At 51.7% G+C, this 56,392-nt stretch carries 60 protein-coding genes, 2 tRNA genes and 2 pseudogenes (1 of these 64 cut by a window edge); 20 read left to right on the forward strand and 44 right to left on the reverse strand.

What is annotated here, in order from left to right; translation table 11 throughout:
* Positions 1–399, forward strand: a pseudogene (locus AXA67_02065) (integrase).
* 864 nt (positions 400–1,263) lie between these two features.
* Complete coding sequence (locus AXA67_02070) at positions 1,264–1,791, forward strand: hypothetical protein (GenBank protein ID KXJ39341.1); 528 nt, start codon at positions 1,264–1,266, stop codon at positions 1,789–1,791.
* 6 nt (positions 1,792–1,797) lie between these two features.
* On the opposite strand, the gene AXA67_02075 is transcribed toward AXA67_02070, so the two are convergent.
* The 4 genes from AXA67_02075 to AXA67_02090 are packed head-to-tail and all read right to left on the reverse strand — an operon-like array spanning position 1,798 to position 6,161.
* A complete protein-coding gene (locus tag AXA67_02075) occupies positions 1,798–2,958 on the reverse strand; it encodes a hypothetical protein (GenBank protein ID KXJ39342.1) in 1,161 nt (386 codons plus the stop codon).
* Positions 2,948–3,709, reverse strand: a complete 762-nt coding sequence (locus tag AXA67_02080) for a hypothetical protein (GenBank protein ID KXJ39343.1) — start codon at positions 3,707–3,709, stop codon at positions 2,948–2,950. Before AXA67_02080 ends, AXA67_02075 begins: the two co-directional genes overlap by 11 nt.
* A complete protein-coding gene (locus AXA67_02085) occupies positions 3,706–5,109 on the reverse strand; it encodes a hypothetical protein (GenBank protein ID KXJ39344.1) in 1,404 nt (467 codons plus the stop codon). Before AXA67_02085 ends, AXA67_02080 begins: the two co-directional genes overlap by 4 nt.
* On the reverse strand, positions 5,106–6,161 hold the full coding sequence (locus tag AXA67_02090; protein ID KXJ39405.1) for an alpha/beta hydrolase: 1,056 nt from the start codon (positions 6,159–6,161) through the stop codon (positions 5,106–5,108). The genes AXA67_02085 and AXA67_02090 overlap by 4 nt, the downstream gene beginning before the upstream one ends.
* A gap of 169 nt (positions 6,162–6,330) precedes the next feature.
* Here AXA67_02090 and AXA67_02095 point away from each other — a divergent pair.
* Positions 6,331–6,407: transfer RNA gene (locus tag AXA67_02095), tRNA-Pro, on the forward strand.
* A 5-nt stretch (positions 6,408–6,412) separates the two neighbouring features.
* A tRNA-Arg gene (locus AXA67_02100) sits at positions 6,413–6,486 on the forward strand.
* 179 nt (positions 6,487–6,665) lie between these two features.
* On the opposite strand, the gene AXA67_02105 is transcribed toward AXA67_02100, so the two are convergent.
* Complete coding sequence (locus AXA67_02105) at positions 6,666–7,013, reverse strand: hypothetical protein (protein KXJ39345.1); 348 nt, start codon at positions 7,011–7,013, stop codon at positions 6,666–6,668.
* A gap of 88 nt (positions 7,014–7,101) precedes the next feature.
* On the opposite strand from AXA67_02105, the gene AXA67_02110 reads away from it, so the two are divergent.
* Positions 7,102–7,317, forward strand: a complete 216-nt coding sequence (locus AXA67_02110; protein KXJ39346.1) for a hypothetical protein — start codon at positions 7,102–7,104, stop codon at positions 7,315–7,317.
* Between the two features lie 114 nt (positions 7,318–7,431).
* On the opposite strand, the gene AXA67_02115 is transcribed toward AXA67_02110, so the two are convergent.
* The 16 genes from AXA67_02115 to AXA67_02190 form a co-directional block, all read right to left on the reverse strand.
* Complete coding sequence (locus tag AXA67_02115; protein KXJ39347.1) at positions 7,432–7,887, reverse strand: hypothetical protein; 456 nt, start codon at positions 7,885–7,887, stop codon at positions 7,432–7,434.
* Positions 7,888–8,082: 195 nt separating this feature from the next.
* A complete protein-coding gene (locus tag AXA67_02120) occupies positions 8,083–8,892 on the reverse strand; it encodes a hypothetical protein (protein ID KXJ39348.1) in 810 nt (269 codons plus the stop codon).
* Positions 8,889–9,086, reverse strand: coding sequence for a hypothetical protein (locus AXA67_02125; protein KXJ39349.1), 198 nt, complete (start codon positions 9,084–9,086; stop codon positions 8,889–8,891). The genes AXA67_02120 and AXA67_02125 overlap by 4 nt, the downstream gene beginning before the upstream one ends.
* The gene (locus AXA67_02130; GenBank protein KXJ39350.1) at positions 9,079–9,522 is read right to left on the reverse strand and encodes a hypothetical protein; all 444 of its coding nucleotides are present in this window, start codon (positions 9,520–9,522) and stop codon (positions 9,079–9,081) included. Before AXA67_02130 ends, AXA67_02125 begins: the two co-directional genes overlap by 8 nt.
* Positions 9,523–9,585: 63 nt before the next feature.
* Positions 9,586–9,873 carry a hypothetical protein gene (locus AXA67_02135; protein ID KXJ39351.1) on the reverse strand — a complete coding sequence of 96 codons (288 nt, stop codon included), beginning with the start codon at positions 9,871–9,873 and terminating at the stop codon, positions 9,586–9,588.
* Positions 9,874–9,881: 8 nt separating this feature from the next.
* Positions 9,882–10,307: a hypothetical protein gene (locus AXA67_02140; protein ID KXJ39352.1), complete on the reverse strand. Its 426-nt coding sequence runs from the start codon at positions 10,305–10,307 to the stop codon at positions 9,882–9,884.
* A gap of 2 nt (positions 10,308–10,309) precedes the next feature.
* Positions 10,310–10,678, reverse strand: a complete 369-nt coding sequence (locus AXA67_02145) for a hypothetical protein (GenBank protein ID KXJ39353.1) — start codon at positions 10,676–10,678, stop codon at positions 10,310–10,312.
* 9 nt (positions 10,679–10,687) lie between these two features.
* A complete protein-coding gene (locus AXA67_02150) occupies positions 10,688–11,086 on the reverse strand; it encodes a hypothetical protein (protein ID KXJ39354.1) in 399 nt (132 codons plus the stop codon).
* The gene (locus tag AXA67_02155; GenBank protein ID KXJ39355.1) at positions 11,083–11,757 is read right to left on the reverse strand and encodes a hypothetical protein; all 675 of its coding nucleotides are present in this window, start codon (positions 11,755–11,757) and stop codon (positions 11,083–11,085) included. Before AXA67_02155 ends, AXA67_02150 begins: the two co-directional genes overlap by 4 nt.
* Positions 11,758–11,760: 3 nt before the next feature.
* Positions 11,761–12,189, reverse strand: coding sequence for a hypothetical protein (locus AXA67_02160; GenBank protein ID KXJ39356.1), 429 nt, complete (start codon positions 12,187–12,189; stop codon positions 11,761–11,763).
* Positions 12,190–12,350: 161 nt separating this feature from the next.
* Complete coding sequence (locus tag AXA67_02165) at positions 12,351–14,333, reverse strand: hypothetical protein (GenBank protein ID KXJ39357.1); 1,983 nt, start codon at positions 14,331–14,333, stop codon at positions 12,351–12,353.
* The gene (locus AXA67_02170) at positions 14,326–14,979 is read right to left on the reverse strand and encodes a hypothetical protein (protein KXJ39358.1); all 654 of its coding nucleotides are present in this window, start codon (positions 14,977–14,979) and stop codon (positions 14,326–14,328) included. The genes AXA67_02165 and AXA67_02170 overlap by 8 nt, the downstream gene beginning before the upstream one ends.
* 119 nt (positions 14,980–15,098) lie before the next feature.
* Complete coding sequence (locus AXA67_02175; GenBank protein KXJ39359.1) at positions 15,099–15,443, reverse strand: hypothetical protein; 345 nt, start codon at positions 15,441–15,443, stop codon at positions 15,099–15,101.
* The gene (locus AXA67_02180; protein KXJ39360.1) at positions 15,436–15,654 is read right to left on the reverse strand and encodes a hypothetical protein; all 219 of its coding nucleotides are present in this window, start codon (positions 15,652–15,654) and stop codon (positions 15,436–15,438) included. Before AXA67_02180 ends, AXA67_02175 begins: the two co-directional genes overlap by 8 nt.
* Positions 15,655–15,663: 9 nt before the next feature.
* Positions 15,664–15,852 carry a hypothetical protein gene (locus tag AXA67_02185; protein ID KXJ39361.1) on the reverse strand — a complete coding sequence of 63 codons (189 nt, stop codon included), beginning with the start codon at positions 15,850–15,852 and terminating at the stop codon, positions 15,664–15,666.
* On the reverse strand, positions 15,849–16,388 hold the full coding sequence (locus AXA67_02190; GenBank protein KXJ39362.1) for a hypothetical protein: 540 nt from the start codon (positions 16,386–16,388) through the stop codon (positions 15,849–15,851). Before AXA67_02190 ends, AXA67_02185 begins: the two co-directional genes overlap by 4 nt.
* Positions 16,389–16,682: 294 nt before the next feature.
* Between AXA67_02190 and AXA67_02195 the strand changes: the two genes are divergently transcribed.
* Both AXA67_02195 and AXA67_02200 read left to right on the forward strand, forming a co-directional pair.
* Positions 16,683–16,943, forward strand: coding sequence for a hypothetical protein (locus AXA67_02195; GenBank protein ID KXJ39363.1), 261 nt, complete (start codon positions 16,683–16,685; stop codon positions 16,941–16,943).
* Positions 16,944–16,956: 13 nt separating this feature from the next.
* Positions 16,957–17,268 (forward strand): hypothetical protein, encoded by a 312-nt coding sequence (locus tag AXA67_02200; protein KXJ39406.1) that lies wholly within the window; start codon positions 16,957–16,959, stop codon positions 17,266–17,268.
* Here AXA67_02200 and AXA67_02205 read toward each other — a convergent pair.
* From AXA67_02205 to AXA67_02225, 5 genes are all read right to left on the reverse strand, one after another.
* Positions 17,257–18,036, reverse strand: coding sequence for a hypothetical protein (locus tag AXA67_02205; GenBank protein ID KXJ39364.1), 780 nt, complete (start codon positions 18,034–18,036; stop codon positions 17,257–17,259). The two genes, AXA67_02200 and AXA67_02205, sit on opposite strands and share 12 nt — an antisense overlap.
* 8 nt (positions 18,037–18,044) lie before the next feature.
* A complete protein-coding gene (locus AXA67_02210) occupies positions 18,045–19,004 on the reverse strand; it encodes a hypothetical protein (GenBank protein KXJ39365.1) in 960 nt (319 codons plus the stop codon).
* Positions 19,001–19,255, reverse strand: coding sequence for a hypothetical protein (locus AXA67_02215; GenBank protein ID KXJ39366.1), 255 nt, complete (start codon positions 19,253–19,255; stop codon positions 19,001–19,003). The genes AXA67_02210 and AXA67_02215 overlap by 4 nt, the downstream gene beginning before the upstream one ends.
* Before the next feature lie 805 nt (positions 19,256–20,060).
* Complete coding sequence (locus tag AXA67_02220) at positions 20,061–20,822, reverse strand: hypothetical protein (protein ID KXJ39367.1); 762 nt, start codon at positions 20,820–20,822, stop codon at positions 20,061–20,063.
* Positions 20,815–22,095, reverse strand: coding sequence for a preprotein translocase (locus tag AXA67_02225; protein KXJ39368.1), 1,281 nt, complete (start codon positions 22,093–22,095; stop codon positions 20,815–20,817). Before AXA67_02225 ends, AXA67_02220 begins: the two co-directional genes overlap by 8 nt.
* 510 nt (positions 22,096–22,605) lie before the next feature.
* Here AXA67_02225 and AXA67_02230 point away from each other — a divergent pair.
* The 8 genes from AXA67_02230 (at position 22,606) to AXA67_02265 (ending at position 33,485) form a co-directional block, all read left to right on the forward strand.
* A complete protein-coding gene (locus AXA67_02230; protein KXJ39369.1) occupies positions 22,606–23,199 on the forward strand; it encodes a hypothetical protein in 594 nt (197 codons plus the stop codon).
* The gene (locus AXA67_02235; GenBank protein KXJ39370.1) at positions 23,196–23,741 is read left to right on the forward strand and encodes a hypothetical protein; all 546 of its coding nucleotides are present in this window, start codon (positions 23,196–23,198) and stop codon (positions 23,739–23,741) included. The genes AXA67_02230 and AXA67_02235 overlap by 4 nt, the downstream gene beginning before the upstream one ends.
* Entirely contained in the window at positions 23,738–24,778 is a 1,041-nt protein-coding gene (locus AXA67_02240; GenBank protein KXJ39371.1) for a hypothetical protein, read from the forward strand. Before AXA67_02235 ends, AXA67_02240 begins: the two co-directional genes overlap by 4 nt.
* Positions 24,775–25,308: a hypothetical protein gene (locus AXA67_02245; protein KXJ39372.1), complete on the forward strand. Its 534-nt coding sequence runs from the start codon at positions 24,775–24,777 to the stop codon at positions 25,306–25,308. Before AXA67_02240 ends, AXA67_02245 begins: the two co-directional genes overlap by 4 nt.
* A gap of 26 nt (positions 25,309–25,334) precedes the next feature.
* The gene (locus AXA67_02250; protein KXJ39373.1) at positions 25,335–29,270 is read left to right on the forward strand and encodes a hypothetical protein; all 3,936 of its coding nucleotides are present in this window, start codon (positions 25,335–25,337) and stop codon (positions 29,268–29,270) included.
* 601 nt (positions 29,271–29,871) lie between these two features.
* Positions 29,872–30,246, forward strand: coding sequence for a hypothetical protein (locus tag AXA67_02255; protein ID KXJ39374.1), 375 nt, complete (start codon positions 29,872–29,874; stop codon positions 30,244–30,246).
* A 441-nt stretch (positions 30,247–30,687) separates the two neighbouring features.
* Positions 30,688–32,085, forward strand: a complete 1,398-nt coding sequence (locus tag AXA67_02260; GenBank protein KXJ39375.1) for a glutamate--tRNA ligase — start codon at positions 30,688–30,690, stop codon at positions 32,083–32,085.
* A complete protein-coding gene (locus tag AXA67_02265; GenBank protein ID KXJ39376.1) occupies positions 32,079–33,485 on the forward strand; it encodes a cysteine--tRNA ligase in 1,407 nt (468 codons plus the stop codon). The genes AXA67_02260 and AXA67_02265 overlap by 7 nt, the downstream gene beginning before the upstream one ends.
* A 272-nt stretch (positions 33,486–33,757) precedes the next feature.
* Here AXA67_02265 and AXA67_02270 read toward each other — a convergent pair whose 3' ends face one another.
* The gene (locus tag AXA67_02270) at positions 33,758–34,615 is read right to left on the reverse strand and encodes a methylenetetrahydrofolate dehydrogenase (GenBank protein KXJ39377.1); all 858 of its coding nucleotides are present in this window, start codon (positions 34,613–34,615) and stop codon (positions 33,758–33,760) included.
* A 378-nt stretch (positions 34,616–34,993) separates the two neighbouring features.
* On the opposite strand from AXA67_02270, the gene AXA67_02275 reads away from it, so the two are divergent.
* From AXA67_02275 to AXA67_02285, 3 genes are read left to right on the forward strand one after another with little or no spacing between them, the layout of a single operon-like run.
* Positions 34,994–35,617, forward strand: a complete 624-nt coding sequence (locus AXA67_02275) for a methenyltetrahydrofolate cyclohydrolase (GenBank protein KXJ39407.1) — start codon at positions 34,994–34,996, stop codon at positions 35,615–35,617.
* 5 nt (positions 35,618–35,622) lie between these two features.
* Positions 35,623–37,278, forward strand: coding sequence for a copper oxidase (locus AXA67_02280; GenBank protein KXJ39378.1), 1,656 nt, complete (start codon positions 35,623–35,625; stop codon positions 37,276–37,278).
* Positions 37,275–37,907 carry a hypothetical protein gene (locus tag AXA67_02285; GenBank protein KXJ39379.1) on the forward strand — a complete coding sequence of 211 codons (633 nt, stop codon included), beginning with the start codon at positions 37,275–37,277 and terminating at the stop codon, positions 37,905–37,907. Before AXA67_02280 ends, AXA67_02285 begins: the two co-directional genes overlap by 4 nt.
* A gap of 144 nt (positions 37,908–38,051) precedes the next feature.
* Here AXA67_02285 and AXA67_02290 read toward each other — a convergent pair whose 3' ends face one another.
* The 17 genes and pseudogenes from AXA67_02290 to AXA67_02370 all read right to left on the reverse strand — a co-directional run bounded on the left by AXA67_02290 (position 38,052) and on the right by AXA67_02370 (position 52,631).
* Positions 38,052–38,525 (reverse strand): hypothetical protein, encoded by a 474-nt coding sequence (locus AXA67_02290; GenBank protein ID KXJ39380.1) that lies wholly within the window; start codon positions 38,523–38,525, stop codon positions 38,052–38,054.
* A gap of 25 nt (positions 38,526–38,550) precedes the next feature.
* A complete protein-coding gene (locus tag AXA67_02295; protein ID KXJ39381.1) occupies positions 38,551–38,895 on the reverse strand; it encodes a hypothetical protein in 345 nt (114 codons plus the stop codon).
* Positions 38,896–39,309: 414 nt separating this feature from the next.
* A pseudogene (locus AXA67_02300) lies at positions 39,310–39,801 on the reverse strand (hypothetical protein).
* 348 nt (positions 39,802–40,149) lie between these two features.
* Positions 40,150–40,758, reverse strand: coding sequence for an urease accessory protein UreG (locus AXA67_02305; GenBank protein ID KXJ39382.1), 609 nt, complete (start codon positions 40,756–40,758; stop codon positions 40,150–40,152).
* Between the two features lie 9 nt (positions 40,759–40,767).
* Positions 40,768–41,442 carry an urease accessory protein UreF gene (locus AXA67_02310; GenBank protein ID KXJ39383.1) on the reverse strand — a complete coding sequence of 225 codons (675 nt, stop codon included), beginning with the start codon at positions 41,440–41,442 and terminating at the stop codon, positions 40,768–40,770.
* Positions 41,432–41,857, reverse strand: coding sequence for an urease accessory protein UreE (locus AXA67_02315; protein KXJ39384.1), 426 nt, complete (start codon positions 41,855–41,857; stop codon positions 41,432–41,434). The genes AXA67_02310 and AXA67_02315 overlap by 11 nt, the downstream gene beginning before the upstream one ends.
* Before the next feature lie 14 nt (positions 41,858–41,871).
* The gene (gene ureC / locus AXA67_02320) at positions 41,872–43,575 is read right to left on the reverse strand and encodes an urease subunit alpha (GenBank protein ID KXJ39385.1); all 1,704 of its coding nucleotides are present in this window, start codon (positions 43,573–43,575) and stop codon (positions 41,872–41,874) included.
* Positions 43,572–43,877: an urease subunit beta gene (ureB, locus tag AXA67_02325; protein ID KXJ39386.1), complete on the reverse strand. Its 306-nt coding sequence runs from the start codon at positions 43,875–43,877 to the stop codon at positions 43,572–43,574. Before ureB ends, ureC begins: the two co-directional genes overlap by 4 nt.
* A 9-nt stretch (positions 43,878–43,886) precedes the next feature.
* Positions 43,887–44,189 (reverse strand): urease subunit gamma, encoded by a 303-nt coding sequence (ureA, locus tag AXA67_02330; GenBank protein ID KXJ39387.1) that lies wholly within the window; start codon positions 44,187–44,189, stop codon positions 43,887–43,889.
* Positions 44,190–44,231: 42 nt separating this feature from the next.
* A complete protein-coding gene (locus AXA67_02335) occupies positions 44,232–45,050 on the reverse strand; it encodes a hypothetical protein (GenBank protein KXJ39388.1) in 819 nt (272 codons plus the stop codon).
* A 1-nt stretch (position 45,051) separates the two neighbouring features.
* Positions 45,052–45,633 carry a hypothetical protein gene (locus AXA67_02340; protein KXJ39389.1) on the reverse strand — a complete coding sequence of 194 codons (582 nt, stop codon included), beginning with the start codon at positions 45,631–45,633 and terminating at the stop codon, positions 45,052–45,054.
* An 80-nt stretch (positions 45,634–45,713) separates the two neighbouring features.
* Complete coding sequence (locus AXA67_02345) at positions 45,714–46,418, reverse strand: urea ABC transporter ATP-binding subunit UrtE (GenBank protein KXJ39390.1); 705 nt, start codon at positions 46,416–46,418, stop codon at positions 45,714–45,716.
* Positions 46,411–47,247 carry an urea ABC transporter ATP-binding protein UrtD gene (locus AXA67_02350; protein KXJ39391.1) on the reverse strand — a complete coding sequence of 279 codons (837 nt, stop codon included), beginning with the start codon at positions 47,245–47,247 and terminating at the stop codon, positions 46,411–46,413. Before AXA67_02350 ends, AXA67_02345 begins: the two co-directional genes overlap by 8 nt.
* Positions 47,244–48,359, reverse strand: coding sequence for an urea ABC transporter permease subunit UrtC (locus AXA67_02355; protein ID KXJ39392.1), 1,116 nt, complete (start codon positions 48,357–48,359; stop codon positions 47,244–47,246). The genes AXA67_02350 and AXA67_02355 overlap by 4 nt, the downstream gene beginning before the upstream one ends.
* 4 nt (positions 48,360–48,363) lie before the next feature.
* Positions 48,364–50,028, reverse strand: coding sequence for an urea ABC transporter permease (locus AXA67_02360; GenBank protein KXJ39393.1), 1,665 nt, complete (start codon positions 50,026–50,028; stop codon positions 48,364–48,366).
* Positions 50,029–50,060: 32 nt separating this feature from the next.
* Positions 50,061–51,362 (reverse strand): branched-chain amino acid ABC transporter substrate-binding protein, encoded by a 1,302-nt coding sequence (locus AXA67_02365; GenBank protein ID KXJ39394.1) that lies wholly within the window; start codon positions 51,360–51,362, stop codon positions 50,061–50,063.
* 30 nt (positions 51,363–51,392) lie between these two features.
* Entirely contained in the window at positions 51,393–52,631 is a 1,239-nt protein-coding gene (locus AXA67_02370) for a hypothetical protein (GenBank protein KXJ39395.1), read from the reverse strand.
* Positions 52,632–52,820: 189 nt separating this feature from the next.
* Here AXA67_02370 and AXA67_02375 point away from each other — a divergent pair, with 189 nt between their 5' ends.
* Positions 52,821–53,672 carry a hypothetical protein gene (locus AXA67_02375; GenBank protein KXJ39396.1) on the forward strand — a complete coding sequence of 284 codons (852 nt, stop codon included), beginning with the start codon at positions 52,821–52,823 and terminating at the stop codon, positions 53,670–53,672.
* Between the two features lie 127 nt (positions 53,673–53,799).
* Positions 53,800–56,392, forward strand: partial view of a hybrid sensor histidine kinase/response regulator gene (locus AXA67_02380; GenBank protein ID KXJ39397.1) — the 5' portion only. 812 nt of this gene lie beyond the right edge of the window; 2,593 of the gene's 3,405 nt are visible here — the first part of the coding sequence; its start codon is at positions 53,800–53,802; the stop codon falls past the right edge of the window.

The raw sequence follows: 56,392 nt of genomic DNA on the forward strand, positions 1-56,392 counted from the left end.
AAACTGGGGGTAGCGACGTCACTCAGTCGCCCGGCAGTGAGTAATGACAATCCTTATTCCGAATCCCTATTCAGGACACTTAAATATACGCCTGAATATCCCTCACAGCCCTTTGAGACAATAGCTGTTGCCAGGGAATGGGTAAGCGGCTTTGTGGACTGGTACAACCACCAGCATCGGCATAGTGGTATTCAATTTGTCACACCGGCTCAACGCCATGACGCTAAAGATCAGGCGATATTAATTCAACGTAAGGCGGTCTATGAGGCTGCTAAAGCACGAAACCCCAAACGATGGAGTCAACATACCAGAAACTGGGATTGGCAACCTGACGTCTGCCTAAATCCTGATAAACAGAATGATTCGCGCTCAGTCAACAAGCTCAATATCATTCATTAATTTTCAACTTTTGGCGACAGTTACTTTGACATTTACCGACAGAGCCAGGGGATGCGTGAGCAGAAAGACCATGCTAGTGATGATCTACAAGCTGGGTATGTGTGCCGAGAAAAGGTGGCGGCGCATCCGCGGATTTGACCAGCTTGCCAAGTTCATCGAGGGCGTGAAATTCAAAGATGGCATCGAGATAAGCGAGATGAACGAACACACCGAGGAGAACAGGAATGCCGCCTGATTAGCCATTCCTGATACACCAGATTTGACTATAACTCCTTCACGCCTCAGCGTCCCGGTTGCAAAATCCTTTCCATGATAGAATGAACCGAATATAAATTCCTTGTATTTTCTTCCATATCGGTCATCGAACTCTACAAAAAACTCTCTTCCGCACCTGACGACAAGGCACGGGCCCGTATCATTGCCGAAACCTTCTAAGCATTAGAAAAATGTTATCCCAACCTCTCCGATATCGCTAATGGTTTGTGTGACACCTAATTTTGTGGTTATGCCATAGCTAAAATTCTGGTATAACTGTATTGTAAGTTGCTCATGCCATTATGCTTTTTCGTGAGCACATAATGATACTTTCTGAGTGCTGATGAGTCATTTAGTGCTTTACAAATACACAGCGGGTATTTTTTAATTTTTGATGCTTTGGTCTACTCCTTAAAACTTGTTTAAAATAGCTCTATGGATACTGAAACTACAGACACCCCCACATCTCGATCTTCATTGAAATCAAATTCAGTAGAAAACAGAAGGGATCGTGTCAGAGTATCACGCAGATCTTCTCATTCTCACAGAAAACGGACCAAATTGATCTATGGATTGTGGACGGCTGTTGGAATACTTTTTTCAGTATTGATGTTTGTTTCCGTTAAGCTAAGCATGTATGCAAAGGAAGTTACCGAGCTGAACATGATAGAAAAAAAGCAGTCTCGGGAATTGGAGCAAATGCGGCCCAAGCTGGACCAGCTAAAAAAAGAAATCGATGAGCTTGTCATGGGGCGTTTGCCTTCGCTACATAAGCTGGAATTCGATAAGGTAATTCCAATTAAGGAAAAATACGTGCGCAATATCATTTTTACCCTGATAGGCCACGAACAAGATAGGAATTATGAATATAAGATGACCTTAAAAAACGACACGCTGACGGCGATTCATCCCATTGTCAAAATCCTTTTTTTTGATCGCCTGGGGATTCAAGTAGGCTCATCAAGTATCGGGCTTGACGAAAATGGATTGCCGACATTGGACGTGCTTGATCGAGGGGAAGTGCGCTCCTATAATTCCGTGGTTAAATTATCCGATGGTAGGCGGGCGGAATACTTTATGATCCAGGTGGATTTGCCCGAATACCAAAAAGTCTCTCAGGATCGACCCATTCACTAAGCTGATCTAGTCTATTCGGGGCAGCGCTAACTTGCTGGTATCGGCAATAGGCTTACGGTTAGGTAGGGATTTTTTAAGTTTTTTAATAAGCTTTTCTGCGGTCGCCCTGTAGGCAGTCAGTTTTCCTCCATAGAGCGTTATAAGACGTGGCTGTGTTGAACGGTCAACCCAAAATATGGTTTCCCGTGGCCGAGAGAAAGCGCCTTCCTTTCCCGCAGGCAAAACTCTAAGCCCGGCGAAACTTTCCTGAATATCTTCCAGAGCTCTTGATTCCTCGAAATAGTGGTTGTAGACAGCCAACAGATATTCAATTTCCTGGGGCAGAGGCGTAACTTGGGCAGGATCTCCTTGGTACGGAGTTTCCGTTGTCCCTACAAGAATATTATCCCGCCAAGGCATGACAAAGACAGCTCTTTGATCCTGAGGGGCTTCCAGATAATAAATATGTTTCAAATGGCCTGGAATCTGAATATGGGTGCCTTGGACTAAATCGATGGCATAAGGTCTTTGAGGTGGGATGATTTTAGCCAATACTTCATTGGCCCACGGGCCGGCAGTGTTTATGATCACCCGTGTTTTGATTTGCTTCCGTCCTTCCGGGGTTGAAAAATCCAGAGTGCAGCCATGATCATAAACTTCGCCATGTTCGAAGCATGCTTGAAAATAGATTTCCGCGCCCAATGATGCCGCTGAAGCCAGCACCGCTCGAGTCAGGAGGGCATCGTCCGTTTGGGCATCGTAGTAACTGAATAATGCCTGCAAATCCTGTTTGCGCAGCCCATCTAAGTCATCCCAACGGTGTTTGGGAATAAAATAAAATGGTTTAAAACTGAATATCGAGTAAATCGCCAAACCAAGTGCTATTTTCCACGGACGCCTGTGGGTTTCGGGGAAGACAGGAATGCGAAAAGGCACCATGCGAACCAAATGGGGTGCATTTCGGAGTAACCGAGCGCGTTCTTGTAAACACTCCCAAACCAAGTGGAATTGACCTGTCTCGAGATAACGAAGACCGCCGTGTATCAATTTTGAGGAGCGGCTGGAAGTCCCGCGAGCAGGTTCGGGATACTGTTCCAGAACCAGCGTCTTGTAACCTGCTGCCGCCGCGGCTTGGGCTGCTCCCGCGCCATGTATGCCAGCACCAATGACTACAACATCATAATCCATGATGACACGCTTTTTCCACCAGGCGGGGATCGCTCAACATACCTCCAATGTCTGCGGTTTCAATTAGTTCAGCCCCCTTATCAGCCCAGGACAATGCCAGCTCTGGATTCATAAGGTCGTAGATCATCCAGCGCCATGGTCCTTGCCACAGAAGCTGCTTTTGGGGGATTTTGCGTACATTGCAGATCAATAACTGCGGCTGGATTGCCTGGGCTTTTACTTTATGGTTGTTGTCATACCGATGAAGCACCCAACCAACAGGCCAGCCCCCTTGTTGGTGGGCGAAGACTAAAACTTCATCCTCATAGGAAATTAAAACGCATTGTTGTCTATAAGGTTCCAAGGCATTAAGCAGGGGGCCCAGGACGGTTTTAAGTCCCCAGCGGGTAATACTCTCTTCTTTTATTTCCACCAGTGCACATGCCTTGGGACAGCGTTTCAATAATTGCAATGCTTCTGTCAGTCGTGGAATAGGCGTAGGAAAAAAGCGTTCGCCAAAACGGTTTGGCTCGTGCACGCTAAATTGGCTTAATCGTTCTGCGGTCGATTCAAATATGCTGACATCTTTACCTGCCGTTCGTTTGAGAGTGGCATCGTGGAGGAGCATGTATTCTCCATCGGCCGTCATTTGGAGGTCAAATTCGAGTATGCAAGCACCCGCCCGCAACGCTGCCTCCAAGCCAATCAAGCTGTTTTCAGGGTAACAATGCATGTAGCCGCGATGGGCAACAAGGGTGGGGATATTCGTCATTGCCGGTATTGTTCCAGAAAATGGCAGAATTGGCGATAGCGCAATTCTAACCCGGGATCAGGCCGGGGCGTGAATAGGTTGTTTGTCACTGTCAATCTCCAGTTTTCCGGACATCCAGCGGCCAGCCAAGCAATGCCCCGGGCAGTCGTTTCCGATTCCCCTAGGCGCTCTACTGCCAGATGAGTAAGATTAGCCAATAATTGACACAGTGCATCCGCATTGGCCAAGCCGCCACTGACATAGAGCTTGGAAATTGGGGCTTCTTGATTCATCAGTTCAAGATTAGCTTGAATCATAAAACCAATACTTTCCACAATGGCCACCACACGCCTGTCAATAGTAAATTCATGATCGTCGCCCATGAACTTAGGTTTCAGATTATCCCGCCACCATGGGGAACCCAGGCCGCCAATGGTATTGATAAAGACAGGAGGATCTTTCACCTGCTCAAGCCAGTAAGATAATTGCTGGTAGAAATTCTTGATACCCCATTTTGTTTGCGCCCAATCCAAAGCATTGCCAGCGCCATTAATCGTAGCTTCACGAAGGTAACAGGTACGACGGGAATCACTATAGGCAATCCCGGTAAGCTGGTACGGACTGGATTTTGGCGCAGGGCCGATATCCCGCAGGATAAAGGCGCCGCTGCCAAGGTTGATCAAAACGCTGTCTGGTGGCAATTCCCCCGCACCGAAAAAGGCCGCGTTTTGATCGCCATTTACGGCAAGCACGGGAATATTCGTGCTCGCCAACAATCCATATTCACAACAAATCGGGGAGCACTGAGGCAAACAGGTTTCAGGGACTTGAAACCATTCCAACAATTGAGGTGACCAGTTAAGGGTCGCAAGGTCCATCAATTGCGTGCGTTGGGCATTGCCGTGATCTATTGTGAAGGGGTGGGTTTCGAGCAAATGAAATATCATAAAGCTCGTCAGCGGGGAGAGCCTCAATTGATCATATTTCCCATGATTATCCGCCAGCCAATCGAGTAACCAGCGAAGCTTGCTGGCACCATAATAAGGTGAAAGCGGAAGTCCGCTGATTTGGCGGATTTCCGCTTCATGAATCTGCAAATCCTCGATTAATGCTGCGCTCCGCACATCCTGCCAGCTCAATGCTGGACTGATAGGTGTGCCATCTTCGTGCCAGGCCAAAACCGTGGAGCGTTGGGTGGCGATGCCGCAAGCAGAAATAGAACCCGGATTGGAAGCGATGACTTGGTGGATCACCGCTCTTGCCGAATTAACTATCTCCTGGGGATTTTGTTCAACGCGTCCATTGTCAAAACGGGAAATTGCAACATTTTGCCGAGCCTGGGCAATTTGCCGGCCTTGGTGGTCGTACAAAATTGCGCGGCTGGCATGGGTGCCCTGGTCAATGGCCAAGTAAGTATTCACGGTGAAATTTCAGGGCAAAGCTCATTTGCTTGCGATGGCTCTGCAGAAGCGTGTTTGGCCAAATATCGAGAACGCAGGAACTGAGGAATCCGTTGCTCCAACCAATAGTATCCTTTGCCCGGTACCGTTCCTTGAATGAATCCCACATGGCCGCCACCAGCAGTAATCTCCATGGCAAAACTTGGGGAGGTTTCTTCAGGCGGTGGAATGACATCCGGTATCATGAATGGATCGTCTAGGGATTGAATCAGCAGTGTTGGCACCTGGATATCTCCCAAAAACCGGCGGGAACTGCATTGGCGGTAATAGTCATGCACGTCTTCAAAAGGATAAAGCCCGGCAATCACCCGATCATCATACTCCCAAAAGGAGCGAATAGAATCCAGTTCGCCTAATGCCTTTAACCGCTTGGCTTCTGCATGAAAACCTTTTTTTTCGAGATAGCGGATTTTTTGGGCTATATATTGCTTCAATTCCCCAATCAATCGATTGCGGTAGATTCTGGAAAACCCCCGGTCCATTGTGTCCGCGCACAGATGCAGTTGTAGCGGCACCGACACCGCACACGCGGCAAATAAATCTATTGTTTTTTTCCTTTCTCCCAGCCATTTCAACAACACATTGCCACCGAGAGAAAAACCCACAGCTGCTTTGGGAGCCCCCGGTTCTAGATGGAGTAGATGGCGATAGACAAAATCTACGTCATCAGTTTCACCCGAATGGTAACAGCGAGCAGTACGATTTGGCGTTTTTCCACAGCCCCGAAAATTCATCGCCACGCTGCGCCACCCCATTTGCAATAAAGCCCATTGTTGTCCTTTAATGTAATGGGAATTGAAACTTCCAGCCAAACCATGTAACAGCAATACCAAAGGCCCAGCGCCGCCACCGCACCAAGCCAGTTCCAGAAAATCGCCATCTGGCGTTTCCAGAATTTGAACGCGGCGTGGCGGTGGTGGCAAACGCCGGGTGAAAGTAGGCCATAAGGTTTGCAGATGAGGGTTATTCAGCCACCATGCCGGTTTGAAAGAAGTTTCGAGAATGACGCCCATTTTTTGGATCAATGACTGGAGTTGAGAATATTTTCATGCAAAATGTGGTTGAGATCGAATCTATATGGATTGAACCTTGCCGTTATCGAAAATTCAAAAAAATTGGCGCAACAAATCCTGCTTTGACCAGACTCAAAAACAGTATATAATGCCGTTTTCAATTTTTATTCGGGGCATAGCGCAGTCTGGTAGCGCGCCTGCTTTGGGAGCAGGATGTCGGGGGTTCAAATCCCTCTGCCCCGACCATCCCAGCGCCTGTAGCTCAACCGGATAGAGCATCGGCCTTCTAAGCCGAGGGTTGCAGGTTCGAGTCCTGCCGGGCGCGCTTACATTTCAAAGACTTAAGTGAATCATTTCCAGTAAGCACGTTTCTTCTCCGGTTTATATAAGCATTATGTAAGCGAATTAATCAAAAAAAGCTTCGTCAGGTACTCCTGAGAAGCTTTTTTATTGGAATTGTGCCAGCGCTTTTTAGTATCCACTCCGGTTGCCGAATCGGTCACCTTAAGCAGCTTCGTCGTTATTATTACCCTCCTCCTTTCGCCGTTGATGAACGGCTATTGCTTCGTTCCACATGCTTTTCATTTCCGCCTCAATGAATCTGGCCAGAATCTGCTTGATAAGCGTTTGGTATCCGATTCCGTTATTTTTTGACGCCAGATACTTGAGGGCATCGATCATCTGCTGTTCCATCCGAATGGAAAACAGTTTCGTTCCGGCAGCGCGGTCTATTTGTTCCTGAATATCTTCATTTGAGACCTTTTCCACAAAGGCTTCATCCGCGCCAAGCTTCCTGGCTTCCCATGCTTCTTCGGTACTTGGAATCTTCCCGTGTTTTTCATTTTCATTCATCGTCATGTCTACTGTTCAATCGCCCCCGTTCGCCCTAACCGTGCCTTCTGTATATACTTATCTTAGGATATCAATATACTTTTTCGCCATGTTATTTTTGCCTAGTGAACGTTATGTCTCCCCACCGCCAAGACGCCTTGGCAAAAGCCATTCTTTTCCCTGGCTGCCTGTGGCGATAGTGGTCATCCTCGTTTATCCGCCCGTGGCGGGTTGGATGTTGCTAGCTCTGTTTCTGAGCCCCTTGATTGGTTTTGGCATTGGTTTTCTGGAAGGGTTGATCGGTACGGTTCCACGCCGGTATTGATGGCTTAACAGCCAGGAATGCTTTTTGGGAAATCCAAAAGCCACCTTATATGTCGCGGAAAGCGGGGCCACCCTCTATCAGGATTGATATTGCTTGAAGGCTTTTTTCAGGTCCTCAAGCGCGTTTGCCTTCATCCATGATGATAATCCTCACCTGGGATTCGTCTTCCGCCGTTATCACCTGGCTGGCGATGGCCAGGGGTATCTGTTCCAGCCGGTTGCGCAAGACGTTGACGCCGTTCAATATGGTGTCGCAAACCAGTTCTATCTCGATCAGCCGCCCGGCGCGTTCATCCATCTCCATTTCCACCTTTCGCCGCTGGGCATTGAGCAACTTGGCCCGTTCCTCGGATACGGAAAGATGTTGTTGATGCAGGCCTTCGGAGGGGTCGGCGTAAATTGCCCGCAAGGCTTCGGGAGGATGGTAATAATGTGTGTTCCTGGACACCTTGACCGGCTTGATTCTGGCGCGTTCGAGACGGCGGCGGATGGTATGGCGGGCGCGGCCGGTCAGCTTCTCCAGATCGCCCAGGGTGAGGTGGGTGAAAAGGTCGGATTTTTTAGTCGCCATCGGCATAACTTAATAATAAAATCGACTATCTACACAGTGCACGGGGCTCTTTGTACCCTCTCGCGCCCCCCTCCAGGAAGGACCCGCTGATATCATCATAAAAATCAATAACATGCACAAAAGACAGCCGGCAGCCATGAGAGACCGCCGGCCTGTGGTCCGTGTCGTGGACCAGGCGCGCTCAGGAGACAAGCGCTAGAGACTCAGTTCGTTCATCTTTTTATTCACTTCGTCGCTGTCCAATGGGAACAGCTCGTTCAGTTTGAATGGCATTCCGAGCTTTTTATTCAGGGCGGCATAAAGGGTTATCTTGTCTTTTAACCCGGTCAACTCTTTCGATAGTCTCGCTTTTTCCAGACGCGCCCGCGCCATCAATCCCGCCTCCTTTTTCGCGGCCAGCGCTTCGGTGATCTGTTCGATCTCCCCGGCCAGGGCGGCGATTCTGTCGTTCTGATTTTCCAGGGAAGCTGATACCGCCCGCGCTTCCTGCTGGAGCGCCGTCTCTCTCGATAAGTCTATTTTGGCCTCCGGGTTGGTGGTGAGCAGGTCCGCATTGGCCTGGCGGGTGGTATCGATCGCCTGATTCAGATTATCCAGCCGTGTTTTCAGTTTCTCGATATTGAGCAAAAGTCTGTCGCGCTCCTGGCTGTGTTCCGCAAGCTTTTCCTCCAACGCTTTCACCGCCTCGCCAGCGCTTTTCACTTCCTCATCCGCTTTCAAAATTGCCTCGGCTTCCTGTAGTTCCACTTCCGCCGCGCGGATATCCTCGGGCAGTTTCTGCGAGAAGCCGTTGAGCACGGAGATTTCGTGGCGGATGATCTCCGCCCTTTCTTGCAAGGAGGCCCTGGCGCTGTCGTTCAGGACCTGCCGGTTCAGATTCTCCTGAATATCCTTTAGCTCCGCCTGCAACCTGGCGCGCCTGTCTTCGGTATCCAGCAACTGACTGGCCGCCGCCTCGATATGATCTTTCAGCGCTTTGGCTTTCTGCCGGTATTCCGTAATCAATCTACTTGCCATGGTCTATGCTCCAAACTCCATTCGTTCAGACATTGCCGCTCCACCCTCGCTGCGATGAGGATTCTGTTGGCCGATTCCAGATCGAAGCCGCGCCGGATCAATGCTTCGATCAGTAACAGTTCATTGGGTGAGGGGTTTACAGGTTCCGGTTTATTCATGGCGCCATGGTCGCATTCAGTCATGCGCGCGAGAAGCGGCTGCTTGCGCCTCGATGCGTTTGAGGGAGCGAATGCTTTCGGGGACATTGCCGCCGGAGACCCGGAAAGCCTGGAACAATTCCCGCTCGATCCGGCTGGCCCGCTTAGGTGGCTGTTCCAGATGCCGCCAGCACGGCCATTTTCTGGCGCGGAAGTGCTCGATCGCCTTGGCCAGGGCGGCATGACTTCCGGCCAGGTCCAGCGCCACCAGCAAGCGGCGGCGCACCTCCCGGCGTTTGATCCGGCAATGCAGGGTGTGCCTGCCGTGGCTGGTCAGCCCCAGGGCATGATCGAGGGAAGAGGCCCGCCCGGCCATGGCGCGCATGGCGCCGTTGGCGAACCATTCGGCCAACACCTCGGGCACCGGCTGGCCGGATTGAAGGTGGTGTATGAGTAGTGACAACTTATCGATGGCGTCCATCAAAAAACCGGCCTCCTCAGAGCGCCATAGAGCGGCGAAACGGGGTTGACCCAGGGTTTACCCTCAACCATGATTCAATGACTTACGCTGAATTCTTGTCAGGGACAGCGCCAGGATGCAGGTGGCGGCCAGATGCTTTTCCCTCTCCGCCGACCGGAGCCAGGCCTTGAAAACCCACCAGCCGTCCTCGTCCTCCCGTTGGCGCATGAGGGCCGTCAGTTGATACAAGCGTCCGCCGGTTTCCCGGTTCGCCCAGTCGATGAAATGATTGAGGGAATCGAATCGGGAAACGATTGCCTCCGCATGATTCCTCGCCCTTCTCAGTTGGATTGAATGGATGTTGTTCTCCATGGAAATCCTCAGTTGATGTGTATTTCGCGAATCACGGCGGCGAACCCCTCGACGCTCAACACGGCGCAATAGTCCAGGCTATCGCCGGCCGGAAGGTGGGAGTGAATTTCCGCCAGGGGGATAAGCACCTGCCAGGGTTGGCGGTCGGCACGATAGGCCAGGGCGGGAACCTTGCCGCAGCGCCTGGCCTGTTCCCCGGCCTGTCGCCACCAGTCCTTGAGGTTGGCGTGGGTCACCCTGGCGTGACGCTTCACCTCGATGGCGAACCGGCCCAGCGCCTCGGCCGCCGGGCCTTCGTCGTCGACCACCAAGTCATGGCCGCCGGCTCTGGACTGCGCCAGATTGCGCGTCAGCCGCACTCCCAGCCAGTCGAATAAAACGGCGGCAAATTCCCGTTCCGCGCCGGCGCCCTTGCGTCTTGATTTGGCTCCCATATTCATCCTTTCTTATCGTTGTGTCTCACGAAACCAGATTCGCTGTACACAACCTGCCGCCGCTTTCGCAACAATCGCCGGGCGATGGCAAAGCCAATCAGAGACAAGGCGGATATCAAAAACCATCCGACCAGCAAATCCGGCCATGCCGGCTGTGATCGCCACAGCGCCAAGCCGAATCCCAGGGCCGCCAGGCCGAAGACCAGCGCCAATTCGCCATCCGCCCCCATCCAGGGCAGCAACCTCCTGGCCGTCCGGGTGATGACGGCGGCAAGCCAGAGCATGGCGATGACAATGGCCACGGCGCCATGGCTGAAAGGCACGGCCAGCAAAACCAGCGCCAAAACCGTCAAATTGATATGCCTGTTCATAAGCGGTTCTCAAAAGGGCAATTCATCATCATGAAAAACCGGCGCCGTTGGTTGCTGATTCGGAGCTTGCCGTTTGCGCTTGCCGCCACCTGGGCGCACCGTCCTGGATGAAATAATCGTGTCGGCCATCAAACTGAAGCCGGCGCGCTCCTCGCCGCTGGTTTTATCCCGCCAGCGGTTTTGGGTCAGCCGTCCGGTAACCGCAATCATTTCCCCCTTGGCGTGTTTGGCCAAAACTTCCGCCTGTTTGCCAAACGCCAGTACCGAAACCCACAGGGTTTCCTGCACGTCGCCGTTATTCGGCGTCACGTCCACGGCCAGGGAAGCGGTGACCATCGGCTTGCCGTTGGCGGTGGTTCGCGGTTGCGGGTCCTTGGCCAGGCGTCCGTAGCAGCTCGCGTGGATCATCTCTCATTCCTATTAATAAGGGTTGCCAGCTTTTCCCAGCGCGCCAGCCAGGGAGTGGGATCCGGTTGGCTGAGATGGGCCAATTGGCCGCGCAGCATTCTCGGATGCCGTTCCAGATGCCGCCGCACCCGGTCAAAATCCTGTTTTCTGGCGGCAATGATTTCCAGCACCACTTTTTGTCCGGCATCGTGTAAGGCCTTGGCGTCGCCCCCATGAAAAACGGTGAGGGATCGGCACATCTCCAGAAACAAAACCCGCTCATCCAGGCTGCTGGCCGGGTGACAAAAGCCGGTCGCCAATTCGCCGGCATAACCGCCGATCACTTGCAACGTGTGTTTTTTGTATCGCCCCACTTCATGGACAACGTGGGCGCTGCTTCCATCCACCGCCTGATTCTCTCCCAGCCAGCGGCGGCTTTTTTTGAAAACCCGCAAAAACCGGTAGGGGGAGAGCCCCAGGGTATCGCCGACCACCCAATGCCCGGCCTCGTGAGCGGCCGCCTGGGGCCGGGTGCAGGGGTCCTCGCCGTGTTCCATCAGGATTTCCATGACACGCCGGGGGCTGAGGGTTAAAGGGTTGCGGTTGGCCGCCATCGCTTCAGGAAAAGCCGTGGAATCCAGCCCCAGGGTGGCGGTTTTGGCCAGGTGGCGGAAAACAAATGATTCAATCATGATCTACCTCGGTTCAGTTATTGCAGGTTTTGGATTCATTTTGCGCAGCCACGCGGCATGGGCATCATCCCTCGCCCGGACTCGGATGCATTCGCCGGAGGGTGTCCAACATTCGACAATGGGCCCGTTTCTGGCCGCCGTATCAATCGCCTCGGGTTTTGGCCGCATGTTCGTGACATGAACCCGCGTGCATCCCCATTCACCCTCGATGCGCTGATGCAGGGTATTAACGCCGCAGGTTGCGCACGGGCGGATCGCCAACCGGTTGCCGCCGTCGTTGGCGGCCAGGAGTTCGGCGATGATTTCCGCCTTGTGGCGTTTAAGGAATGCAATCTGACTGGCGGTGAGCTCACTGAACGGCTCGATAATCAGATTGTTGCCGTCGGTCTCCAGATGAAAACCGGCCTGATGGATGTGGGCCGCTAATGTCATCTCCAGCCTCCGATGGCTGGCAATATCCTTTCGACTTGCTCAAGCGCCTCCAACGCTTTAACAACGCTGGGGATGCTCTGATAATCTTTGCCGATGATGCCAATTCTGTAATCTCGTTTCGTCGTCATTTTCTACCTCGTTTCAAATGGGGGTCCCTCCATTCATATTTCTCCGATGTCTCGACCGTCGCCATTGGGTTTTGGAGGATTTTTTGAAATTTTTTTGTTTTTTTTTCGGGAAGGGGGTTTTTCATCCGTTACACCGTTACAATCCGCTTGTGGCGCGGCTTTCAGAGGTTTTTCAACCGTTACATCTTTGTTTTGTGTAACGGTTTGAAAATCGCTGTAACCCGCATGCTTTCTGGGTTGTAACGGTGTAACGGTTTGAAAAGGGGTAGTTAGAGAGAAAGCATTTTTTTCATGGTTCGTGACGGTTTCATCAGCGATATATCTGGCAAATGCGTCACGGAACCGATCAAATTCGTAACCTTTTGCGATGTCCGGCCCTATCCGTATAATGTGTGGCCGAATCCCGAATGGTTTGAGTAACCGCGCCAGGCTGTTTTGGGTCAATGGTTTTCCACGCCGCCATTCCGCCCACGGCGACTCTTCGATTTCGATCAAAGCGGCTACCAACTCGCGGGAAAACATCCGTTCGATACGGCGTTCTGTGAAAACAGTGCGGATGTCTCGCAGGATCAATGGCCCAATCCCGTCATCCTCATCCAATGTTTCCAGGCCGTTGAACGCCAGGCGGACATTAACCGGCCACTCGCCGCCCGCCGCCTCAGCGATGGCAAATAGTGGCAGCCAATTGTCCAACGCCCGGTCATTGCCGTGTTGCGGCATATCTGGATCAGCCCTTTTGAGTTTTTCGGCGTTATCCTCGGCCCAACGCACGCAGCGGCGGCGGATGGGCAGGCAGCGCTCATCGAGGTCCAGCGGCATGCGCTCGACTCTCTCGCTTGGCAGCTTGCGGCGCAATTGAATCACGATTGATCGGTCAACGATGGTGTCGGCAGGCAATTTGATCATGAAAATGGCCATGGGCGCCCAAGTCGAAAAACGTTTTGGCTGGTTGTCGTCGCCGTCGCAGCGAATCACGAATGCGCCGCGTTTGGTATGCCCGCTGTTAATGATCCCGCGCAAATCGTCGTTGTCAGCCAGGAAAGCGTCCGCCTCGTCAATTGTGATCGTCGGGTGAGCCATGTCGATGGTTCGGAACAGGGCGGCCGGCGTAATATTACTGGTGGGCATGGCCTGGCGCGCCACCGCTTCCAGAGTTTCCCGCAGAGTGGATTTGCCACAGCGTTTTTCCGGTGACGTAACCAACAGTTTTGGCCAGATGCGGAAAGAGTTGTAGATGTAGGTGCCGAGGGTCCACAACGCCAGCGCTTCAGCGGCATGATCCGGCAGCACCAGGTGCCGGGTATAAACGGCGCGGAGCTCGTCCAACAGAGCGGCGCCGTCCACCGGGTCCGGCCAGGGTTTCGGCAGCGGCGCCAATATACCGCTGCCCGCCGGAACCTCTTCCAGCTCCCGGCGGCGCTCCCTGACCGCGGCATCCAGAATCGACGGGCGCAGCCCGAAACGCCTCGCCATGGATTTACGGTAGGGTTCATATTCAATTGGTTTCAATTCAGCGAGGGCGTCTATGACGCGCTCCAGGCTCGTCACAGATTCCAGAACGGGTTTTTCCCAGCGGGAGGTGCCGGGGTCATTTGTTGCCGTTTTTGCATACATTATCAGCCTCTTGATTGTGTCTATCCCCTGGCAGTGGGCCAGATCGTTAAAATCCGTCAGGTCCTCGTTTTCCCGCCCCCCAAAATCCGGTACCGCCAGCGCGCCATCAACGGCGCGGGCAGCTTCCCCGGCCCTGGCCTGGCCGTTGCCGAGATCGGCCAAAATCACCAGATTGGCGCCCGGATAGCGCCGGCGCATCGCCTCGGCCACCGATTTCAGGTTGGCGCAGCTTAGAGTCGCCACCCCCGGCCAGCCGGTCGCCTCGCGGGCGCTCAAAACGGTGGCAATACCCTCGCCTATTAATAGGTGTGACGTCGATTCCGGCATGGCCTGGGCGGCCCACCAGCAGCCCGCCCTTTTGCCGCCGGCCAGGGCGGATTTGCGGCCGGTTTCATCAATCATTTCCAGGGTGGTGAATGCCCTCCCAATCCCCTACGGGGGCAATGAGAATATTCCCGTCCAGGTGGCCGGCGCGGCCCTTGGGGTGGTAGCCGATGAGTTCCACCAATCCTTTGATTGGTATTTGATACAGCGTCGGGAACGGGTTTGCCGGGGTTTGTTCATCCCGCTGGCAGGGGAGTTGTTTGGCGATGAGGTAGGGGTGTGAAATTTCGGCCAGGGGTGCGGCATCAATCACCGCGCAGGCTAATTTGGCCGCTTCGGCTTGTCTGGCCCGTCGGTCGCTACCCGGCGGTTTCGCGGGCGCTTTCCTGGGCGGCGGAGGGTCCATCCCATCGGCCAGTCCCAGCGTTTCCGCCACCGCTTTGAAGGATTCTGCCCGGTTCCAGCCATGGACGTGCTCGAGCAGTTGAAACCCATCCCCCGCCTGCTCCTGGCCGCCGCCGCCACAAACCCAGGTGCCGCGCCCCTCTAAATCGTCGAACCGGAACCGGTCCTGGCCACCACAGCCGGGACACGGGCCGTGCCGGTTTTTCAAATGAGAGGCATCAATGCCCAGGCGGGCGAGAATTTCCGGCCAGCGGCCCTGGGCAGCCGCGCGGATTTGGGAAAAATCTGGAAAAAAACTGAAACTTTGCTTATCATTCACTCGTCATCCTCTCGTTTTTCAAAATCGGTTTTTCTCGTTTGATACGGATCGCCAGGGGGTGGCGTTGATGATCGCGAAGTCCCCGGTGGAGTGGCGGCCACCGGGGATTTTTATTATCCTCAATCGGTTTCCGCCCGACACCCGCCTTTGGCCTGGTTCAATAAATGTGCTGTAAACTCTTGTACGGAAATCGCAACGCTAATCATGCTGGCGAATTCGTGCAACCCCCATAGGGCATTACCCAAATCCTCATCCTCCATTTCCTTGGATTGATGCGCCACCCACAGTATTTTGAGCATTGATGCTAAATTGCCGCAATTGATGTCGGGCGAGTTATGCCCATTAATCGAGCGTAAAATTGCCATTTCTTCCTCGGTAAAATCCCTCGGCAGTGATGTCATATCATCAGCAAACCGCTCGTAAAACGCCGTAATTGCTTCGATGGTGTTGGTGATTCTAGTCATGGATGTTCACCTCGCCGCCCAATTCCTGTGCCGCTTCCATGAGGAGTTGCCGGGTTGTGCGCATCGAATCCCTCGCCTGGATGAGTTTTCCTGACGGGTTATTTTGGTAACCGTCGATAAAAACCAAACCGTCATTCAGGTCATTGGCCAGGATTATCAAAACATCAACAAGTTGCATTTTTTCAGGTTCCAAAACGTATTCAGCCATCATGATTTCTCCTTAGAAAAACGGATTGCAATGAGCGCAGGGCGCATGCCCCAGGCGGAGGCGGACATAACGCTGGCCGTGGCAGTGTTTGCACGGGGTTTCAATTTCATTGCCATGCACCAATGCTGGCGCGCCATGGGAGGTTGCCGGGTTTGGAATGGATTGGCGTTTTGCCTGGCGTTGATTGGTCAAAACGCTCATTTTGCCCCTCCCAGCTCAGCCCCTTCATTTAGCGCCACACCCCACCGCCGCCGCAACTGCCGGGCGCCATCGGACCAGCTCCGCGCGGCAATCAATTCCGCCGTGCCACGGGGCAATAGTGCATCACCGCACTCCTGGCTGGACGGCCAGGTGAAATCTGCCTCCGGTTTGAATTGCCGAAGGCGCAGCGCCAGCCATTCGGTCATGGCTGGAAGAACTTCAAACGTCACCCACTTCCTGAAAGCCTTGGCTGCCGGCTTTCTCGATCTGAGAATCAGGGCATACAATCCTGATTCAGTGATGACATTGACGTTTGGGTTTCCAGGGGTACCCTCTCTAATAGTTAGGATTTTCCGCTCGTCATCATCCAAAATCTCCAGCGCTTTCGTCGGGTTTTGCAAACCTAGAACATCACAAACGTCTTTGGCCACAAACCACGTCACGCCATCAATATCAAATGCGCGGACGTTTCCCAGCTCTGGATTGGCAAAAATAATTGGGGTGCGCAGAGATGCGCGGTCAATAAAAGATTTCATGGTGTGGTCTCCTGTGCTCGTTTCAGAGACCGTCACCGCCGCTGTCAATCGGCATAAGGTGGCGGATTGCGCGGGGTTGACAGACCGGGCACAGGGACCGGCAGGCCCGAAGGCCTCCCCACACAATCCGCCGTAGAACGGGCATAAAAAATGCGCTCGAACGGCGCATGTGCGCCTGTGCTTCCGGCTGTCACCCCGGGTCACCTCTTTTGAAGTGACAATTTCAGTATAGATCACCTTCCAGCAATCCGGCAAGGCATTGACCGCACTTTTTTTTGTGACTACAGTCATACTATGGAATACGAATGGGACGACAACAAGGCGGCGGTCAATTTGCGCAATCATGGGGTGCCCTTCGATGCGGTTGAAGCATTTGAATGGGGTGATGCCACCATCCTGGAAGATGACCGCCAGGACTACGGCGAGCGCCGTTTTATCGCCTATGGACCGATTGGCGACCGCCTTCATTGTCTGGTTTTCACCCTGCGCGGCCCGAGGGTTCGGGTTATCAGCTTGCGCAAGGCTAACAGAAGAGAGGTGAACCGCTATGGCTAAAAAATCCTTGCACATGCCAACGTTGGAAGAAGACGCCGAAATCCAGCGCGGTATCGAGGCCGATCCTGACACCCGTGAACTCACCGACGAAGAACTCGCCCGTCTGCGCCCGGCCAGCGAGGTCGTGCCGGAAATCGTGGCGGCATACAAGGCGGGAACGCTCAAGCGCCGCCGGGGCCAGCGCGGCCCGCAGAAAGCGCCGAAAAAACGCATGGTCACCATCCGCTTCAGCCAGGAAGTGATCGAATATTTCCGCGCCACCGGCCCTGGCTGGCAAACGAGGATGGACGAAGCGCTCAAGGAGTGGATCAGCTCACGCGGCTGAGTCACCCTTTTCCTCCGGGGTGGCCTCCTCCTCCGATTCGATCACGCAATCGGCGTCAATCGCGTCGGATTGCTCGCCCCGCTCGGCGGCCTCGTCCAGCCCCACCGCCCTGGCCATTTCGACAGATACAGGCAGGTATTTGAACAGCCGCCGAATGACGGTTTTTTTCGCCATCTCTTCAAAATGGGTCACCCATGGCCCGCTTTTGCCGGCGGGGGATTGGGCGCGGATTTTTTCCACCTCGGCGCGGCTCATCACGTCAAATTGAAAACCGCCATCCTTGAGCCTGGCCACGGCGTAAACGAATGCCAATTTCCCCCGGTCGGCGGGGTCCCAGTCGGGTTGGTGAGTTAAATCCGGTTCCAAACCGAAACTCACATGGAATGTGTCAGATTCATAAACGCCCCTGGCCTCGATGCTCAGGACCTGGCCGGAACGCCTGGCCAGGTCAATCATGCCCCGGTAGCCGATGATAAACTGAACCTCGTTTTTGAATGGCATCAGCCAGGCGTGGCCCAATGATCCGCCGGGTTCCAGCCCCAGCTGGGCGCACTGCATCACCGCTGCCAACAGCGATTCTGGTTTGCACTTCGCTAACGCCGGAGTTCGCCGGATTTCGGTCAAAACGATGCGCGTCAACCGCTCCGGCGTCAGGTGTTGTGGGAGCGCCAGGGCGATTTGCGATTTGATTTTCGGATTCGTCAACAGTTGTTGAACAGTAGCGGGTTTGCCATCGCCGGTGACGGCGCGTTTCAATGATGTTGCCATAAAAACTCCTATTTGATGAGGAAGCGGCGGCTGCCGGATATATAAGTCGTGAATTTTTTGACGATCTCCTGATGGGCGCCCAGCTCACAAGCGATTGATTCCCAATCGATATATTTGCGGGTTTTTGTGGTTTTCCACGTGACAACAGGATGGCCGTCGATTGTGAGGCCTGAATGTTCCCCAATACGCACTTTTAATGATTCCGTCAGCGCATCGATTTTTTCATCCAGGGTTTTTTTCTCATCCCGCAATTGCCTCAATTGATTGAATGTTTCCAATGTTTCCGCATCCTGGCCGATTTCCACAAAATCGCCATCGTCAACGGGAAACATTTGCAAAATATCGGCGGTATTGATGGGCGGCGGCGGGATGCGCTCAACAACATATTTCCGCCAAAATTCCTCGGCCCTGGCCAGCATCGCCCGGATCGTTTCATCGTCGCGCTTGATTTTGCGAATAATGAATTTCTGGCCGCCAATCAACGCGGCAATATCAGCGCGGCCCAAACCGGTGATGGCCAAATACCATTGGCACTGCGCCTGATATTCAAGTGGCACTTTCTCGCCCTCATTCCATTCTCGCGATTTCCACGCGCTGGCCGTTTTGCATTCCAGGATTTTTTCTGCTCCGGCCAAATGGTCCCCGCGCCAAACAGCGCGCCGGCCCGGAATTACAACGGCCCGGTCAATGTGTGCAATCGCCCAATCGTATTTGGGATGTTTGAGAGTTTGATTAACCCGCTGGACGCGGCGGCCCGCGCGCTTTTGGTATTCCCTGGCGGTAACGTCTTCCAACATCTGCCCCCAGTAATTCGGTTCATTCCGCCCACTCTCATCCTCCGCCAGCCCCATTTTTTCCCGCCATACGTCATATGGCGTCCGCCAACGTGACAACCCCAAAACCGCTGCAATATCACTCCCGCCGATCCCGGCCCGGCGCGCCTGGCGCTGTTTTTCATTCAGACTCATTTGCGTTCACCAATGTGATTTATGGCGTTTTGAGTGCGTTCGAAAATTTCCGGCTCGCGGATTCTCCCCAATTCAAAAAATTTTTCCGGCGCGTTTTTCGGCCAAATCAACCAGCCGTTCGGCATTCGGCCAATCGGTTTGATCCCGTGGTAGGAGCCGTGCCGGCACAAAAAAACGCGGATTGAGGCTGGTTTCATTCCGATTTTGTCGGCAAATTCTTTGGTCGTTAAAAAATTCCGCATTGTTGCCATCCGGTTTTGTGTTACGCGGATCAATGTTCGCAATTGAGAATTAATTCCGCACGAGAAAGCAGTTTGAGGTGGTTTCTCGCGCACTTGCAATGTGGAACGGAGGGAGATTACAGGACGGTTCGGACGGTTATTCCGGAGCATGTGTAAAAACATTGCCGCCCGATATCAACGGCGATTGCGGCGACCAAATCGCGACAGGCAAAGAGTGTGACCGGTTCGACCGGTCGCAGAATCAGAACCGGTCACGGGCAAAACCCAGCAACCATGCGGTCTCAAACCCCATGTGACCGGTGTGACCGGTAATTTCCATATAAGACATGGCTTTTTTGGTTCAGAGGAAAGCCTCTTGGCCGTGTTACCGGTTCAACCGGTAACAAAAAAATTACCGGTAACGGGTAAAAGTGAGGATTCATGCGGGTTTGAGTGGGATGTTACCGCTGTTACCGGTAATCCCGACATAAGACCCACTTGTTTTGATTCAGAGAAAATCTATCGGGTGTCACCGGTCGAACCGGTGACGGCAAACAAACCGGTGACGGGTTCATCCCTAGAGCCATGCGGGTTTGAATGGCCTGTCACCGGTGTCACCGGTTTTCCCGATATAAGACCCACCTGTTCTGATTCTGAGAAAACGGCTTTTTGCAGCGGAAGAGTTCAAGTGCTCAAACGCCACGGAGCACCGGTTCGGACCGCTGCCCCACTTCCGAGTGGGGCAGAAGAAAAAAGTGGGGCTGGGTTCAGCCTCACAGCCATGCGGGCTACAGACGATTGCCCCACTTGCCCCACTAATCGCGATTCCTGGCTGCTATATTCGGCCGTCGAGTGTGAGCGACCAAAATCGCTTGTGGCGTTGTTTCAACGTCATCAAATACCTGTATTTGGCTGCGTCCACGGGGGATTGGAAATCATCCGGGCTGATAATTTCGCCCTTTTCAATAAGCGATTTGTAACTTTCAATCACTTCTGTTGGCGTATCCACATAAATCTTCTTGACCGCCTCGTAACTCAATGGAATTCCCCGGCTTACAAGCGCTTCGGAAACAATGTCGCAGCAACAGGTTTGTTTGTTCTCCCTGCTCGATTTTGTTATTTCAAACGGGAAATAGTGATGCACCCCAAGGAGTATCCATTTAATTATTCTGTTCCTTTCTTCCGCTGATTTATTGCTCGCAAACCGCTTTTTTGGCGGCTTGACCTCCCCTTTCAATACCGCGCCGGCCCATTTCACCAATGCGATGTAAACCAGCCTTTCTATCAGGATGATCCTGTTAAATAGTTCCGCCAGCGCATCGTAGGCCACCCGGTCATCCTCGGCCATGAGAATCAAGGCGTGAATCCTTTTTTTGTATGTAGTGAGTGCGTATGGGTATTCGGGCAAACCACGGGCAATCTTGTCAGCCAAACCGTGATGACTATTCATGTAATATTCGAAAAAATATTCCGGAATCTTTCCGTTTATGGACGATACTATCTCCGCCACGTTGAAATCGTGTTGTGTCCCCAGCTCTTCTCCCGAATAGAGCCTCAAATACCTTTTCGCATACTCCAAGGCCTCCTCTTTACTCATAATTCACCCCCGCCTGTGCCAAAATCCACGCCTCGATTTTTACGTGCCATTTCCTGAGCAGGTCCAAGGGCCGCACCCGGTAATGTTTTTCGGCGGTGGCGCTTGGCCGGTGGCCCATGATCTGAGCCACCACGCCCTGGGGGATTTCAACCCACTCGCACAAACTGCCAAACGAGCGGCGCAGGCCGTGAAGGGTGATGGGCGGCAGCCCCTCGTTTTGGAGGGCTTTTTTGTGTGTTGGGCCTGGCTCCTCCAAATGCCCGCTCTTTGAACGAGTACTATGGAACACGTATGGCGAAGTGTCCGCCAGGGACTCGATGAGGGATTTGACGTAGGGTGTCAACGGAATGACCCGCGCCCCCACCACCTTGTCCCGAATGGTCAGGGAATTCCATTCAAAATCCACGTCGTCCCATCGAAGCGGGGACAGTTCCCGCCGTCTGGCGCCGGTTAGTAGAAGAATCTGAAGGTAGGCGGAAATGACCGGATCGTATATCCCCATAACCGCCCTGAACCAGGTCGCCAATTGCTCTTTTTGAAGGGTGTCATTGTGGATTCCAGTGGATGGCACCAGGCGGCGGACGCGGTTATTCAGGATGGCGGAGGGCTGAATGATCCCGGAATATTCCGGCGTTTCCGATACCCAATTGAGAAACGCCCGCAGGGTGCGGTAGGCGCGGTGTGCCACGGTTGGCCGCCTGCCACGCTCCACCTCCAGCCAGGCCATGATGGTTTCGTCATTGATGTCGGCCAGGCGCATGTCGAGAAAGCGCCACAGGGCGCCGGCGGTGGTGGGCGTTTTTCCGCGCCGCTTTTTAATGCCTGGCGGCTGCATTAATTGGCGGTGGTCATACAAATGGCGGTCACCCCATGAATCCATTCTCGCCTCGATGTAAGCCTCCCAAACTTCCCGGAATGTCACCGCCTGGCGCTGCAATTCCTTCCGCCGCTCCTCGTTTTTTTTGATCCGCTCGGCTTTCTCGATACGGGGGTCAACCCCCTGGTCAATCAGGGTTTGCAGCCGCCTGGCCTCGGCGCGGGCTTTTGAAATGTCCCAGGCATCCAGGCCGCCTATCGTGATTCGAATGGGTTTGCCGCCGAAACGTGATTGGAATATGAATGATTTGCTTCCGGCCTGGGTGGCACGTACCGCCAGGCCGGTGACATCCCTGTCCCATAAAAACGATTGCGTTTTGCCTGGCGGACAGGCGAATTTATCCACGCGCCCCTTGGTCAGATTGGCGCGATTTGGAGTATCATTGGTGGAAACCATTGGCAGGACCTCCCATCAGGTCTGATTATGGTTAGGGCCTCGCCGGCGTCCTAATCACCTCCGGGGCCCGTTTTATGTAAGCACTATGTAAGCAGATTTGGTAAATATACGCTAATGCACGGCAATACTCAAAAAAGCAAAAACCACTCTGTAAGCGGCATACAGACTGGATTATCAATGTGTATTAATGAATTTTTTGCTGGCCTTCTAAGCCGAGGGTTGCAGGTTCGAGTCCTGCCGGGCGCGCTTTCAAAATTAGCTATCTGCCCTTTCGATTTCCTCTGAAGACGAAGAAAACCTGAACTTCGCAGGTGGAAACCAGTTTCGTCAATCTAGGCCTAAAAGCACAGGCCGCTCCTTAACCTTACGCCTCCTGACTTAGAAAGTCTGTACTTGGAGGACATTGGCATCTACCATTTATCACAATTATTCTGCCATTTGTCAGATAAGTCTTAATTCTTCGATAAAATTGCCTATTATTTAAGGCAACTTATGCAGTACTCCAGAGCAATGTCCCAAAAGCCCCGGGGATTCACCCTGATAGAATTGGTTATCACTGTAAGCATGGCAGCCATTATATTGACCCTGGGAATACCCAGATTTCGTGAAATGGTACTCAATAACAAGATGACGGCCCAAATCAATTCACTGGTTTCGGATTTGAATCTTGCCCGCAGCGAAGCCATCAAACGGGGCGCCTCCGTGACTTTATGCAAACGCAACAGCGCGGGCACCAATTGTGACAATACCGCCAACTGGAATGGCGGCTGGATTGTCTTTGCCGATCAAAATGGAAACGGCAATTTTGATGACGACGGGGATACCGCCCTTTGTGAACCGGCCGAAGATTGTTTAATTAGGGTTACGCCGCCGTTGCCTTCCGATATTCGCCTATCCTTTTCTAAGAATCTTGTCACTTTTGACGCTATGGGCGCCTCTTCGGGATTCTCAGGAACATTTAAATTTTGCGATGACAGAGGCGCAAAAAAAGCTCGGGCCACCTTATTGGAAAACAACGGCAGAATCCGAAACTCAACGGATTCTCCCAATGATTCGGATCAAATTCATGAAGATCTTAACGGCAACAACTTGGCATGCCCATGACAGTAAGCAAAAATTCGATTGCTGATCAAGCTGGCTTTACCTTGGTTGAAGTGCTCGTGTCTGCCTTGGTGCTGGCCCTGGGTTTACTGGGATTGGCGGGACTGCAAAGCAATGGTTTGCAACACAATCACAGTGCTTATCTACGCACGGTAGCAACGCAAATGGCCTACGATTTAAGTGACCGAATGCGGGCTAATCTAGCTGGCTTCCAAAATGGGGACTACAACAATCCTAAGGCGGTAGATCACAACTGCAGCTGGAACGGCAGCAGTGTCGCTGCCTGTACCGTCAAACAAAAAGCCGAACACGATATGCGGGAATGGCGGCAACTACTCAGTGACAACCTTCCCAATGGCGCTGGCGTGGTCTGTATCGATGGTACACCCGATGATGGCGGTGACAACAATGCCAATGGCACAGTGGAAAGCACTGAATATGGCTGCGACAACACTGCCGGTAGTCTCTACGTGATTAAGGTTTGGTGGCAGGACGAACGTGGCAGTAATGATTTCAAACAATTTATCCTGACGTTTAATCCATGAACGGTGCATCCCTGTCCTTTTATTTCCGGCAACAAGGCATTTCCCTGGTGGAAATCATGGTGTCTTTGGTGGCGGGCCTGATTCTCACCGCCGGAGTCTATCAAATCTATATCAGCAACAAGCAAACCTACCGCGTCAACGAAGCGATGGCCAGAATCCAGGAAAATGCCCGCTTTGCCATCGAATTGATGAGCCGCGATATTCGCATGGCGGGCTATGCCGGTTGCTACGACAATGTCCCCGTCACTAATACCTTGGATTATGCTAACACCACCCAGGATTTTCTACTCGATTTCGACACGCCCATCGAAGGCTTCGAGGCGGTAAGCCTTACCGCTTGGGACCGCAACCTCGATGCCAATATCGTTACTCCTGGTGGCAATGCCCCCGAGGGTGGCACCGACGTTTTAATGGTTCGCGGGGCAGATGAAAACAGCACACCCATCACTGGCCAGCCAAATAATCGTGGCGATTGCAGTAAAGCCGCTTCCCATACGGCGGATTTGAAGGTAGCCGCCACCACGGGATTAGCGATTGGCGATATCGTCTTTGCCACCAACTGCAGCCACGCCAGCATTTTCCAGATAACCAATATAAAGAGCGGCAATAATCTAGTCCATCAAACCGGTTCTAATACGCCTGGCAATACCACGACCGATTTGGGCGCTTGTTACGCCGGTACCGGAGAACTCGCCAAAATCAGCAGCCGGATTTATTTCGTTAGCCGCACGCCCAGCAACCAACTGGCCCTCTATCGCCGGGAAGGATTGAATTCTGCCGAAGTCTTAGTGGATGGCGTTACTGGTTTTCAGGTACTCTACGGTTTGGACAGCGATGGGGATGGCAGCGTGAACCTGGAAGTGCCCGCCAATTACGATGGCGATGGTGACGGTAATCCCGATTATCCTTGGGAGAAAGTCGTCAGTGTCCGGCTTATTTTGAAATTGGCTTCTTTAGACAATGTCAGCGTCAGCGGCGCCAAGCCAATAGAAAAAACCTTTAAAACCGTCGTTGGCATACGGAACCGCCTGCAATGATGGAGAAAAGATTCAGCGCAAGTCGCGCCCAATCCGGCGCTGCATTGGTTGTCAGTCTATTGATGCTGACAGTCCTGACCATGCTCGGGGTAAGCGCCATGCAATCCACTATTTTGCAAGAAAAGATGGCCGGTAATTACCGTAACCGCAACCTGGCGTTCAACGCCGCTGAAACGGCCCTGAGAGACGCCGAGCGATACATTGCCGCCAACATTAGCGCCGATTCCCCTTTCACGACTACTTGCGCTTCGGGGTTATGTCTGCCCAGCAGTACCGGCACGCCGGTTTGGGAAAACATCGATTGGAGCGATGCCGGCAACGTGTTGACCTACGGCGTGGGCGGCGGCGGTACCATTGCGGGAATCAGCAGCAATCCCACCATGATTATCGAAATCCTGGATGAACTGCCCCAAAGCAATAGTTTAGAGGCCGGTGTCGTCTTTGAAAGCAATCTATATCGGATCACCGCCCGCGGCGTAGGCGGCACGGACAGCGCCGTCGTCATCTTGCAAGAAACCCTGAAAAATTGAACTCGATGCAACGGAGAATTTGGCCGATGAGACTGATCTTTCCCCGCCTTTCCATGACAAGCACCGCGTTTTTCTGCCTTTTCATGAGCTATCAACCTATCAACGTGGATGCGGCCATCGCCCAAAGTCCCTTGTTTTTGACAGCCCGGGTCGACCCCAACATCCTGCTCAGCTTGTCAGTGGAATCTCCGATGGGGGGCGCCGCTTACGGGGATCAACCGGACAATCCCGGCGGTTGCTCCAACAGAATCAAAGAAAGCACGGATCCCGATGATCCTGGCATTGGTATCTGTTACTTCAAAACCACGGCGTACTTGGGTTACTTCGACCCCAATAAGTGCTACGCCTACGATGGCAGCAAATTCGTCCCGGCCGGCCCTACCAATGCGGCTCACGAATGTAAGGGGAAATGGAGCGGGAATTTCCTAAACTGGGCCACCATGACCGCTATCGACGAATATATCTGGACCATGACCGGCGGGAACCGGGCGGTGGATACCACCGCAGAAACCGTCATAAAACGCGCCCGCGCCATCGATTGGGTGGGGTGGTTTCCCATCAAGAAAATCACAAAAAGCCTGAATACCGAACCTAACAAAGTCACTCCTTTTTCAGATAGTACCATTTACATCAACAACACCGATGATCCTTTCAAATTGACTGTAGGCACCAGTTTCGACCCCAATGCCTGGTGGACGTCCGGCAGCGAGCTTGGCACTTTCAATGTCCAGGTCAAAGTCTGTGACCCCACCCAAGGCCTGGAATCGAACTGCAAAGTCTACACTGATGGCGCCGGCAATACCTATTACAAACCGGAAGGCTTGATTCAGCAAAAAGCCGATCACATGCGCTTTGCCGTCACCAGTTACACCTTGGATAATAAAAAAAACCGCCACGGCGGGGTGTTGCGTTCTAACATGAAATATGTCGGCCCCACCATGCCTGACGGCAGCGGTGGCACAACGGCCAACCCCAATAAAGAATTTGGCGATGACGGACTGCTCGTCAATAATCCCGATGGCGCCAGCGGCGGCCTGAATAGCGGCATCATCAACTATATCAATCAGTTCAGTCTTGCCGGATATAAGGAAGGTGATCCCGTCAGTGAATTGTTTTATGAAAATATCCGGTATTTCAAAAACCTGGGACCAACCCCTGAATATTCCAGTGGCCTTGCCACCAGTGAATTTGGCGGCTTTCAAATCATCAACACCTGGCAAGACCCTCTACAACACCGGTGCCAGAAAAATTTCATCATCGGGATTAACGATGCCTACCCCTGGCTTGATAAAAAACTGCCGGGCACCTGTTTCACCAGTGATACCATTACTGGCAGGGGCGGTGCTTCCATCAGTCTTGCAGTCGATTCCAGCGGCGAAGCTGAGGATGATTTCGGCGAGCCCTCCAATCCCGATCCGGATATCAACGTCTGCGCCTTGACCAACACTGTCGGCAACCTTGAAAGCATGAACACCACTTGGCGGGAGGGCGATCCCTGGAATAGCGGCACTGCCAATGGGATAACCAATGCTATTTTTGGCCAAATCGGCAATTTCGATCTCGATTGTCATACCGACGAATCCATCACCGCTTTGGGAGAAGTTCTGGCTGCCTGTGATGTCGTCTACACGGATGATTGGGAACGTAAAAATTCCTATTACATTGCAGGCCTTGCCTACTATGCCAATACCCAGGATATCCGTTCGGACTTCCCCGGCAAGCAAACCATCACCAGCTTCATGATCGACACCCAGGAATACAATCCCAACCCTCTGGACGGCCCCCAGAACATGCTCTGGCTGGCTGGAAAATACGGGGGATTCACCGACATCAATAACAATCAAAAACCGGATCTGCAAGAAGAATGGGACGTGGATGGTGACGGCATCCCTGATAATTATGTTTACGCCTCCCAGCCGAAGAAACTGGTAGCGGCCCTGCAGCGTTCGTTTGCGGAAATCGAATCGAGAACTTCCACCGCCGCCGCTGTCGCCGCCAGTTCCACCCGCTTAAATAGCGGCAGCAGAGTCTACCAAGCCCGTTTTGATACGGAAGACTGGAGCGGTGGTTTGTTACAATTCAGTATCAATACCGCCACCGGCACCTTATCCAGCACCTCTAATTGGGATGCGGCCGATCTGATACCTGGCGAAGCTAGCCGAAAAATCTTCACCTTCGACGCTACCGCATCAAAGGGCATCAATTTCAAATGGCCGGATTTGAATGCTGATCATCACACAGCGCTGATTGATGATAGTCACGTAAAATATTTGCGCGGCGACCAGAGCAAGGAGAAGAAAAATGGTGGCGCTTTCCGCGATCGGAGCAATCGCCTGGGGGATATTATCCACTCGGCGCCCTGGTATGTAGGCACCCAAAATCAGGGTTACCATCGCCTGCCAGGCACTGAAGGCAGCGACTATCTCACCTTCCGCCAAAACACCGCTTATGTCAACCGCAGCAAAATGATCTATGTGGGGGCCAACGATGGCATGCTGCATGGTTTTGACGCCACCACTGGCATAGAAAAGTTTGCTTATGTACCCAACGCCACGATTCTGGATGATTTAAAAAACCTGGCCGACCCCAATTACAGCCACCGCTATTATGTGGACGGCTCGCCCAAGGCAGGAGATGCTTATATTGGCGGCAGTTGGAAAACCCTACTAGCAGGCACCACCGGCCGGGGCGGCAAGGCGGTATTCGTGCTGGATATCACCGACCCTGACAATATGGCCGCCGCCCAGGTATTGTGGGAAGTCAGCACCGTCAGCGCTTTCGATAAGGTCGATTTGACGGGCGATACCGATAGCGATCCGGCCACCATCGAGCAACCCGGGTTTGTGCCGGATTTAGGGTTTACCCTCCCACAACCCAGTATTGTGCGCATGGCCGATGGCCACTGGGCGGTGATTGTCGCCAACGGCTATTTGAGCAGCCGCGGCAAGGCTGTGTTGTTTATTCTCGATGCCGCCACGGGTGATATCATCCAGTCCCTGGACACCGGTGTCGGTTCTAGCGCCGATCCCAACGGCCTTTCCACCCCCATTGCCATAGACAATGACGGCGATGCCGTGGTGGATGCCATCTACGCCGGAGACCTCAAAGGCAATTTATGGAAGTTCAATGTCGATGATACCGATAAAACCAAATGGAAGGTCGACAAGCTGTTTACCGCCAGCGCCCCCGACGGCACTACTCAACCCATTACCGCCAAACCTGAAGTCGGTCTCCATCCCGATGGCGGCGTGCTGGTCTTTTTTGGCACCGGCAAGTACTTTGAAGACAACGACGATGTGGTGGGAGCCACCCCCCAAAAGCAAACCTTCTATGCGGTCTGGGACGAAGACAAAACCACCGTGACCACGTTTTCCCGCACCCATCTGCAGGAAAAGAAAATCCTCTCGGAAGTCACCAACCCTACCCTACCCGATAGCTCCACCAGTCCTTTTTCGGTTCGTTTTACCGGGGATGCTTGTAGCACATCCTGTACCGATAACCCAGTGGATTATGCCAGCAAAAAAGGTTGGTTTCTGGATTTGGTCTCTCCGGTCAACGGCGCCGAAGGCGAGCGGGTCATTTACAAACCTCAACTGCGTGACGGCCGCATCATTTTCGTTACCTTGATTCCATCCCAAGATCCTTGCGATTTTGGTGGCAGCGGATGGCTGATGGAAATGAACGGTGTCACCGGTCAGCGGCTGTCGCCCAAATCCCCCTTCGATATTAGCGGCGACAACAATATCGACGGCAATGACCGTACAACGCTCCCCGACAGCACCTTGACCACTGTCTCCGGTCTAAAACCAGATGTGGGCATCCCCCAGCCGCCCACTATTGTCAAGGACAAAGGCAAAGACAAGGAATATAAATATGTTGCCGGCAGCAGCGGCAACACCGCCAAAATCACCGAACCTGCCAGCTTTGGCAAAAAACGGTTGTCTTGGCGGCAGCTTCGTTAGTACTTTGTTTTACTTACCTATGAATATTACGCAAGCTAAGGTGGTGGGGTGTTTCTTCCGTGGGTGTTGGCGGCCTGGATGGCCGCCATCAAGCCCCTAAGGATGGGTTTACGGCGTCCTGCGGAAGAAACACCCCAGCACCTCAAAGTCACCAAATCTTTATGGGCATGTTGTTTTACAGACAGCCTCCCCTTCGAAGGAGGGTGTCGCAAAAGCCCATCCTTGGACTTTTGCGACTCGGAATCGTAAAGTGCGATTTTCCGATTCTCCATTTTCAATGGCTTATGGCCATCGAAAATGGCGATGCATCCCTGCCTCGCAGAAGGTGTCGCCTTATGCGACACCTTCTGCCAAAATTTGCATGGTAGCCCCCCACCTTCGTTTACTTACTGATCTTTAAACCACTTACCTAAAAGAAAACTTCGAAGCTTCGGGTACAGTACGTCACGACGCAGACTCGGGCACCATAAAAGTTTCTTTTTTTTCAAAAAAACAATCAATAACACAAACCATTTTGAGAAGTTCATCACAATTACTTGCACTTGATGGGATGTAAGCTACATTTTGTTACATAAAGCACAATTTGTAAGCAATGAACATCATGAAAAATATCCGGCTTTTTTTGAAGTTGTATTGTTTGGTTTTATCCCTAGGGATTTGTAACCAGATTTCTAGCACACAAGCTGCCGACAATATTGAGACCAGCGTCCCAGAATTAGAGCTCAACTATGGCTTGAATAAACGGTTGGATTTGCAAACAAGGATGCAAGAACTAGAGCTCAATACCAAGGGAAGACCTGCGCTCAAAGCTGTTAACCGGTATGAAACAGCCTTGGGAATGAGCCTAAAACCTGCACAATGGCTGAAAATACGGCCGGAAGTGCGTTATCAATGGACTGAAACGAATGGTGCTTTTGACACCGATCTTTCCGGAAGACAGGTTCAATTTGGAATTAATGCAGAAATAAATTTCTAACACTAAAGAGGTGGTAGTTAAAGATAAAGAACAGATATAAGCTAGCTGAGGAGAAAAACACCTCACGTGCGGAGGGCATTGACTCGCCCCCCACACATATTGATCGAAAGGCTATTATTCGCCGTCTTTCTTTTCATCTTCAGGTTCTGCAATCACCCACTTATAAAAGAAGTATGCAGCTGCAATAATAATCAAGGTGACAACAATCCCTGTGGGCGAACGCATTTTTTCTACTAGATCGAGTATAGCTCCCATTCTAAACCTACCTTTTTCTCTGGTTAATTTATAAAATGCATTTCTAATATATGAAATGCTGGCCTTTCCATTTTACGAATATCCCGCCTACTGTCAAGAATGCGTGTTTAGATTTATCTCTTCACTTTTGTCTTTTCACTCATAAATTCACTAAAATAACAGTTTGCTTCTTGAGATTGACGGATCATGGAAAACCGTAAGACCCGCTTTGCCCCCAGTCCCTCCGGCTATATTCATCTCGGCAATGCCCGAACAGCATTATTCAACCGTTTGTTTGGACAAATTTTCTTACTCCGAATCGAGGACACCGACCAGGAGAGAAGCCGGCATGAATTTGTCTCGGCCCTCATGGAAGATCTGCACTGGCTGGCCTTGGATTGGGAAGAAGGCCCCCAAAGCCCGTTTCCCAATCAGTATTTCCAGTCCCAACGGCAACAAATTTATGACCGTTATTATCAGGATCTTGAAGAAAAAAACCTCGCTTATCCTTGCTTTTGCTCTCCGGAAGAACTGGCCATGTCCAGGAAACTGCAACGGGCACAGGGATTGCCGCCTCGTTATTCAGGCAAATGCGCCCAGCTTAGTCCCCAGGAAATCCAAACCAAATTAGCCCAGGGTCTTAAACCCACCTTGCGGTTCCGAGTACCCTCCGGAAAAACCATCGAATTCGACGACTTGGTCAAAGGGCGTCAGGTCTTTGAAACTGACACCATCGGGGATTTCATCATCCGCCGCGCTGACGGAACGCCGGCGTTTTTCTTTTGTAATGCGGTGGACGATGCGCTGATGGAAGTCACCCATGTATTGCGGGGCGAGGATCATCTCACCAATACCCCCCGTCAATTATTGATTTTGCAGGCACTAGAGTTATCCGCACCCTGTTATGGCCATATTTCTTTAATCCTGGGGGAAGACGGCGCCCCTTTATCCAAACGCAACGGCAGCCAGAGCATTCGCGAACTACGGAAACAAGGATACCTACCCATCGCTATTATCAATTTGCTGGCCCGTCTTGGGCATTATTATGCCAATGACAATCTCATGACCCCGGATCAGCTTTCTAAAGCATTCAGCCTGGAAAACCTAAGCCGTTCTCCCGCCCGCTTTGACCCCCAGCAGTTGATTTATTGGCAACAACAAGCAGTCCAAAGCGCTGATAATGCTACTTTATGGCAATGGTTGCCAGAATCGCTCCACCATTTGGTACCCGAACCCCATAAAGAGACCTTTCTGGAACTGGTGCGCAGCAATTGCGTCTTGCCTAATGAAGCGATGGATTGGGCGAGGATCTTATTTGAAAAATCCGTTCCTATCACCGATAACGCCCAGGAAATCCTGATCCAAGCCGATCCCGATTTTTTCAGGGCTGCGGTACTTGCCGCCCATGAATTTCCAGACAATTACCAGGCTTTTTTGAAAGCATTGAAAGACAGAACCCAAGCCAAAGGCAAACAGTTATTTCAACCACTTAGGGCGGCCTTGACCGGACGGCTCGATGGTCCTGAATTGAGCAAAATTTATTCAATCTTGACCCCCGAACAAATCGAACACCGCTTTGCCCGCTGGACGGGAACGCCATGCTGAAACTCTACAATACGCTGACCCGGCGCAAAGAAGTCTTCAAACCCATCGAGCCGGGCAAGGTCCGAATGTATGTTTGTGGCATGACTGTCTATGACTACTGCCACTTGGGCCATGCCCGGGTGATGGTGGTTTTCGATGTGATAGCCCGATATTTGCGTTGGTGCGGTTATCAAGTGACCTATGTGCGCAACATCACCGATATCGATGACAAAATCATCCAGCGCGCCAATGAATTGGGTATTCCCTTTCACCAGCTCACGGAAAAATTCATCCAGGCCATGCATGAGGATGAAAAGGCACTGAATGTGTTGCCGCCAGACCTGGAACCCCGCGCGACCCAATCCATCGATGCCATCATTCAGATGATAGCGCGGCTGATTGATAGAGGTTACGCCTATATTGGAGAAAACGGCGACGTTTATTACTCTGTTTCGAAATTTAAAGGGTATGGCAAACTGTCCGGGAAAAATCCTGAAGAACTGCGGGCCGGCAGCCGGGTGGAAGTAAACGAGGCGAAACAGGATCCACTCGATTTCGTCCTCTGGAAACGGGCCAAAACCGGCGAACCCGCCTGGGACTCCCCCTGGGGCAAGGGCCGTCCCGGCTGGCATATCGAATGCTCGGCCATGTCAACCACATGCCTCGGCGCCCACTTTGATATCCACGGTGGCGGCGCGGACCTGCAATTTCCTCATCACGAAAATGAAATCGCCCAATCGGAGGGCGCCACTGGCGAACCTTTCGTCAACTACTGGCTGCACGCGGGCTTCGTGCGGGTCAATCAGGAAAAAATGTCCAAATCCCTGGGCAATTTCTTCACCATTCGCGAAGTACTCAAACAGTACCCCGGCGAAGTGATCCGTTTTTTCATTTTGTCCAGCCATTACCGCAGTCCGCTGGATTATTCTGAAGACTCTCTGGAAAAAGCCCGCGCCGGTCTCACCCGCCTCTATACGGCACTGCGCGGACTACCCATGGTGGATGAAAACGAAGCAGGAGAAACCTACCGTCAGCGCTTCCAGGAAGCCATGGATGACGATTTCAATACCCCGGCGGCACTGGCGGTTCTGTTTGATCTGTCCAAAGAAATCAATCGCCTCAAAGCCCTGGATCCAGATAAGGCAGCCAGACTGGGAGCAACGCTGAGAAACCTGGGCGCTGTCCTGGGAATTTTGCAGGAAGATCCTGAAAGCTATTTCAAAGACCTGGGGCAAAGTGCTGAAAGTGAAAGCAGCACAACCGCTTTAGGGGAAGAAGAAATTGAAAAATTGATTGCGCAGCGCAATCAAGCCAGGAAAAACAAGGACTGGGCCCGGGCCGATGAAATCCGGGATCAACTAAAAGTACGCGGAATTGTCCTTGAAGACACCCCCCAAGGCACGCTGTGGCGGCGGGAGTAGGGATTACCCATTTGTTTGTAACTGTGTGATGTTATGCACGGTCATTCCAAAGCAGCCCTCAAACGCAGTCCGCGATCTGGCAAGGAATCCTGTCATTGGCTCATAGGCAAGACAAGGTGCCCCCTCAAGTGGTGGGGGGAGCGACGGACCCTGCCTTGAATCCCCCTCTCCCTTTGGGAAAAGGGTTGGGGAGAGGACGTGACGGCGCGGTCCTTAAAGCCGCCCATGATTTAGGGATAATGAGGTTTGGTGCGCTGAGCGCACTACATATTTCAGGCCATCTCCTTGGCAATGGCATAAATCTCCTCGGCATCGAGAATCAAATCGTTACGCTCAAACAATCGGCCGATACAAGCCCGGTGCACCGCCAGCTTCAAGGTACCGAAACCGATCGCTCCCCAGCAAATTTTGCCGTGGCGGATGGAACCGCGATCCATCATATCCAGCCCCTCGATCCCCAGCGGGGGCGTCGCATTGGCATCGGCCAAGACTTCCAATTCAGGCAAATCCGCCCAGTGCCGTTCTCCCAATAATTGCACGCCTGCGGCACCAGTCGAAAAAACAATTTGGGCGTCTTTGATCACTTCCCCCCGGGCGTCATTGTCAATCGCTTCCACCGGCGTGATTGACACGCCAAAGCGGGCTTTCATTTCCTCACTGGCTTTTTTTGCCCGCTCCAATGAACGGGATGTCAAAACCACCTCGGCGCCCTCCTTTGCCAGCAAGGCCGCTGCCCGTTGTCCGACCGGGCCCGTTCCGGCCAACACCACTGCTTTTTTGCCCTTTACCGGTACACTTCCGACAATTTTAGCCACGCCCGCCGCAGCGGTGGTATTACTGCCATTACTGTCTAGCATCACCGATACCCTGAAATCGGCAAAAAACTTACCTTTTACGGTATCCAACAATCGTTCGCCTGCCTGCAAATCACTGCCGCCAATAAAAATTGCGGTATTTTTCTTGTCCTTCGGAGGCCGGGTGAAAATCGTTCCTTCTACCAGCGGCCCCACATTCTGGGGAGTCAATCCGCCATGGGGAATAACATGATCGCAGCCGCCATCATAGGCCACTACCGTATCGAAGGAAGCGGGATGCTCGTCGGTATCAAATTGAAACAATAATTTTTTCACAGGAGAACCTCATTGGTTTTATCCAGGACTGCGTCATTAAAACACATAAAGTATTGATTGCAGGGGGTAGGTGGTCTGATTCGAAAACCTCGCCGGCAGGGAGGCCGGCGTGGAGCCTACAGGGGCGAGCCGGACCGAAAGTCCAGTGGACTTTCGCAGCCGGGCTAGCGCCCAAACAGGGATGTTTGGGCAGGACTTTCTTGCATAGCAGGATTGTGCAGCAAGAAAGTATTTACGGCGTTTTTCGAAGCAGACCACCTGCCCCGGCTTGAATAGATGACGGAGACCTGATTGTTTTACATGAAATCATTCTTTCGTAGGGCAGGTCGATTATAATAGCTGGCTGATCCCCCCACCAGAAAAGCAAACAAGATGCCGATGATCAAAGACCAAACCATAGAAACATTTTTGCAACAACTGGCCAGCGCCTCGGCCACCCCGGGAGGTGGCAGCGCAGCGGCCATCATGGGGTCGATGGGAGCTGCTCTGGTCAGCATGGTGGCCAATTTGACCATTGGCAAGGATAAATACAAAGCAGTGGAAGCGGATATGCAAGCTTTGCTGGAAGAAGCGGAAGCCTTGCGCATCTGCCTGCTGGATGCGGTACGGGCCGATGTGGAAGCCTTTGACCAGGTGATGGCTGCCTACCGGCTCCCCAAAAACACCGAAGAAGAAAAAACCTTGCGCAGCAAAGAAATCCAGGAAGCCCTCAAAACCGCCACCGATGTTCCCCTGGAATGCGTCCGCTTATCCGCGGCTGTCATAGATTTGAGCCGAACAGCGATGGAAAAAGGTAATCGCAATGTCATCAGTGACGCTGGCGTTGCCGTCCTGGCCGCTCACGCCGCTCTTAAAAGTTCAGCATTGAACGTTTACGTCAATCTCAATGCCATCCAGGATACGACTTTCACGAAACAGCGCCGGGAAGAGTTGGAAAAGCTCATTGCCGGCAAAGATGAAGAAGTTGAAAAAATCTATCAACAAGTCAAACACCAACTTTAGGTTCCATGAAAATATTTCGTATTTTGGCCTACGGCCTTGGCATTGCCTTATCGCTTTCCGCGGCTTGGTTGTTATTCCCGGGGCAGCGCAGCGAAGCTGGATTGACCGCGCCCGAAACCCTCAAATGGGTGCCGGATATCGAGGAAACCGAGGATTTTTGCCCCTTCGAACACCCCGAGTGGCGCAAGGCCCAAACCATTGAAGGCATGGAGATCAGCGAATCCCCCATCTGCCAGCCGGACAACCCCTATCTGGTCGCCAGCGTGGTCAAGGGCACCAACAATGTCACCATGCCCACTTTGATGAAAACCCGCCTGGCCATGGATGCGGTTGTCAAGGATAACGACCGGGACGGCGACGGCGACCCCGATGTTATTCATATCAAGCTGGAAGTGGCGGAACTCAATGGCAGCAGCCCGGATGGCGACTTTCTGATTCCAGGCTATCAGATCGCCCCCGGCCTGCAGCCTGGTATTTGGGTTTTTACGCCCAAATTGCGGGGCATGGCCACCGTCGATGCCATCAACACCCAGGCACCGGAAATCCTGCGCGCGCCCTCCCCTCCCATCCGGGTGGAACAGGGCGATACCATTTATCTCACGCTGGAAAACACCCATTACCTGCCCCACACCATCCACCTGCACGGCGTCGATCACCCTTACCTGCGCGCAGATGGGCAGGGTAATGATGGCGTTCCCGTCACCAGCGAAAAGGTGCTGTTGCCGGGAGAATCGCGTACTTATGAACTTCACCCCCGCCAGACCGGCGCCGGCATCTATCACTGCCATGTTCAGACCGACAAGCACATGCTCATGGGCTTGCAAGGCTTGTTCATCGTGGAAGAAAACCGCCCCGACAACTGGCTGCAAACCTTCAATATCGGCGCCGGGCGGGTCCGCCATCCCTCCCGGGCGGTGCGGGAAAAGTATGCCCAGGAAATCGATCTCCATTTCCAATCGTTGGACAAAGAGCGCTACTTGGCGATTCAGGAACACCACGATCCCCGCTTGGTGTCCAAGGCCATGAACCGGGATTATGACATTACCGATGCGGAAGAGGATTTTTATCTGCTCAATGGCAAGGCGTTTCCCTACACTTTGCGCGATTCCCTAATTGTGGTGGAACCGAACCAAAAGATTCTACTCCATACCGTCAATGGCCATCCTCATTCCCTCGGACTGCACCTGCACGGACATAAAACCACAGCGATTGCCGCCGATGGCGTACCTCTGGAAGTACCCAACACCCGCGATGTACAACCCTTGATCCCGGCTCAACGCCTGGATCTGGTACTGGACACCAGCAATGACGGCCGTCACAGTTTTGGCCCGGGGGCCTGGCTATTCCATGACCATGCGGAAAAAAGCGTCACCAGCGATGGCGTGGGTCCCGGCGGGGATCTGGGGCTAATCGTCTACCGCCAATATTTGGATAAGAATGGGTTGCCGAAATTACAGGGCATGGATTTGGTGCCCTTCTTCAACCGCCAGTTTTACCAGAAACAAGTTCCAGTTTGGGCCCGCAGCGAAGCCTGGGAGATTTTCTCCGATGCCGCCCCCGTGCCCCCTGACCGCTTGCGGCTGTTACTCTCCGGACTCAGTTTGGGGCTGGCGCTGGGCCTATTCATTGCCTTTTGGCGGAGCGGGAGGAAGGCTCAATGAAGCACTGGATCTTTCTGTTGCTGCTTTTCCCGATTTTAACTGTTGCCGGCCACCGGATGGATATGGACAGTATGGTGATGAATGAAAATCCCATGAATCTGCCGGAAGGCTGCGGGAAGATCGCGGGCGATAAAACCATCATTGTCAAGGCGGGACGTGAATTTGCCAAGAAATTTCCCGGCGTGGTATTCGCTTATGATCAACAAAGCTGGGAGGTATCCCCCTGCACCCGATTAACCGTCCGCTTTATCAATAAGGATCACATCCGCCATCAATTCATGGTCCACGGCCTGCCAGAAAAAACCTACCCGGAAGGTATGTTCACCATCGAGGTTTCGGGCCCCGGCGAAGAAAGTGCCAGCCTTATCTTGCCGCCGGCGAAAAAAACCTATCTGGTTCACTGCGACATCGCCCAGCATACCGAACACGGCATGAAGGCCCAGCTTAAAGTGGCCGGCGGCGACAAGGACCTGGCCAGCCTCCCCGGGCTGACCAAGCCTGCCCGGCCTGACACTTACCCTACCCGCTGGACAGCGTCTTCGGTTATTCTCTTGCTGGCGGCCTTGATTGGTGGTGGATTGCTGGTCTGGCTATTGCGCTGGTTTTGGCAATCCATGATCAGCGAATGACGGCCAATAAACCACTCACGGGAAAGATCGTCATTCCCGCGAAAGCGGGAATCCACCTGGAATAACGAAAGCATTATGGCGTTCGTTCTTAAATCCGTAAATGATTACCGGTCTGTCACTGTTCTTTACATAAGTTAAATTGCATTACGGACCAAACATAATCCGCCCTCGCAATCCTCCAAAATAAAAATCCGTTCCAGGAAGCTGGCGGTTCCAGCGGCCATTGTCATAGACCCTTGGCTGGGAATAATAGCCCTGCCACCGGTTGAACCGCGAGGGAACATAAGGGCGGGTGCGGTGCATTTTGGCAATAATCTTGTGATCCAGCCGATTAATCTTCCGTTCCAACACTTTTATTTCGTGAGGTGACAACCAGCCATCGCTGGCAAAATGGCTCTCCAAGCGGACAATCTTGACGTGTTTGCGGAAGAGTTTACGGGCTTGCCTGGGCGTCAACCGTCCGCAATCCAATCCTTCTTCTATTCGAAGATGTTGGCTTTCCAAGCGATGATGAATATACGCTTCCAAATCATAACCATCCCGGTGCCAGCCACGCGCGCCCGCAGTGGAAATCACGGACAACCCTGCTATCAATAACAAAATTGGTAAGTATTTCATTGCTTTCTCCTTACCGTTGTTCAACTTAGCCAAAAAACTTTTTCGGCTTTGATTGCATGTTAGCGGTAAGGGGATAAATCCGGGCTGAATGCTTGCAAACTACCAAGAAAATCTGGCACAGTGAAAACCCATGAAGATCCTTCCGGGCTACGGTATTTTGCGGGTGACAATCCTGGATTCCGGGTTCCGCTTCGCGGCCCCGGAATGACAGAAAGGAAGCATGAAAGCAACCACGGGGTAACAGGAACAAAGCGCAAAAGCCATCCCGAAATGATGGAAGGAAAACGGAAAAGCAGTCCCGGCGTAACGGACAGCCGGTAAAAGTAACCCTCTTTGTCTTGTCATTCCCGCGGAAGCGGGAATCCAGCATTACTACCCTGTCATGCTCGGCTGCTTTATGGTTTTTGGGATTGCCTAGGTTTGCATCTTGCTCTCATTGAGGTTTCGGGCTAATCGTGTCTAGGAAACACTCACACAATCAGAGCCTTCTCTACTTGGAATCTGTCACCGTCAGCAATTTCAACCGAAGATCCCCCAAATATTCAAACTCGGCATTATAAAACCGCTCACCAACCCTGGCACGCTTGACTGTAAGGCGCGCCATCGCAGGATCATATACTGCCCTTGAAACCCGAAATCTGGCCGACAGCGGCTCCAGTTTCGTCACCTTAAACAGCCCCTGTCCTTCATTCACCATCTCCGCCGAATAAAGCGCTTCCCCCACTTGTACTACTGGCAGATCCACCTGGCGGGAAACCGGATCATAACTTGGCTCGCTGTTTTCGGAAATCAGCCGCGCCTGATGAATGACAACCTGGTCCACCGGCACATTTTGGAACCCTTGGAACGTGGTAGTTTCCACTTTGGCTATCTGATCCACAACTTCCATGCCATCAATCACCTTGCCAAACACGGCATAACCCCACCCCTCGGGAGTTTCGCTGGTAAAATCCAGAAAAAGGTTATCCACTTGGTTGATGAAAAACTGGGAAGTGGACGAATGAGGATCGGAGGTACGGGCCATGGCAATGGTTCCCCTTTCGTTTTTCAAGCCGTTGCTGGCTTCATTTTGAATCGGGGGTTTGGTGGGCTTGGGGGTAAAATTCTCGTCGAAACCACCCCCTTGAATCATAAATCCGTCAATCACCCGGTGAAACAAAGTGCCGTCATAGAAACCATCGTTCACGTAGGCCAGAAAGTTCGCCACTGTTACCGGTGCCTGGTCGGAGTACAGTTCCAGGGTAATCGTACCTGCGCTAGTTTCCAATTGGACGATAGGGGTTTTGGCTGATACCACTATCCATGAGAAGGTAAGCAGCAAGGATACAAAGCATCTTCTAACAGTGCGTTTCATAAAAATTTCCTTTGAGTTCATAAGAGATTAAAGCCGTAAAGTCCTAGCCCCATCATCAGACAAAGATGAAATTACGTGGTCAACTCACTGTAAGCTAACCAAATAAGAATCTCCATCGGCGTTTTTTCTCCACCTCCTACGCAGCATTAATATTAATCTCCACGTATGTTTGATCTTGGAGAATAATTCAAATCAGGCAAGGCTCATTGGTTTGCTCCGAACATAAATTAGCAGAAACGCCATGTACCTTTCACTTTTAACTATACTTGTTTAGAAAAGCCCAAACCGTCGAATAAATTCCCCTACCTCGGCTACACCTTCACCTGATTTAATATTAGTAAATATAAAAGGCCTATCGCCTCGCATTTTTTTTGCGTCCCGCGCCATGACATCCAATGAAGCCCCCACATGAGGAGCAAGATCCGTTTTATTGATCACGAGCAAATCAGAGCGGGTAATCCCAGGCCCACCTTTGCGTGGAATCTTGTCTCCAGCTGCCACATCGAGAACGTAGATGGTCAAATCAGCCAACTCCGGGCTGAAGGTGGCGCTCAAATTGTCGCCCCCGCTTTCGATAAGGACAAAGTCCAGAGAAGGAAACCGCTGGCATAAATCTTCTACCGCCAAAAGATTCATCGAAGCATCTTCTCTGATAGCCGTATGCGGACAACCACCGGTTTCGACGCCTAGAATCCGTTCTTGAGGCAAGGCGCCGCTCTTGATAAGAAATTCCTGGTCCTCGCGAGTATAAATATCGTTGGTAACTACGCCTATTTGATACTTGTTCCGCATTGATTTGCACAAGGCTTCGACCAGCGCGGTCTTGCCAGAGCCGACCGGCCCTCCCACGCCAACGCGTAAAATCTGCTGATGATCCATGTTATTGCCTCAGGAACGATAAAGCCGTGAATATTGTTCTTCATGGCGGCTGCTTGCCAAAGCCAAGCCGAACAAACTTCCTCCAATTTCATCATCCCTGATTTTCATGGCATCGGCAATGATATCGGGAAGCCTTTCTTGCAATCGCCATAGCAGTTGCTGACCACTTACCTGCCCCAATGGCACCAGTTTGACGGCGCATAACACTTGGTTTTCGAGCCAGGCCCAAAGATATCCCAATGCCGTATCCAACTCAGGAATGTTCCACTTGACAGCCGCCAGGCTAAAACAAGTAGCCAAAGTCGCCTCGGGACGGTTGATCCATGCTTCGCCTTGGTCCATGTTGAGACCGACCAACAATCTGGCCAAGGCATGCCCCCCGTGGCGGTCTTCCTCCCGCAATTCAGAAGTTTCCCGGCAAGCGATCAAGGTCCTGCTCCATTGAACAATGGCGGGATGATCCTCATTTGTCCAAGCACGATATAAACGAAATAAAACTGGAATATCAGTCAGTTTCAGACTGTGCTCCAACAAGCCACTGATCCATGCTTCAACCTGCTGCTCATTGCCTATCCAGCCATCTTCGACCGCCCGCTCCATCCCCTGGGAATAGCAATATAGTCCAATGGGCAGGCTTGGGCTGGACAGTTGCAACAGTCTGGCCAATGGGTAATCAATGGGCATGATAAGCGCCGGGCTCGGGGTCAAAGGGAAGCATTTGATGCTCTACTGTCAAACCAAGATGTTCCACCAGTTGATCCAGTACGTGATCCAGTAAGTACATAAGCTCACCCGGCTGGATGGCAAGCGGAACATGGCGGTTACCCAAGTGATAACACGCTTTGGCAAAAAGACAAGGATCATTGGTTCTAGCCACCGAAACTGGCTCGGGGGCCGCTTTGATCAAAATCACTTGTCCGTCTTCGCTGGCAAGCAGATCGCCGTCGTGAAGCACCGTGCCTCTGGGGAGGGAAAGGCCGACTTCGATTCCGCCATCGGTTTTTGCCAGTAATCTGCTTTTGGTGCGTGTGTCGTAGGTGAGAGTGAGGTTGTCAAGCGGAATTGCTTCAGCGGCAATCTTTCTTATTAGTTTTAGCATTACTGGATACCGGATCAAAACAGGAAATAGCGTTGTGCCATGGGCAAATCCGTGGCCGGTTCACATGCCAGCAAGTCGCCATCCGCCCGCACCTCGTAAGTTTGGGGGTCTACTTCTATTTGGGGAAGATAATCGTTATGTATCATATCGGCTTTTCCCAGTTGGCGGGTACCGGACACAACGCTGATGGATTTCCGTAAACCATACATCTCCGACACGTTATATTCCATAGCGGCCTGGGAAAGGAAAGTAAGTGAAGTGGCCGCCACGGCGCTGCCATAAGCGGCGAACATCTCACGATAATGCACAGGCTGGGGCGTGGGAATGGAAGCATTCGGATCCCCCATGGGCGCCGCGACAATCATCCCGCCTTTGAGTATAAGGCTGGGTTTGACGCCGAAAAAGGCAGGCTGCCATAACACTAAATCGGCAATTTTGCCTTCTTCTATCGAACCCACATCGTGAGCGATACCATGGGCAATGGCGGGATTGATGGTGTATTTAGCCAGATAACGCTTGACCCTGAGGTTATCATGCCGGGCTGGATCTTCACTCAGGCTTCCCCTTTGCATTTTCATTTTGTGAGCGGTTTGCCAGGTTCTCAGAATGACTTCCCCTACCCGTCCCATGGCTTGGGAATCAGACGCGATCATGGAAAATGCTCCCATATCATGGAGAATATCCTCCGCCGCAATGGTTTCCCGGCGGATTCGCGACTCAGCAAAAGCAACATCTTCCGGGATATCGGGATCAAGATGATGGCATACCATAAGCATGTCCAGATGCTCGTCCACGGTATTGATGGTATAAGGCCGAGTGGGATTGGTGGAGGAAGGAAGCACATTGGATTTGCCGCAAGCGCGGATGATATCGGGCGCGTGTCCACCTCCCGCTCCTTCGGTATGGTAGGTATGGATGGTCCGGCCTTTGAAGGCCGCAAAGGTGTTTTCGACGAAACCCGATTCGTTCAGGGTGTCGGTGTGAATGGCTACCTGGATATCGAAACGGTCCGCCACGCCCAGACAGCAGTCAATGGCAGCGGGGGTGGTACCCCAATCTTCGTGCAGTTTTAGCCCCATGGCGCCAGCCCTGACCTGTTCTTCCAAGGCTTTCGGCAAGCTTGCATTGCCCTTGCCGAGCAAGCCGATATTCATCGGCAGACTGTCCATGGCCTGAAGCATATGTTGTAAATTCCAGGGGCCTGGGGTACAGGTAGTAGCATTGGTGCCGGTAGCAGGTCCTGTACCGCCGCCAATCATGGTGGTAATACCCGACATCAAGGCTTCTTCCACCAATTGTGGACAAATAAAATGGATATGCGCATCAATTCCGCCAGCGGTCAAAATTTGCCCTTCCCCGGCAATCACCTCCGTGCCAGGACCGATTTCCATTGTCACGCCCGCCTGGGTATCAGGATTGCCAGCTTTGCCAATAGCCGCGATACGCCCATTTTTGATTCCCACATCAGCCTTCACGATTCCCCAATAATCCACAATCAATGCATTGGTAATGACCACATCCATGGCAACGTCCGAGCTTGCTTGGCTTTGCCCCATGCCATCTCGGATTACCTTGCCGCCACCAAATTTCACTTCATCCCCATAGACGGTGAGATCTTCTTCGACTTCAATAAACAGTTCAGTATCGGCCAATCGCACCCGATCGCCTATCGTTGGGCCAAACATTTCCGCATAAGCGGAACGTGACATCTTGGTCATAAATCCCCCATGATCTGCTGCTGAAAACCGAATATTCGCCGACGCCCGGCAAAAGCCACCAGCACGACTTCGCGACTTTGACCTGGTTCGAAACGTACCGCTGTTCCTGCGGGAATAGCCAACCTGTAACCCCGGGTCACTGCCCGATCGAAACGAAGGGCAGCATTGGTTTCGAAGAAATGATAGTGGGAACCCACCTGAATAGGCCGATCACCGGTGTTTTCAACCGCTAGGGAAATGGTTTTACGGCCTTCGTTGAGAATAATTTCACCCTCACCAACCATGATTTTACCTGGAATCATCCTAGCCTCCTACAGAATGGGATTATGTACTGTTACCAGCTTAGTACCATCGGGGAAAGTGGCTTCTACCTGTACTTCAGGGATCATCTCCGCCACGCCGGCCATGACATCGTCCCGGGTAAGCAAAGTGCGCCCAAAATCCATCAATTCCGCCACGGTTTTCCCCTCCCGCGCGCCTTCCAATATCGCCGCGCTCAAATAGGCTACAGCTTCTGGATGGTTGAGTTTCAGCCCCCTAGCCTTACGCCGCTCAGCCAACAAAGCTGCGGTAAAAAGGAGTAATTTGTCTTTTTCTCTAGGCGTCAATTTCATATCAAATTCCTGGTTGCTAATTGTCACTATGCCGTATTGCTCTCAGGTAGCCCAAATACGTGGTTCACATATATTGCGCCCGATCACAATTGGACGCACAACCTGCCAAAGATCGAGAAAAGCTTGCTTTAAACGCTCCATTTGGTGAGTGATTCCCCGGCACACCAACATACCGTCAATCACGGTTGTGCCTAAAACAATCTGATCATTGCAAATCATGCGGACCCTGTCGATGGTGTCAGAAGGAAAGGGATAGGCATAAAACGTTGCATAAAAAGGGTTGCCCCGCAGTCCCCAAACAGCTTTTGCCACTTCATTATCCAAATGAATATGTTCTATCAACAACGGTGCATTCTCTACCCATATATGCCAACCTTGACTCAATCGTCCCTGAGTAAAGGTTTCTTGAGCAGCCGGGCGGCCCAGGCAACTGCTTTCCCAACCAATGAAACGCGCGTCTTTGGACAAAGTGACGGTTGTGGCCATCTTCACTCGAGCGCCATCGAAGAAAATGTTTTCCTGAGGCAGCCACTCCAAGCTGGCGCCTTGACCTACCGACAAGTGGATATTCTGCTGAGCGATAGTTCCACCACTGCGGTAAAACTTTCCCGCTGCGGGCGTTGTGATGAGCGCACGTGATTCTTTGGCGGTTTCCACTAGAATTTTTAATCGATCCCCACCCACCACGCCTCCCGGTGGATGCAGCACATATACATGACAAATGCTCCTTTCGGGATAAAACGGGCGCTGAACCACCAATGGCCCATGGCTTTTCCGGAAAGCAAGCACTGTTTTATCTCCCTGCACTTCAAAACCTAATTTAAGCTCGGCGCGCCAACCTTTTTCCAGGCCCAACCCCATATCAAATGCCAGCAAGGAATAAAACTCCCATCCCAGAGCATCCCAAACCGAACAGCAAACGCAAAAATCGATGTCTGCGGGAGAAGCTTCCCAAGTGAATGCCAATCAATTGAACCATGCCGCTGGAAATGATCAACCCTAATCCATACAACAGATAGTCATTGGCCCAGCCTGCATTTGCAACCTTGTGGGAATAGCCATGAACAAAGGCGAATATCACCATCAACCCCAGCGCCGGTAATGGCACCGTTTGTTGATTACTTGCTACTTGGTAACCAAGCCAAAGCACAGATAAGGCCAATAAGAACTCCATGGCCATCAAGGCCCCATCACCCATGAATATCGGTAAACCAAGGCCAAAAACCATTGCCAATAGGAACAATACCGGTAGTCGCCATAGGGCTTGCCCCCCAACTAACGCGGCCCACCAACCGACTGCCAACAGAGACAATAGATGATCAACACCCAGCAGGGGGTGCAGGAAACCATTGGCCAAACCTTCCGTAGGATGTCCTCCCGTGTGTCCATAAGCAATCATGGGTAATCCCGCCATTATCAATAAACCATTCCAACATTTCCGCATGATTTTCTCCACAAGTTACTCGCCTAAAGATTGGGTAATTGAATTTCCAATAGAACCACCGGTTTTAAAACGTTCCCACATTACACTGTAAGATGTTGCTTCACCAGATCTTCCGTCAACCTTTCCATGTCTCCTGATGCGGTAATCCGGCCCTTGCTTATCAAGTAAAATTGGTCCGCCACCTTTTTCACAAAGGGAAGTTTTTGTTCCACCAACAGTACAGTCAATCCTTCCTGCTGGTTGAGGCGTAAAATGATGTCACTAATTTCCCGAACGATATTCGGTTGAATTCCTTCTGTTGGCTCATCTAGGATCAGTAATTTCGGGTTGCTTGCCAGGGCTCGGCCAATGGCTAATTGTTGTTGCTGCCCTCCGGAAAGATCGCCGCCACGGCGTTGGCTCATTTCCTCGAGGACCGGAAAAAGATCGAAAATGCGCTCAGGGATCTTTCTCATCCGGCCAGCACTGGCAAACAAACCAAGTCGAAGGTTTTCTTCCACTGTCAGCTGAGGAAAGATTTCTCGCCCTTGAGGCACGTAACCGATTCCCAATACCGCCCGTTGCTCAGTGGATAGAGGAATCAAATCTTTTCCTTCGAACCAAATCTCCCCCGACGCAGTCGGCAACAGTCCCATTATGCATTTGAGCAATGTGGTTTTCCCCACACCGTTACGGCCAATCAGGCAAACACATTTGCCAGCGACCACATGCAAATCGATATCCCAGAGCGTATGGCTGCCGCCGTAGAATTGATTGAGCGCTTTGATTTGCAATAGCTCATTCACCGAGATACACCTCAATCACTCTCGAGTCGGACTGTACTTTTTCCATCATTCCCTCGGCCAGTACCCGGCCTTCATGGAGCACCGTCACCCGGCGGGCAATGGAACGCACAAATTCCATATCGTGCTCGACGACAATCACCGAATGATCACCCGCCAAGGTATTTAACAGCTCGGTGGTCTGCTCGATTTCATGCTGGGTCATCCCCGCAACCGGCTCATCCAGTAATAGAAGCCTGGGATCCTGAGCCAACAACATGGCGATTTCCAACCATTGCTTTTGGCCGTGGGAGAGCGTGCCGGCATCACGGTTCCGCAGATTCTGCAAGCGTACCGTTTCCAAAATCTTATCGATACTTTCCCGTTCATCGATAGTCAAGCGGGCAAATAAGGTGGGCCAAACATTCTTATCCGCTTTCAACGCCAGATAGAGGTTTTCCCATACGGTTTGCGCTTCGAACACGGAAGGTTTTTGGAATTTTCTGCCGATACCCAAGGTGGCAATTTCCGGCTCATCCAACCGGTTAAGATTGATGGTTTGACCGAAATATACCTTACCGGCATCGGGACGCGTCTTACCGGTAATCACATCCATCATTGTGGTTTTACCTGCCCCATTGGGGCCAATGATACAGCGAAGCTCTCCATTATCCACCGCCAAGCTCAGGTCATTAAGGGCTTTAAATCCATCAAAACTGACTGTCACTGAATCGAGATATAAGATCGGGCCATGACTGGTATCAATTTCACCGGGAACAACTGGGTGTCTACCTTGCACCATGAAGTCAAACACCCGGTCCCGCCGGAATATTTCGCGAAAACCTTGACTCATCGCGCCATCTCCGGCTTTTTGGGAAACATCTTTTTCAGCATACCAATCAAACCATCCGGTAAATATAAGGTAACCAGGACAAATAATGCCCCCAACGCAAACAACCAGGCATCCGGAAAGACCGCGGTAAAATAGGTTTTCGCGTAATTGACCAACAGCGCACCAACCGCCGCACCATGTAATGTCCCCCGCCCTCCGACAGCGACCCAGATGACCAGCTCAATCGAGTTGAGCGGCGAGAATTCAGTGGGATTGATGATACCGACCTGGGGCACATATAATGCGCCGGCAACACCCGCCATCATGGCTGAAACCACAAAAACCCATAATTTATAGTTTTCCACCCGATACCCCAGAAACCGGGTTCTGTCTTCCGCGTCCCGGATAGCGGCAATCACCTGTCCCAGTTTAGAGCGGGTGATCCAGCGCGTCAGACAATAGCCTAGTCCCAGGGCTATTGCGCTGACAACGAACAAACCAACTCGGGTTGAATCCGCTTGTAGGCTGAAACCCAAAATGTCCTTGAAGTCGGTCAGGCCATTGTTGCCTCCAAAGCCCATTTCGTTGCGGAAGAATGCCAACATCAATGCATAGGTCAAAGCCTGGGTAATGATGGAAAGGTAAACCCCTGTCACCCGGGAACGGAAAGCAAACCAACCGAATAAAAAAGCGAGTAATCCAGGTACTACCAAAACCATCAAGCCTGCGAACCAGAGTTGATCAAAACCCTGCCAATACCAAGGCAGCTCTTTCCAATTCAAAAAGACCATGAAATCCGGCAGGATAGGATGCCCATAAACGCCTCGGGGACCAATTTGACGCATCAGATACATACCCATGGCATAGCCACCCAAGGCAAAAAAAGCGCCGTGGCCGAGACTGAGAATGCCGGCATAACCCCATACCAAATCGAGGGCCAGCGCCAGCAGCGCATAAGATAGATACTTTCCCAGCAAGGTTACGGTGTAAGTGGGAAAGTGAAAAAAAGAACTTTCCGGCACCACGAGATTGAGCAACGGTATGAGCACACAGGCGGCCAAAAGAACCGACAACAACGCTAATCCGCCGCGATCATTGCTCAACCATTGGGGCAATACCTTCTGTATCAGCATTTGTTCAATTCTCTGCTGCCCGGCCCCGTTGCGGAAATAAGCCGCGGGGAAATTTCTGGATGAACAGGATAATGAATACCAATACCATAATCTTTGCCATCACGGCGCCCACCCAGGGTTCGAGCAGTTTATTAATAATCCCCAAGCTAAAGGCGCCCACCAACGTTCCCCATAAATTACCAACGCCCCCAAAGACCACCACCATGAATGAGTCAATGATATAACCTTGACCTAAATTTGGACCGACATTGGTAATTTGACTCAATGCCACCCCGGCAACGCCAGCAATCCCGGAGCCTAGCCCAAAGGTAGCCGCATCCACGAAATGGCTGCGAATCCCCAAGGCCCGGGCCATTGCCCTATTTTGCGCGACTGCCCTGATTTGCAGTCCAAAGGATGTGAAACGCAGTAGCAAAGACAAGCCCAAAAAAACGATCAAGGCGAAAAAAAAGATGGCAATCCGGTTATAGGTAAAGGATAAAACCTCATTGATTTCCAGAGCCCCGCTCATCCAACTTGGATTGGTTACCATGACGTTTTGAGCGGAGATCGTGGTACGGACCAGCTGTTGAAGTAACAGGCTGATGCCAAAGGTGGCCAGCAACGTTTCCAATGGCCGGCCATAGAGATGGCGAATCACTCCACGTTCAATGGCGATGCCCACCAGACCACTGACAAGAAAAGCCGCAGGGATGGCAATCAGCACGGAGAGGTCGATATTGTTTGGGATGAGACGCTGGATCAAATAGGTGGTATAGGCGCCCAGCATCATCATTTCCCCATGGGCCATATTGATGACGCCCATGACGCCAAAAGTAATTGCCAAACCGATGGCGGAAAGCAGCAGTACCGATCCCAGGCTCAAACCGAAAAAAAAGGTTTGCAGCATGGCATTTGATTTCATGCGCTGGTCGATTGCCGCCAATGCCTTGCGGGCGGCAACCCGAACCTCGTAACTGGTTTCTATGACATAACTGCCATCGGGGGATTTTTCCAATAATTTCGCAATCCGGTTGCGGGCCTTTCGGCTTGTGGTTTTGGAAAGAATTTTGAGGGCTTCCAGGCGCTGCCTGTCTTCGCCCTCTACCACCCACGCTAAGGCCAATCCAACCCTGATTGCCTCTCTGACTTTGGAATCGGTTTCTTGAGCCAACAAGGATTGTAATAGCTCGATGTCATTAGGCGTCAGGCGGTCGTACATTTTTTTGACCGCGGCCAAACGTACCGCGGGATCATCACTGGTCAGACTGAGGCGCGCGAGCGCATTGCGGAGAAAACTACGGATCCGGTTATTGATAGTCACTCTTGCCAGGCCGCTTTTATCCGTCATGCCAAGATCCCCGCCGGTGACTGCGTCTATCATCCGGTAGCGGCCACCTTGTGGCTGCAGGATGACGACTTTTTTATCGCTTCTGCGATAATACAACCGCCCTTCCAGTAAAGCCTGCATGACCTCCAACGACCGGCTGTTCTTTAGTTTCGCCAAATTTTCAACCGCCAGCCTTTTCTTGTTGAAATTTGGCTGCTTAAGCATTTCTAAAACTTGGGGCAATGCAGGCTGATTCAATGCCTCCGCTGCCCAAGTGCCGCAACAAAGCACGGGCAAAAGAACAAGCAGTATTAACCGCAGGATCCTCTGGGGTGATTTGTTGCGGACTTGATAACGCATCACACAGGCCTATTGAAAGCTCATCCTGGGAATTAATAATTTTGCCCGGAGCACTTACCGGTTTTCACGTTGTAGTTACCACAAGAGAGCGGTGGACGCCAATCGGAAATCAGATCCTTACTGCCAGGAAGATAATCAGACCAAGCATCGCCCACGACTTCCGCCGGTGTCTGCCAAACAACCGCGAATTGGCCGTCATCTTGAATCTCCCCAATCAGCACAGGTTTAGTGATGTGATGGTTAGGCATCATTGCCGCGTATCCGCCAGTCAAATTGGGCACGACGACGCCAATCATGGCATCGACCACGGCGTCAGGATCCGCTTTGCCTGCTTTTTCGACCGCTTTCACCCACATATTGAAACCAATGTAGTGGGCTTCCATGGGGTCGTTGGTTACCCGTTTGTTGTTTTTGATAAAGGTCCGCCATTTTTTGATAAATTCGGCATTGGGCGGGGTATCAACGCTCATAAAATAATTCCACGCGGCAAGGTGACCCACCAAGGGCTTGGTATCAATCCCGGATAGTTCTTCTTCACCCACGGAAAACGCCACCACGGGAATCTGTTCTGCGGAAATTCCCTGGTTGGCCAATTCCTTATAGAAAGGGACGTTGGCATCGCCGTTGATGGTTGAAACCACTGCCGTTTTCTTGCCGGCGGAGCCGAACTTTTTGATCCGCGCCACTTCCGACTGCCAATCGGAAAATCCAAAAGGCGTGTAATTGATAAGAATATCTTCCGCTTTGACGCCCTTCGATTTCAGATAAGCTTCCAGGATTTTATTGGTGGTGCGAGGATAGACGTAGTCGGTCCCTTCCAACACCCAGCGTTTAACCCCGATTTCATTCATAAGATAGTCCACTGCCGGAATCGCCTGTTGATTCGGCGCCGCGCCGGTATAAAACACATAGCGCGAGGACTCTTCCCCTTCGTACTGAACTGGATAGTAAAGTGGCACTTTATATTCTTCCACCACTGGCAATACCGATTTGCGCGAAACAGAAGTCCAGCAGCCAAAAATGGCCGATACTTTTTCTTTCTGAATGAGTTCTCGTGCCTTTTCGGCGAACAGTGGCCAATTCGAGGCAGGATCCACGACCACTGGGACGATTTTACGCCCCAAAATACCACCTTTTTTATTTTGCTCTTCAATCAGCATCAACATCACGTCCTTGAGCGTGGTTTCTGAAATTGCCATGGTGCCGGAAAGAGAATGAAGAATCCCGACTTTTATCACCTCTTGAGCAGAAACGATGCTCGTGGCTACCACCATTCCCAAAGAAATTAAGAGCGCCAGCCCATTTTTCAGTAGCTTTTTAAATTCGATTAACATGAAATCTCTCCCTCTAAATTTATCGATTGATCAGATCTGCAACTGCAGGCCTAATTTGATTGAATGAATGGCTTTTCCCCGGGCGGTAGATGAATAATCCAGCCCTTTGGATAAAAGGTCTCCGTATTCCCACAACAAAGTAATCCGGGCATTGTGGCCGTCAATCACATAGTTGAGCCCGGCTTCCCACATATCCCGGTTGGGACTGTTATCCGGCGCTACCAGCACGTGCCTGGCGTAGGGCTGGAACTGGCCGATCCAAACCTTGTTGGGGAGTAAATACATCAAGCTGACATCGTAGGCGTTACCTTCGAACATGGCGAATGTTTTCGCGCCAGTGATTTTGTCCGACAAGCGTGCGCTTTCTCCGTAGCCATTAATGTTGTAATTTTTGTATTCACCGTTAAAAGTAATCACCCCCACATTGCCCAATACTTTTTCAAACAACAGATCCACTGCCGTGCCCCTAAAATCACCGGGCTCGGATTTACTCCCTGCGCCGTCTTCCTGATATTGGTTGGAAAAAGCCAAGGTCAAAATATCGCCAGCATTCCCATAATAAGTACCCGAGGTGTAATATCCTGGGTTTTTTTCTACTTCCAGAAAGTTGAAAGCAATTCGTTGGGCGAACAAGACATTATCATCCCCATTCGCGCCTCCGCGCAGTCCGCGGAAGAAGCCTGCCGCGTATTGCAGCCGGCCCTCGAAAAAACTTCCCCAAACGGTGGCACCATCATCACGGCCAAAGGAACCGGCTGAGGTACCGTCGGATTTGATGGTAAGATTAAAATCGGCTGGATCAAAAGGCGTCCCCGCGCCAAAGATGTTATAAACAGCGCTGAAAAAAGGGCCATTCATTTCCCGCCGCTCCGCCGGCACCAGCATGCGGCCTACCCAAATATTGAACATGGGATGAAATTCAAATTTGCCAATGACATCGAGTACCCGCATTTCGCCACCGTTATTACAGGTCTGACAGTCAGTATTGAATTCAAACTTGAAATACTTATGAATCTGGCCATTGACGTACAAACGGATATTATCGATGTTGAAATCGTTGGACCATTCCCGCCTGTTGGGAGAAGCATCTTCCGTCGCCGTAAAACTGGTGCGCAATCCGGCTCCGATGCTTATCCATTTGGTTTCATCAATTTTGAAAGTAGCGCCTGCTAGGGATGTTGGTGTATATCCCAGCGTCGCTACTAACAAAGCAGATGCCCCCAACAATTTACTGGTCTGCCTTGCTTTCGTTCGTAATTCTTTCCCCATAACTCATTTCTCCGCGAGGTTGTTTTCATTGTCTTTAAGGAAGACATTCTCTGCCTTCAGCAGGATTCAAAAACAAGAATCCATCACCTTCTACCGAGGCTCATTGAACAACCATTGCGAAGCTGGGCACAATACGTCAAATAACGTATTCAGACCGTCAAGACATTTCCTATATAGTTAACCTGAATAATGCGCCAGGTCGGATTTCAGCAAAAAGGCATGGGTATGATTAATTTAAGAATGATGTTTTGTTTTCTGTTTATTGCCACAGGTGGATGCACGCCTTCCTATCACTCACAAGGTACTCCGCCTCAACCTGAATCAGTTACCTATATCAGATTCAAAATCGCTGATGACGGTACAGCTGGCTTGAATGAGAATATAATCGTTCATATCGAGAAAAATGTTGCCCATTACCTTTCTCAGGCGGGATACCCATTGGCGCTTGATTACCCTCATGGAAATGAGCAAATCAGCCATGTACTGGAAGCCCGGATAGGCAAGATAAAAAAACAGGAAACCCCCACCGGCTTTTCCCTAAGCATCGGCAATTCAAACCCGAGGGCGATGGATTTTCAAAAAGCCAGGGTGTTACCTATACGATGTACCCTCCGTTCACGGCGCAATCCTGAGGAAAAAATCTCTTTGTTCATGGATTTTCTCACTAAAGGCACCATCACCACCCGGGAGGGAAGTGATGAACGAAAAATCGATCAATACAGCAATCACATTGCCACGGTTTGCTTCAATCTGCTTGAGCATTTACGGGTAAGCAAACGTTCCACTGACTCTGTTGTCGAACACGATCCCTGGCTCCCGGAAATCCGTATCGAAGAAACTCCATCGTCAAATTATGACAAGAAGCCAAAAACGCGACCCTCGGCTTCTGAAAATTCAAATGCCGCAGATTCCGCATCTACCAAAAGCAAAACAACTAAAAAAACCAACCCTTCCCTACCTAAAACAAACACTCAAAAGCGGATGATTATTGAAAATCAAGGGCAACCTATTATTCTCGACTTTGGCTATGAGCGAAAATAATTTTCCACACCCTCATAAAGGTTTCTGGGAAACCCCCTTACATTTGCCAACTCTGTTATAACTAGCATTATTCACAACATTTCAAGTTAGCGGGTGGTTTTCCCAAAGGAAGAGAGTAGGCCTTGAGATGGCAAAAACGCGGAAGAAACAAAGCCAAACCATCTTTCAGGAAAGACGGGACTATAACGCCTGGGTGGCCAATGAAACCTTGGAGGATTATGCGCTTCGTTTTGCTCCCCGGTCGTTTCGCAAATGGTCAGCGTTTAGCGTCGCCAATACCGCATTTGGTTCTATTGCATTTTTGATGTTAGAAGCCATTGGCGGCTTCCTGACTGTAAAATACGGATTCACCAATGCCTCGTTGGCGATTCTGGCCGCCGGCGTTGTCATCTTTTTCACCAGTTTCCCCATCAGCTACTATGCTGCCCGCTACAATGTGGACATGGATCTGCTGACCCGCGGCGCAGGCTTTGGCTATCTCGGTTCCACTTTAACCTCCCTTATCTACGCGGCATTTGCTTTCACTTTGTTCGCTCTGGAAGCCTCCATCATGTCTCTGGCATTGCGGCTATATTGCAATATCCCCCTGGCCTGGGCTCATGTCATCAGCGCGGTGGTAATTATCCCATTAGTCACTTACGGCATTACTAATATCAACCGCCTCCAGGCCTGGACCCAACCGGTTTGGCTGCTCCTCCTTTTTACGCCTTACGTCGCCATCTTGGCGAGCGAACCAAAACTTTTGACGGATTTAATCCAATTTCCCGGTGCCAATAAAATCCGCAATGAATTCAACTGGATATATTTTGGCACTGCCATGACCGTCGCCTTGGCCATGGTGGTACAGATTGGTGAGCAGGTGGACTTTCTCCGTTTTTTGCCGGCGAAAACAAAAGATAATCAGTGGCGCTGGTGGACATCCATTATCATTGCCGGTCCCGGGTGGATCGTGTTCGGAGTATTAAGGCAACTGTGCGGCGCATTGCTTTGTTACCTGGTCATCAGCCATGGCGTCCCCCCCGCCAAGGCTTACGAACCTACTCAAATGTATCTAACGGCATACCAATATGTCTTTTCCGATAGAGAATGGGCAATTACCGCCACTGTGCTGCTGGTGGTGATCTCCCAGATTAAGATTAATGTGACCAACGCCTACGCGGGCTCGCTGGCCTGGTCCAACTTCTTTTCCCGCTTGACTCATTGTCATCCCGGACGGGTGGTGTGGTTGGTATTGACGGTTTTGATCGCCCTTTTGCTGATGGAACTGGGCGTGTTTAGCGCCCTAGAGCAGGTGCTGGCGCTGTTTTCCAATGTTGCCATCGCCTGGATCGGCGCCTTGGTCGCCAATCTTGTCTTGATAAAACCGTTTGGGCTTGGCCCGCACCATATTGAATTTAAACGCGCTAATCTGGCGGATCTCGATCCGGTTGGTCTCGGGGCAACCCTGATCGCAGCCATGCTTTCGGTGATGTCTTATTTGGGCTTTTTTGGTGAATTGGCTCAGGCATTCTCTGCACTGATCGCCTTGACGGTCGCTTTCACCCTGGCGCCTTTAATCGCGCTGATTGTTGAAAAAAAACAATTAAAATTCCATCGGCAAGAAAAATACCCCCCCACCCATTTAGATGAGCATTGTTCGATTTGCCGCAATCCCTTTGAACCCGAAGACAAGACCTATTGTCCCGCCTATCAATGCACCATATGTTCGCTGTGCTGTACATTAGAAACACGCTGTCTGGATGTTTGCCGTCCGAACTTGAGTCTTTCCGACCAACTCGGTCAGATTGCCAATCTGGTTTTGCCCGCGTTCATGTCTCCGCCCTTCCGGTTGCGCCTGCTTAAGTTCCTTTTTCTGTATCTCATTCTTTCCGCGGTCTGCGGTGTGATTTTCGGAGCAATTTATTATCAAGACTTCCAAACCCTAAAATCCCTGCCCATTGAAGCCACGCAGGCCCTCCAACTCAACTTCTTCAAGGTGGCCTCTGCTTTTCTTGTTCTGTTGGGCTTGGCCGCCTGGTGGATGGTATTGAATACCGAAAGCCGCCATGCCGCGCAGAAGGAATCCCTTCATCAAACACAATTGTTATTAAAAGAAATCGACCAGCACAAACTCACCGACCGCAAACTACAACGGGCAATGAAAGCCGCCGACCAAGCAAACCTGGCCAAGAGCCGCTTTCTCAGTGATTTAAGCCATGAAATCCGCACCCCGCTCAACAGCATCCTTGGCTATGCCCAAATTCTCAGCAAAGATCCCAAGGTTCTGGCCCATCGAAGCGATGCCGTGATTACCATCCTACGGAGCGGCGAACATCTCTCCAGCTTGATTGAAGACATCTTAGACATCGCCAGGATTGAAGCGCGGAAATTTAATCTCAAGCCCGGGCCTTTTAACTTTCCAGCATTAATTGAACAACTGGTCAGCATGTTCAAACCCCAGGCAGAAACCAAAGGATTGTCTTTCCATTGCCTAATCCCAGGAAAACTGCCTCAACAAGTCCGGGGTGACGAGCAGCGGATAAGGCAAATTCTTATCAATTTACTCGGCAATGCAGTGAAATTCACCTCTCAAGGCAAAGTACTGTTTAGAATCGATTACAGCGGAGAAGTAGCGCGATTTGAGGTTATAGATACGGGTTCTGGAATTCCATACGAATCCTTGGACGCCATCTTTATTCCCTTTAAACGCTTGGATAACAATCAAGGGAATGCTATCCAAG

This window comes from Methylothermaceae bacteria B42 (assembly GCA_001566965.1).
Taxonomy (GTDB): domain Bacteria; phylum Pseudomonadota; class Gammaproteobacteria; order Methylococcales; family Methylothermaceae; genus Methylohalobius.

What these genes read in the sequence shown, in the direction of transcription:
- AXA67_02070 (KXJ39341.1), top strand. Translation starts at nt 1,264, where the DNA reads ATGTTTGTTTCCGTTAAGCTAAGCATGTATGCAAAGGAAGTTACCGAG.
- AXA67_02075 (KXJ39342.1), bottom strand. Translation starts at nt 2,958, where the DNA reads ATGGATTATGATGTTGTAGTCATTGGTGCTGGCATACATGGCGCGGGA.
- AXA67_02080 (KXJ39343.1), bottom strand. Translation starts at nt 3,709, where the DNA reads ATGACGAATATCCCCACCCTTGTTGCCCATCGCGGCTACATGCATTGT.
- AXA67_02090 (KXJ39405.1), bottom strand. Translation starts at nt 6,161, where the DNA reads ATGGGCGTCATTCTCGAAACTTCTTTCAAACCGGCATGGTGGCTGAAT.
- AXA67_02105 (KXJ39345.1), bottom strand. Translation starts at nt 7,013, where the DNA reads ATGAATGAAAATGAAAAACACGGGAAGATTCCAAGTACCGAAGAAGCA.
- AXA67_02110 (KXJ39346.1), top strand. Translation starts at nt 7,102, where the DNA reads ATGTTATTTTTGCCTAGTGAACGTTATGTCTCCCCACCGCCAAGACGC.
- AXA67_02115 (KXJ39347.1), bottom strand. Translation starts at nt 7,887, where the DNA reads ATGGCGACTAAAAAATCCGACCTTTTCACCCACCTCACCCTGGGCGAT.
- AXA67_02125 (KXJ39349.1), bottom strand. Translation starts at nt 9,086, where the DNA reads ATGACTGAATGCGACCATGGCGCCATGAATAAACCGGAACCTGTAAAC.
- AXA67_02130 (KXJ39350.1), bottom strand. Translation starts at nt 9,522, where the DNA reads ATGGACGCCATCGATAAGTTGTCACTACTCATACACCACCTTCAATCC.
- AXA67_02135 (KXJ39351.1), bottom strand. Translation starts at nt 9,873, where the DNA reads ATGGAGAACAACATCCATTCAATCCAACTGAGAAGGGCGAGGAATCAT.
- AXA67_02140 (KXJ39352.1), bottom strand. Translation starts at nt 10,307, where the DNA reads ATGGGAGCCAAATCAAGACGCAAGGGCGCCGGCGCGGAACGGGAATTT.
- AXA67_02145 (KXJ39353.1), bottom strand. Translation starts at nt 10,678, where the DNA reads ATGAACAGGCATATCAATTTGACGGTTTTGGCGCTGGTTTTGCTGGCC.
- AXA67_02150 (KXJ39354.1), bottom strand. Translation starts at nt 11,086, where the DNA reads ATGATCCACGCGAGCTGCTACGGACGCCTGGCCAAGGACCCGCAACCG.
- AXA67_02155 (KXJ39355.1), bottom strand. Translation starts at nt 11,757, where the DNA reads ATGATTGAATCATTTGTTTTCCGCCACCTGGCCAAAACCGCCACCCTG.
- AXA67_02160 (KXJ39356.1), bottom strand. Translation starts at nt 12,189, where the DNA reads ATGACATTAGCGGCCCACATCCATCAGGCCGGTTTTCATCTGGAGACC.
- AXA67_02165 (KXJ39357.1), bottom strand. Translation starts at nt 14,333, where the DNA reads ATGATTGATGAAACCGGCCGCAAATCCGCCCTGGCCGGCGGCAAAAGG.
- AXA67_02175 (KXJ39359.1), bottom strand. Translation starts at nt 15,443, where the DNA reads ATGACTAGAATCACCAACACCATCGAAGCAATTACGGCGTTTTACGAG.
- AXA67_02180 (KXJ39360.1), bottom strand. Translation starts at nt 15,654, where the DNA reads ATGATGGCTGAATACGTTTTGGAACCTGAAAAAATGCAACTTGTTGAT.
- AXA67_02185 (KXJ39361.1), bottom strand. Translation starts at nt 15,852, where the DNA reads ATGAGCGTTTTGACCAATCAACGCCAGGCAAAACGCCAATCCATTCCA.
- AXA67_02190 (KXJ39362.1), bottom strand. Translation starts at nt 16,388, where the DNA reads ATGAAATCTTTTATTGACCGCGCATCTCTGCGCACCCCAATTATTTTT.
- AXA67_02195 (KXJ39363.1), top strand. Translation starts at nt 16,683, where the DNA reads ATGGAATACGAATGGGACGACAACAAGGCGGCGGTCAATTTGCGCAAT.
- AXA67_02200 (KXJ39406.1), top strand. Translation starts at nt 16,957, where the DNA reads ATGCCAACGTTGGAAGAAGACGCCGAAATCCAGCGCGGTATCGAGGCC.
- AXA67_02205 (KXJ39364.1), bottom strand. Translation starts at nt 18,036, where the DNA reads ATGGCAACATCATTGAAACGCGCCGTCACCGGCGATGGCAAACCCGCT.
- AXA67_02210 (KXJ39365.1), bottom strand. Translation starts at nt 19,004, where the DNA reads ATGAGTCTGAATGAAAAACAGCGCCAGGCGCGCCGGGCCGGGATCGGC.
- AXA67_02215 (KXJ39366.1), bottom strand. Translation starts at nt 19,255, where the DNA reads ATGGCAACAATGCGGAATTTTTTAACGACCAAAGAATTTGCCGACAAA.
- AXA67_02220 (KXJ39367.1), bottom strand. Translation starts at nt 20,822, where the DNA reads ATGAGTAAAGAGGAGGCCTTGGAGTATGCGAAAAGGTATTTGAGGCTC.
- AXA67_02225 (KXJ39368.1), bottom strand. Translation starts at nt 22,095, where the DNA reads ATGGTTTCCACCAATGATACTCCAAATCGCGCCAATCTGACCAAGGGG.
- AXA67_02230 (KXJ39369.1), top strand. Translation starts at nt 22,606, where the DNA reads ATGTCCCAAAAGCCCCGGGGATTCACCCTGATAGAATTGGTTATCACT.
- AXA67_02235 (KXJ39370.1), top strand. Translation starts at nt 23,196, where the DNA reads ATGACAGTAAGCAAAAATTCGATTGCTGATCAAGCTGGCTTTACCTTG.
- AXA67_02240 (KXJ39371.1), top strand. Translation starts at nt 23,738, where the DNA reads ATGAACGGTGCATCCCTGTCCTTTTATTTCCGGCAACAAGGCATTTCC.
- AXA67_02245 (KXJ39372.1), top strand. Translation starts at nt 24,775, where the DNA reads ATGATGGAGAAAAGATTCAGCGCAAGTCGCGCCCAATCCGGCGCTGCA.
- AXA67_02250 (KXJ39373.1), top strand. Translation starts at nt 25,335, where the DNA reads ATGAGACTGATCTTTCCCCGCCTTTCCATGACAAGCACCGCGTTTTTC.
- AXA67_02255 (KXJ39374.1), top strand. Translation starts at nt 29,872, where the DNA reads ATGAAAAATATCCGGCTTTTTTTGAAGTTGTATTGTTTGGTTTTATCC.
- AXA67_02260 (KXJ39375.1), top strand. Translation starts at nt 30,688, where the DNA reads ATGGAAAACCGTAAGACCCGCTTTGCCCCCAGTCCCTCCGGCTATATT.
- AXA67_02265 (KXJ39376.1), top strand. Translation starts at nt 32,079, where the DNA reads ATGCTGAAACTCTACAATACGCTGACCCGGCGCAAAGAAGTCTTCAAA.
- AXA67_02275 (KXJ39407.1), top strand. Translation starts at nt 34,994, where the DNA reads ATGATCAAAGACCAAACCATAGAAACATTTTTGCAACAACTGGCCAGC.
- AXA67_02280 (KXJ39378.1), top strand. Translation starts at nt 35,623, where the DNA reads ATGAAAATATTTCGTATTTTGGCCTACGGCCTTGGCATTGCCTTATCG.
- AXA67_02285 (KXJ39379.1), top strand. Translation starts at nt 37,275, where the DNA reads ATGAAGCACTGGATCTTTCTGTTGCTGCTTTTCCCGATTTTAACTGTT.
- AXA67_02290 (KXJ39380.1), bottom strand. Translation starts at nt 38,525, where the DNA reads ATGAAATACTTACCAATTTTGTTATTGATAGCAGGGTTGTCCGTGATT.
- AXA67_02295 (KXJ39381.1), bottom strand. Translation starts at nt 38,895, where the DNA reads ATGCTGGATTCCCGCTTCCGCGGGAATGACAAGACAAAGAGGGTTACT.
- AXA67_02305 (KXJ39382.1), bottom strand. Translation starts at nt 40,758, where the DNA reads ATGGATCATCAGCAGATTTTACGCGTTGGCGTGGGAGGGCCGGTCGGC.
- AXA67_02310 (KXJ39383.1), bottom strand. Translation starts at nt 41,442, where the DNA reads ATGCCCATTGATTACCCATTGGCCAGACTGTTGCAACTGTCCAGCCCA.
- AXA67_02315 (KXJ39384.1), bottom strand. Translation starts at nt 41,857, where the DNA reads ATGCTAAAACTAATAAGAAAGATTGCCGCTGAAGCAATTCCGCTTGAC.
- ureC (KXJ39385.1), bottom strand. Translation starts at nt 43,575, where the DNA reads ATGACCAAGATGTCACGTTCCGCTTATGCGGAAATGTTTGGCCCAACG.
- ureB (KXJ39386.1), bottom strand. Translation starts at nt 43,877, where the DNA reads ATGATTCCAGGTAAAATCATGGTTGGTGAGGGTGAAATTATTCTCAAC.
- ureA (KXJ39387.1), bottom strand. Translation starts at nt 44,189, where the DNA reads ATGAAATTGACGCCTAGAGAAAAAGACAAATTACTCCTTTTTACCGCA.
- AXA67_02335 (KXJ39388.1), bottom strand. Translation starts at nt 45,050, where the DNA reads ATGGGGTTGGGCCTGGAAAAAGGTTGGCGCGCCGAGCTTAAATTAGGT.
- AXA67_02340 (KXJ39389.1), bottom strand. Translation starts at nt 45,633, where the DNA reads ATGCGGAAATGTTGGAATGGTTTATTGATAATGGCGGGATTACCCATG.
- AXA67_02350 (KXJ39391.1), bottom strand. Translation starts at nt 47,247, where the DNA reads ATGAGTCAAGGTTTTCGCGAAATATTCCGGCGGGACCGGGTGTTTGAC.
- AXA67_02355 (KXJ39392.1), bottom strand. Translation starts at nt 48,359, where the DNA reads ATGCTGATACAGAAGGTATTGCCCCAATGGTTGAGCAATGATCGCGGC.
- AXA67_02360 (KXJ39393.1), bottom strand. Translation starts at nt 50,028, where the DNA reads ATGCGTTATCAAGTCCGCAACAAATCACCCCAGAGGATCCTGCGGTTA.
- AXA67_02365 (KXJ39394.1), bottom strand. Translation starts at nt 51,362, where the DNA reads ATGTTAATCGAATTTAAAAAGCTACTGAAAAATGGGCTGGCGCTCTTA.
- AXA67_02370 (KXJ39395.1), bottom strand. Translation starts at nt 52,631, where the DNA reads ATGGGGAAAGAATTACGAACGAAAGCAAGGCAGACCAGTAAATTGTTG.
- AXA67_02375 (KXJ39396.1), top strand. Translation starts at nt 52,821, where the DNA reads ATGCGCCAGGTCGGATTTCAGCAAAAAGGCATGGGTATGATTAATTTA.